Here is a 47,240-nt window from a genome sequence, read left to right as displayed (position 1 = left end):
TACTTAGGCAATGTAATGATGACTCCCCGAGCCAACGGCAGAAGCTAAAAAGAGCTACTTGGAGCGATGATTATCGTGCTCAATTATTGTTTGGTTAAAAAGAGAACAAAGTATGCTCGAGCCCTGGATTAGAACTGGGTCGGCATCTTGATCTGGTAAATGATCAGCTAGTTCATTATAAGCAGCCCAATCTTCTGGAGTTGCCTGTTCCAGGTCATGCCTAAGACTGAGAAGAAACTCAAGCGTCTTAAGATCTTCTTTGCCAGCTTCAACATATTCCCTACATTCAGAAATATGCTTATCTAATAATTCTAACGTTAGCAAATTACTCTCCGAAAAATTTCATAACTTAATAGTCCGCATGCGCGTTTACGCGATGCTTATTGGCTCTATTACATCTTACTAACCTTATGGTTTAAAGCTATTTTCAAGCTTATCCAAGACGCTTTCTCAGATAAAAACGAGGATGCTAGATCGCTTCCCCGAGCGGAGCCGGGTTGTACAAGAGAAAGCTATTCCTACTGCATTTCCAACAACTTCGGACATTACAGAGATTCCATGCGTTTAATTCGCGCGCTCTTTATGATGAATTACATGGAAACTCACTAGACTGCAAAGCTGGGGTTAAGACTTACTACCGATGAGGATGCAAAAAGGTTCCCGCGCACAGCGCGGTCCTACTAAGGCCGGAGTTAATACTGATTGTTTCTGAGGTTGCGAGATCGCCTTCCCCGGACGGAGCCGGGTCGTACATGGGGATTGCCAGCGGAGGATGCGAGGTCGCTTCCCCGAGCGGAGTCGGGTCGTACATGGGAACCGGACTTGAAAAAGCTTCCATGCGTTTGATTCGCGCTGACGGTCGAAGGGAGGTACGACCGAAGATGTGCGCAAGCGAATTGAATTGCATGGAAGATTCCTAGCCTACAAAAGCTGGGGTTAAGACTTACTACCGATGAGGATGCAAGAAGGTTCCCGCGCACAGCGCGGTCCTACAGAGGTTGTGGTTAAATCTGATTATCGTTGGGGATGCAGGATCGCGTCCCCGGACGGAGCCGGGTCGTACAGGGGATTGCCAGCGGAGGATGCGAGATCGCCTTCCCCGAACGGAGTCGGGTCGTACATGGACAATAGCAGCGGAAGATCGCCGATGGTATCGGGTCGTGCAAGTTGTTAAGATCGTGGAAAATTCATTTCGAGGCGTTTAGTTGGCCTCAGCAGGAACGCTTATGGCTAAGAAGAAACGTAAACCTTGTCCCTATTGTATGAAAGTACGTTGGATGATTTTATACCTTGTGTGCATGGGTATGATCGGCTTACTTTTCCTGCAAGAATTCATCAATAAGTGATTTTATAAACTTGTTGAAAAGCCCCCTAGTTATACACAGTTAAATGCAATCTAAGCGTTTTTCGCGCGCTGTTGAAAACTTTTCGTTCAATATCCAATTTTCTGAAAACATAAAAAAAGCGCCATGGTTCGCACCATGACGCTTTAAGCACGTTCGGCTCAGTTTATAGCAAACCAACCGCCAATGCTGGGAACAGGATAATCAGTCCTAGACGTACCACATCGGAAATCACGAATGGTAAAACGCCTTTGTACATGGCACCGATGGAGATATGCGGGGCCACGGATTTGATCACGAAGACGTTCATCCCCACCGGTGGGGTAATCAAGCCAAGTTCTACTGTGATCACGGCGATGATACCGAACCAAATTGGATCGAAACCGGCCGCTTCGACCAATGGGTACACCACAGGTACAGTCAGTAGCAGCATGGCGATACTGTCCATGACACAGCCTAGTAGGACAAACAGGATCAGGATGCAGAACAGTACCATGTAAGGTGACAACTGCAGTGCGTCGACCCACTCCACTAGGGTGAAGGAAATACGCGATACCGATAGGAAGTAACCAAAGATCTCAGCACCAATGATCATAAAGAAGATCATCGCTGACATCACCAACGTCTCTTGGATGGCTTCTAGGAATTGCTCAAAGTTCATGCCACGCACTTGGGCAATGATCCAAGTGGCTGCTGCACCCACTGCCGCCGCTTCCGTTGGCGTAAACCAACCTGAGTAGATACCACCAATAATAAAGACAAAGACACCGGTAAAAGGAATCAAGCCTTTTAAGCCGACCAGCTTTTGCTTCAGCGTGGTGGCTTCGCCCGGTTGAGCGATGTTGGGGTACAAGATAACTAAAACTGCGACCGTTAACCCGTAGAGTACCAACCCAAGAATGCCTGGGATAACGCCCGCAATAAACATATCACCGACCGACTGTTCAGTGATCAGTGCATAAAGTAGTAAGGCAATTGACGGTGGGATCATGATGCCCAAAGTACCGCCAGCCGCCAAAGTGCCTGTCGCCAAGGTAGGCGCGTAACCGTTCTTTTCCATCTCTGGTAGCGCGACACGAGACATACTTGCCGCCGTCGCCATGGACGAACCAGAAATCGCTGAGAAGATGCCACAAGAGGTCACGGCCGCCAGGCCCATACCACCGCGCCAACTACCAAATAAGGTCCGCGCGCCGGTAAAGAGTTCTTGCGACATGCCCGCCTTGGAGGCAAACACCCCCATTAGAATAAACATAGGAATCGGGCTGAAACTGTAGTTAGACAAGGTTTCAAATGGCCCAGAGCCCAGAATCGAAATCGCTGGCTCAAACGCTACAATGGAGCCGAAGCCGATAAAGCCCATGGCTGCCATACTGAGTGCAATTGGGGCACGAAAGGCGATCATCACCAGCATGACCGCAATACAAGTTAAACCGATAGCTGTGGTACTCATGCGTCATCACCTTTCTTTTTCGTAAACACTAATGAAAACGCATTCAACAGGGCAGATAGGAACAGCATCGCCGTTGCAAAGGTCGCAACGCCGTAGAAATACGTCATAGGAATCAGTAAGTCTTGAGTGGTCTCGTAGCTCATCGCCGCTTCATCAATCAGGTGATAGAAGCTGTAGCTCATGGCGCCACCAAGGAACGCGAAACACAACATGTAGAAGGCTTCAAACAGTTGCTTTTTGCGCTCACTGAAGTGATCGGTAAATAAGTCCACAATCACCTGAGAACGGCTCACAGAATGTGGCAAGATAAACAGCACGGTGAACAGCAGGAAGTATTTCACCAGCTCCACACCGCCAATAAAGGTCCAGTCGACGGCTCCATCCGTAAGGGAGAACAACCCTCGTGTGATAACGTCTAACAAGGTTGAGAACATCATCCCAATCAAGAATACGCCACCAATCCAGTGCATTAGTAGCGTCAGCTTGCCAAATACACGAGAAAGTGAATTCATAACTAACTCCGAAGAAATACAACGGCCAGCCCTTCGCCAAGGGGATAGAGCTGGCTATTGATAAGGACAGTGCCTAGAACCGGCACTGTCGGGACACGCAGGAAAGATTATTTACAAGTCGTTTGGCTCAATTCCATCGCACGCGCGTAGACTTTATGCGCAGGCAGACGTTTCTTCTCAAGCTCAGCTAGGTAATCTTCCGTTGCTTGGTACAACACAGGTTTCCAGCGAGGGTTTTCCGCGCCGCCTTCGATCACGTTGATTTTGTGACCCATTTCTAAGGCTTGCTTACGACCCTCAGCATCTAGGCGATCAAATGATGCCGCGGCAATCTTCGCCCAATCCATACCTGAGTTATCGTCGATGACTTTTTTCAGATCCGCTGGTAGCTTGTTGTAAAAGGATTTGTTCATCGTTGCCACAAACGACAGCGTGTACAGACCACCTACTTCAGTGTGGTGTGGTGTTAGCTCGTTTAGACGGAATGTGTACTGACCTTCCCAAGGCAGCGACACACCATCGATCACGCCACGCTGTGCAGATTGGTAAGAATCTGGTGCCGGCATACCCACAGGCTGAGCGCCTAGGCCTTCTAGAATCTTCGCGACCACTGCCGTAGGACGACGAATGCGCAAACCTTCTAAGTCTTCAGGTGAGTTGATTTCTTTGTCTACTGTGTGGATACCACCTGGTCCGTGTGTGAAGAGGAACAGAGGCTTGGTATCACGGTATTCCTTATCTAGGAAACCTTCATCATAGATGCTTTGTAGGACACAAGAGCCCTGTGCGGCACTTTGCACCACCCCTGGCAGCTCAACGATTTGTGTCAGCGGAAAGCGGTTCGCGGTGTAACCCTGTACCGTTACCACAACGTCGGCAATACGGTGTTTCGCCGCATCGTATAACGCAGGTGGCTTCGCCAGGGTCGATGAAGGGTACATTTCCACTTCAATACGGCCGTTGGATTGTGTTTCAATCGCTTCCGCCCATTTGTCGAAAATGTCTTTTTGCTGACCTGCTACCGCAGGAAAGAAGTGTGCGAAACGCAACGTGTAATCCGCTGCTTGAACATTCGCTTGCATTAACGCAGTCGTAGCAACGGCCACAACGGCTGTTTGCTTTATTATTTTTTTCATAATGACGCCCCTAATCTATTTCTTATTACTGTTCTAATCAATTCATCATTGGCGGTCTAAAACTAGCAACCTAGGACAAGCATTGAAAATTAGTTATTGGGGTTAAGTATTTGAAAATTTGATAGTAGGAATACTAAACAATTATATTTAAAACAAATAATGCATATCTCATAGAATGCAGCATTCTAGAATGTTACAGGAATAAAAAAGGCCACCTATAAAAGGTGGCCTTTATCAAAAGCGAATAAAATAAATGTCTTATTTAACGTCTTCGTAAGGCAAGCCTACATACTGCATTGCGATCACACGACGACCTTGCTCGTTGTCGGTGTAGAAGTTCAGCTCCGACTCCATAAAGCGCGAGAACGTCTGAGAATCCGTGCCGTTTACTTCCACATCACCGAAGTCGTGCATCATGTTAGTCATCCACCAAGAGAAACGCTCACCGTGCCATACACGACGTAGACAGATCTCTGAATATTGCGTCACGCAGTCTTTATCGCCGTCTTTGTACACACGGGTCATAATTTTGTACAGAGTCGCCACATCCGATGCCGCTAGGTTCAATCCTTTAGCGCCGGTTGGCGGTACAATGTGTGCCGCATCGCCCACTAGGAACATGTTGCCGTACTGCATTGGCTCACACACGAAAGAGCGCAATGGAGCAATGCTTTTCTCAATGCTTGGACCCGTTTCCATGGTAGCTGCCACATCCGCTGGCAAACGGCGTTTTAGCTCGGTCCAGAAAGCATCATCGCTCCACTCTTCCACTTTATCCGTTAGCGGCACCTGGATGTAGTAACGTGAACGGGTGGGAGAACGCATACTCGCCAAGGCAAAGCCGCGGTCGGTTTTACAGTAGATCAGCTCGTCATGGCAGGGTTTGGTGTCTGACAGCAGACCTAACCAGCCGAACGGGTAAACACGCTCGTGTTCTGTTTTGATCTCATCTGGAATGGTTTTACGTGATACACCGTGGAAACCGTCACAGCCAGCAATGTAGTCGCAATCTAGACGCACTTGCTCACCCTCTTTTTCAAAGGTGACGTATGGCGCATCGGTTTTCACATCATGCAGTTGTACATTGGACGCCTCATACACGGTCGTCAGACCGGCTTCTTGACGAGCATCCATCAAATCACGAGTCACTTCGGTTTGGCCATAAACCATGACCGTATCGCCGCCAGTTAGCTCATCCAGTGCAATGCGTACGCGCTTGTCATTGAACGCTAGCTCCACACCAGTGTGCACTTCACCTTCACGATCCATACGCTCTGCCACGCCAGCTTCGCGCAATAGGTCAACCATGCCCTGCTCTAGAACGCCGGCACGAATACGACCCAATACGTAGTCACCTGATACACGCTCAATAATGACGTTATCAATGCCTTGTTTTGCTAGAAGTTGACCAAGCAATAAACCTGATGGGCCTGCGCCGATAATCGCTACTTGTGTTCTCATTGTTATGTACCTGTCTTATTTTTGTTCGATATCACGTTTTGATCACCTAATAGTGGCTAAGCTGGCGACAAAAAAGCAGGAACTTTTAGGACATAAAATTGTACTTTTCGGACAGGGTAAGATTTAATAAAAATATACTTATAAAAGCATTTTATAGACAAAAAGTTGGATTTTTATCAATTTAACTTATTTTTATGCGCATTATTTATTTTTCGCATAAGCATTCATTTTTTAGAAAAGTTAAAAAAAACATTATGAAACACACTATTCCGCAGTTTGCTCTGTACGGTGAAGGACGCTGGATCGATAATCCAGACTTCGTTCATATCGAAGACATTGAGGCACGCAGTAGTGACTTAGGTTGGCATATCAAGGCACACCAACACACTCAGTTATTGCAAATACTGTTGCTTAAGAGTGGTTCGGTACAGCTGCAAATGGACACCGACAAACGCTTTTTAGAAGGCTGTTGGGGCATCATTATTCCACCTGGGACGGTCCATAGTTTTCGCTTTGCCCCACAGACAGATGGTCGCGTGCTGTCGATTTCAGATGCCATGCTGAGCACCGACTTCGCCAATGCCGCCTTTTTAAGGGCTGCCGATTGTATTGACCTGAATCATGAGCAAGAAGACTTTCAGCATCTATGGCAATTATTGAACCTGATGGAATATGAGTTCCAGCGTGTAAAGAGCCATAAAACGCAGCTGATAGAGCACCTATTAAAAGCCATCTTAGTGTTTATTGAGCGTCACCACTCAACACGACACGCACAACATCAAAGTCACGACGACCTCACTTTGCAGCGTTTGAAAAGCTTGGTGAATCAGCATTTGGCCGAGCACTGGAAGCTCAGCGCCTACGCTAGCGCGTTAAATGTCTCGGAGAAAAAGCTCAATCGCCTGACGCTACAGGCCTACGGCAAAACGGTGATTCAGCTGGTGCATGAGCATTTGTTACTGGAAGCGAAGCGCAATTTGATCTATACGCAAAAGTCTGTGGAAGAGATTGCCTACGATCTCGGCTTTAAAGACCCTGGCTATTTCTCAAGATTTTTTAAACGATGTGAAAAAATCACCCCTGGGCAGTACCGACAAGCCCTAGAAAGACAAAATTAAAAAACACAAAAAATTGATTTATATGAACTTTATCGAGTTAGTTTAGTTTTTCTCAAGTATCTACTGAAATTTGATCGTTTGTCTATTTTGTGGTCGATACGTACCATACAAATCATCGAAACACAGTTAATTTTTTGGAGAACATTATGAACAACATCGATAACTTAGACACTGAATTCTACGTTGAACGCGCTTACGAACTACGTCGTAACTACATTGCCGCTGCGGTTAAATCTCTAACAGCACGTATCAAAGCTGCGCTAACTTCTGGTAACCGTACGACTTCTGCTCCACTACAAGGCAACCCAGCGCACTAATCTTCGGGTCTCCCTTGCTTGGCAAGTCATTGCCAGCCTTCGTTACTGATCACAGAGTAAAAACAACAAACGATCAGCATAACGAGCGCCCTCCTCAGACGCCATACTCAGTGCGAACATCACACGCTAAACCAGCAAATGAAAACCACCTGATTCTCATTTCTCTCACTCTATTTGTCATATAACTGTCATCATTTGTTCATACCATACCGCTCATATCCCTTGGCGAATGGTAGCGATACGGAAATGCAACGAGACAATGCTGAGTTACTAAATCAGATTTTAGAGGACGGTTTAATCACCCCTCTATTCCAGCCGATTTATGATTTAACCAGTGGCCACACTTATGGCTACGAGGCATTATCACGTGGTCCAGAAGGTACCGAGCTGCACCGACCGGACGTTTTATTTCCCTTTGCTCAAGCACAAGGTCGCCTGCACGAATTAGAACTTTTGTGCCGTGCCCGCGCCATTTCCCGTTTTGTGGAACTTCAGCTTCCGGGGCAATTGTTCCTCAATGTCAGTGCCTCCCTACTGAGTTCACCCGATCATCAAAAAGGCATGACCCTGTCGATTCTCAATGAACTGGGGATTAGTCAAAGCAATATTGTCATCGAACTGTCCGAGCAACATCCGTACGATCAAAATGGCCTGACGCATCAAAGCGTTGAGCACTATCGCGAAATGGGCTTCCAAGTCGCTATTGATGATCTAGGCGCTGGCTACTCTGGCCTGCGTCTATGGTCTGAAGTACGCCCTAATATCGTCAAACTCGACAAACACTTTATTGAAGGCATTGATCGCGATGAGGTGAAGCGTGAGTTTGTGCGCTCGATCATTAATATCGCGCAACGCTTACGCTGTTCGTTAGTCGCTGAAGGCATTGAGCGTCAGCAAGAGCTGGATCAATTATTAGAATTGGGCGTGCGCTACGGCCAAGGCTTCTACTTACATTACCCTAGCGCTCAGCCAGATACGGCCCCGAATGATTACCTGATCAATCAGGCCAGCCAACGTCGCCGTTTTCATGCTGAACATGGGGAAACGGTACAGACCCTGTGCCAGCAATCGATTTATGTGGACAGCACACGACCGCTGAGTGATGTGGCGCAACTGTTCAAACACAACAAAGACATCTTTGCGCTGCCCGTGTTAAAACACGGCAAACCGATCGGTTTGATTCGTCGTCATGCCCTGCATGAGCTGTTCTCCACGCCCTATGGTCGTGCGCTGTACGAAAACAAACCCGCGCTGGCCGTGACCTCCACGGATGTGCTGATCGTGGAAAGCACCATATCTTTAGCCAGTGTGTCGACCATGTTTACTGAGCAGGAAACCGACCTGCTGAACAATGAAATCTTGATCGTACGAGATGGCCTGTATTTGGGTATTGGTCATTTAAAGGATCTTCTCAAGCGTATCACTGAGTTGAAGATTCAGAATGCCACCTACTCCAATCCATTAACCCTGTTACCCGGTAACGTGCCCATTAACCACGAGATCAATCGCCGCTTGTTGGCCGAACACGATTTCTATGTGGCCTACTTTGACCTCAATAACTTTAAGCCGTTTAACGATTATTACGGTTACGCCAAGGGGGATGCCATCATTCAACTGCTGGGCAGCATTTTGCGCAGCGTGGTCACGCCTGACTTTAATTTCATTGGTCATGTGGGCGGCGATGACTTCGTGGTGATCTTTAACGATGACAATTGGTGCCAACAGTGTCAGGCGATCTTGGATCGCTTTGCTCACGAAGTGGTGCAATTCTACGCGCCCGCTGAGCTGGAGGCCGGCGGTATTTGGACCAAAGGGCGCGACGGTGAGTATCAGCTTTTTGATATTCTCAGCCTCGCCGTCGGCGTGGTGAACCCTAATCCTAAAGTGTGTGACAGTCATCACTTTGTTGCCGAGTTAGCGGCCCAAGCGAAGAAGTCTGCCAAAGAGCGTGGCGGCAACCGCATCTATCAGCAACCTTATCAATACCACTATGAAGAAGACGAGAGCGACCAACGTAACCGTTGCTGCGGCTAGTCTCATCATTTCGACACCAAGACTTCACGAAAGCGTCATGTTTGCCCTCTAGCCTAAAACTATCCGCTAGAGAGGCCTGAAAATATGAACACTCAATTTCGCGCAGTTTTTATTTCCGATGTCCATCTTGGTACCAAGTCATGCCAAGCAGAGCATTTACTCGACTTTCTTCACAACATTGATACCGAAACCCTGTATTTAGTGGGTGATATTGTCGACCTGATCGAAATGCGCAAACGTGCGTATTTTAGTGATGTGCAACAGCAGGTCGTGCAGCGTATTTTGAGCTTGGCGAAACAAGGCACGAAAGTGGTCTACATTCCCGGTAACCACGATGCTTTCTTCCGTCAATTTTGTGGCCAAACGCTCTCTGGCGTCGCCTTGCAACAACAGGCGATTCACACCACCGCAGACGGTCGCCGCTTTTTGGTCAGCCATGGCGACGAGTTCGATCAGATGGTAAAAATCAGCCCAATTATGCTCGCCATTGGCGATAAGGCTCATGGTTTAATGCTGGCATTAAATCGCCATATCAACCGTATCAGACGACTCTTTGGGCGCCCCTACTGGTCGCTAGCGGGCTATTTAAAACAGCATGTCGGCAAGGCTCAGGAATTTATCACACGCTTTGAAAGTGCCGCGATTAAGACTGCGCGCAATAAGAAACTGGACGGCTACATTGGCGGCCATATTCATTTTGCTCGCTTCCAACGTCAAGAGGATGTGCTGTATTGCAATGATGGGGATTGGGTGGAACATTGTACCGCGCTCGTAGAGCACGAGAGTGGTGAATTACAGCTGCTGCATTGGTCCGAGCAACCTTGCTTTTTAGCGTCCGAGCCGGCTCATGAGACCCTAGAGTCATCGCCGTCCTTGGCGTAATCCTTTATTGTGATTTGTTATTTGATGATAAGCGCATGCGGCCACCGCCCATGCGCACCAATTCCTGCAAACTGGGTTCATGACCATTAAAGTGTGCCACCTGCGCTAAGAGCAGCTCAGCTGTGGCCATGGCATCGGTGAGCGCATCATGGCCAGGATAGTCCGGTAAGCCGTAGCGCTCACGACAAGGGCCTAAGCGATAGCCCCCTTCAGCGATCACTTCTTGGGCACGGCTTCGGCGTTGCATCTCTAGCTGCATGGTATCGATCCAGTCAAATGCCAACGCCGGCATTGGCTGGGTCTGCCACAGGGACTTTAAGAATCCCAGCTCCAGCGGTGAGTAATGCACCACCAACACCTTATCTTTCATAATCTGGCGCAGATAGCGCAACACACTGGCATGGCGACGCCCTTGCTCCATAACGTCGGATTCGGTGATCATATGAATGCCGACACTGATATCGTCAATTTGCGCCGAGTCGAGCAATAAGTGCTGTGCTGTATCCAACTGAATGGCGCCGTTTTCCACTAACACCCAGCCCAAACTGATCACCTGATTTTGCTTAGGATCCAGCCCTGTGGTTTCCATATCCAGCACAAAGTAGGAATGCTCGTGCCAAGGCTTGGTTTTAATATCACGATGCTCGCGCCAACGATCAAAGGCTTGAAAAAAGCGTTTTGGCATTACGCATACCCTCGTGCATAACGCTGTAGTGCGGCGGTTTGGCCATCGGCAATGATGGCAAAGGTGGACTTCAAATGTTTGCGCTCTAGCGAACTCAGCTCACTGGGGTCAAGGTAGGCACTGGGCTCCCCCGTGTTTTGCCAGTGCTGGCGTTGCGCTTGCAAACGCAGCTCATTCAGCTCATCCCAAGCATCCATGAGGTTGCGTGCCACATCGAGTCCCATCAGTTTCTCTCGAGCGGCCTGCTCCAGACGCTCTTTGGTGCCCACATGATAGCGCTTGCAGCCTAAGCCATAGATGCGCGCCAGATCGTTGATCAACGCCAAACCTTGATGCTTTAAATCCAACTGATGTTTGTGCTCGCCAGAGGACTCCAACAAGAAATTACGGAAAAAGCCAATCGGCGGCTTGGTCACGGTCGCGGCGCGGGTCAAGGTGGCAAGGAACAAAGAGGACTTAGCGACCCGTGCTTGCATGTTTTGCAGCAACTGTTGTACGCCATCATCCTCGCCATAGACACAGCGAATATCAAAGAAGATACTAGCGTTAAGCAACGACGATGGCGAGCTGGCTTCGATCCAGTTGGCGAAGGCCTGTTGCCAGCCCTCTTGAGTCATACGCCATTTGGGATTCGAGGCCATAATGTCCCCAGGGCAAGAGCGAATGCCACATTGCGCCAGGCCGTCACAGACAAATTGTGCCAACTTCGCAAAATACTCGGCTTCGTCTGCGTTCGGTTGACGCGACAACATCATGCCATTGTCCTGATCGCTGCCAAGGGATTGATCTTTACGCGCTTGAGAACCGAATACTAAGAACTGAAACGGCAGCGGCGCGGGACCATAGCGATCCATGCCCAGCTCAATAATACGTCGCGTTAAGCTGTCACTGATGGCGGCGATCACATTGCCCAGATCGGTGGTTTTCATATCCGTTAGGATTAAGTTCACAATCAAGGTATTCAGCTGCTGACAGACTTCTCGTAGGCTGGTGATATCGGTTTGGCGGTTAATCTGGTTGATCAAGAGTAATGGGCTCAACTCCTGATGGCGTAACAAATCCGCGGCGGTGACCATGCCCACGGGCACCCCATCGCCTTCAGTCACGGGTAAGTGGTGAATGTTTTTCTCACTCATCAAGGTCTGGGCGTGCATCACCAAACTTTTGGCATCGATCGATGTGGGTGAGCAGGTCATGATCTCAGATAAGGGTAAGTCTGCCGAGGCGCCAATGGCCAGTACCCGCGAGCGCAAGTCACGGTCGGTGACAATGCCGACCAAGCGTTGCTCCTGCAACACTAAGATAGAACTGACGCGCGCCTCGGTCATGATCGCAGCGGCTTGTTGAACCGTGTCCTGCACCCCAGCACTGATCAAATTACGCGACATAATCTGACTGATGGCCGTCGACAGCTGTAATGCTGGTGCCGCCAAGTCGGTGGCATGGGCACGGGACAGCTTGCGCAAGCGACTGCTGCGGGCGTGAGCAAAGAATAAGGCAAATTCTTCGCTTTCTTGGAGCAACTGTTGAAAGCCTTCTTTTTGAAAGCGGTAGATAAGGCTGTCTTCTAATACCAGCACTTGTAGCCCATCAGGGTTCTGCTCTAGCACCGTGGAAATACCAAAACAGTCGCCATCGGCCAGCTTATCCACTAAACCGCCTTTTGCGGAACGGATCTCGCAGGCGCCACGGCGAATCAAGTGCAAGGTGGCCTGGTTGCCTTCCAAGTTCATCTTTTCACCTTGGCGGGCGTAGGTCATCTCAACCCCAGATAGGAGCTGCTTTTGCTGGGTATGGGTTAATCCCGAAAAAGGAGGGGTACTGTCAATAAATTTTAGGACTTCTGGGATATCAATCGCCGCCATAAAATACTACCTAGTGTTATTTTTATGGCTTAAAGATACGACGGGAAGGCGCTGCTTGCCAGCTTGGTGACGTAATTAATACTAAGGTATAGGCATTCGAAGCAAGAACTGACGTGATTGGTCGCGCACTGGCTCGCTAACCAATCACGAATCGATCACGACCTGAATTTTTGGCTTTATACAGGGCATTGTCGGCCCGGGTAATCAGGCTATCAATGCTGTCGTCGGCTTGATAATGGGACATACCGATACTGATTGTGGTGCGAATATCATAGGCCTCGCCATTGTCAAAATGTGCCTCGCGAATCACCTTGGTCAGGTGACGCAAACACTGCTCGACCTGAGCTTGCTCGACCTGCGAAAAAATCACTAAGAACTCTTCACCGCCCCAGCGGGAAATATGCCCCAATTCGCCCACGGTTCGCTCGATTAAGTTCCCCACCGACACCAATACATCGTCGCCAACTAAGTGGCCATAGGCATCGTTAATGGTCTTAAAGTGATCGATGTCGATCATCGCCAAACAAATCCCTTGGCGGCACATTTCAAATTCGCTTTTCAAGCGACGCAGCATCTTGCGGCGGTTCGGCAAGCCAGTCAGGGCATCGGCATAAGAGGCCTGCTCCAGCTCAAGATTGGCCTCACGCAGTGCGGTTTGATAGCGATCCGAGATGCGGGTGATTTTTTCCAGTTGACGCAAATGTTTATCAAAGCGCTCGCCGAGCGTTTTTTCCCGTTGGATGATCATATCCTGATAGGAATCCGACAAACGGATCATATGCTCCATACGTGCCCATTGGCTTTGGTTATAGTCCCAAAGCTCATTCAACACATCATGTAATGGGTGACCTTGGTAGGCTTCGTTAGCCAGCACATCAATCACCTTTTGCTCGAGCGCTTTAATATCGGGTTTCATTCTTGGCCTATTATATTGAAGGCAAAGCTACAGTCTTCTTTGAATTCTTCCGCCAGCTCAGCCACGCGTTCATTGTCCACATCGTAACGCCAGTTCACTGTCACGTCGCGCCCCTTTTGATGCGCTTCTTCTAACTCGTCGAAGATGTCCATCATGACCTTGATACTACTGGTATTGAGATACAGTAACGCCAGCTCCATCACTAACGGGCGATTATGGTCACTCAAGTAACTGCTCACCCAAGCCACCAACTCAGAGTAAAACTCAAATGAGTTCTCTGGGTAGGAATCCCCTTCCATATAAATCACGCCACGAGTGTTATCGGTTTCAATCAATGGCGTAGACTGGGTGGATACGATTTTCAGGTCATTCATACTAGCTTACTCAAATTTGTACACTCAGGCTAAAATAGCCGGTGCCATTTTCCAAAGTTTTAAGAGATGGCATGACAGGCGCACTGGCTTTGCGTGCGATGTCAATTAAGCCAAGTCCGGCACCGCTTGTGGCATGCTCATCTCTGGGTTTACGTAATTGTTCTTTGTAGACTTTTTTCAACTCTACTTTGTCTAATCCGGCCAAGTCTGTGACTTGTTTTAGCACCGCTTCACCGTCTTCTAGACGCACCAAGTTACCGGCAGAGACGTTGTAATGCCCATCTCGGTAACTGACCACCACGGTGGCGGTGTCGGCCCCTGCGAGGCCCGAACGCTGCGCGTAATGACGAATGTTTTGCGTCAGCTCGATGTATACAGCAAACACATCCAACGCCGCTGCAGGAGAGGCTTGCTCACTTTTCAAGTAATTGCGTAACGCATTGCCGATTTCTTCGATCAGACTTCGTGAGATGGGACCGTTGAAGCACAACAGTATTTTTTCATCGTCGAAGCGCTGACGTAATTCGTATAAATCTGGCACCAACATATTACTTATCCTCTTCACTTGATAACGGCTCAAAGCGGAAAGACAGCAGCGTGATGTCATCACGTTGTGGCAAATCGCCCATATATTCGTCCAACGCTTCAGCAAAGCGTGCCGTTTGTTGTTTCAGCGGTCGTTGTGCGTTTTCCACCAATAACCGCTCAAAACGCTTATTACCAAAGCCAAACATCTTCTCACCGCCGGCTTGGTCTAAATAACCATCCGTTGTCATATAGTAAGTGCGTCCCGCCAGAGGCAAGTCGGTATTCTCATACTCCCCCTGCTTACGGTCCCCTAGGGCCCGACGACTGGCGGCGTATTTCTCTACCGTTTCACCATCGCTGGCGTACAAAGCAATCTTGGCGCCACTGAAACGCAGCTGATCACCGGCGTGACGAATATACACCAAGCCGACATCCGCATTGGTGGCCACCTGATTCACGCTGGTGTCTTCATGCAGCATTGCGCGAACCGTTTGATCTATAGCATATAGCAGTTTGGCTGGATCAGCGATTCCTAATTCATTGATTGCTTTATCAATCGCTGCGCGCAGCAACATGGTCATCAGAGCCCCTGGGACGCCGTGTCCAGCACAATCAACAATGCCCAACAAACAACCTTCGTCATTATTGTGGAACACATAAAAATCGCCACCGACAATATCACGAGGTCGCCACACCACACTATGATGCTCGCCAAGGAATTGCTGCAATTGTCGATCCGGTAGGATGGCGCGCTGAATCAAACTGGCGTAATCAATGGAATCACCAATTTTGCGATTGGCCGCTTGAATCTGAGCATTGCTTTGCTCCAATTCTTGGGTGCGCTCTTTGACTCGGGACTCCAACTCCGCAGTATGGCTCTTAACCTGTTGTGCCATGAGGTTGAAGGTGCGGCTCAAGTCACCAATTTCATCATCGTATTTCACCGGCAAGCGGACTTCATAGGAACCTTGAGAAATGGCTTTGGCAGACATCTGCAGCTGGCGTAATGGCTGCAAGACTAAACGGTCCACGGCAAAGCCAAACAACACCAAAACAATCGCTAGGAGCAGGGCAAATACGATACCCACGCCCATGATCAAGTCGGTATTCAACAGACGCACTTCATCCAAATTCACACTGGTGGTGATTAGCCAGTTCAAGTCTGGCATATAACGGAACGAGAGAATGTAGTCCTGCTTGGCAATGCGCACTCGGATGGTTTCGACATTGGCGGATTGCTTCGCTTGTTGGACGGTTTGCTTGAGTAGCGCCAGCGACTCAGGGTCATCAATTAAGTCGTATAGGGTTAGATCATTATCATTGCCGGCAATGCCATCAATGGCCACCAGATCAATATTGGAATGGGCTTCGATTTTGAAGTTTTCCGCATTCACCACGAACGGCTGAACCCCAGGTTGCGGCGAGGAGGCAAAATCTTCGATAAAGCGCCCCAGTTCAAACCCAGTCCCGGCAATGCCAAGAAACTCATCACCATCACGCACCAGCACGTTGACCCAAATTTTGGCTTTGTGGAGATACTCATTCAAATCCACATTGATGTCATAGGGCTCAGACTGCTGACGGGTCAGGACGTACCATTTGTTCTCTTCAAGGGATTCATCAATGTAATAGCGTTGGTCGCCATCGACCGGTAACTGCTCGTCATAGTAGTAATAGGCCAAACTTTTATCGGAAACGAAGAAAATAGAAGCGTTTTCGAAGCTTGATTTAAAACCTTCCACGTCGCGCATGGCCAACGCTTTAAGGGATTCATTTTGCGGTGCTTTAAACCAATCCTGCAGCGAGCTTAACTCGGCAAAACGGCGTGCCAGCGCCAACTCACGGGTCATGGGCGTGAGGATCTTCTGATAATTTAGTTCGGTGTAACTTTCTGAATAGGCTTTGGCCGAATATTGGCGCCCTTCCGCCACCACATACCAACCCAGTGTCAACGCGATAATGCTGGCAATCAGCCCTGCTAGCACCAACACTAACAGCGATTTCCATCTCAATCCCCAACGAGCCACGTGTCTGTCCTTCTGTAAATTATGACGTTTGAACGTCTTGGTATTGTCTCAATAAGTCTGTCATAGGCATAGGCTTGGCTAAGCCAAAACCTTGGAACAAGTCACACTCCTGCGCCGCCAACCAATCAAACTGTGCCTTGGTTTCCACGCCTTCGGCAATAACCTCCATCCCTAGGTTGTGCCCCAAACTGATGATGGATTCGGCCAAGGAAGCATTTTTCTCACCGTGCTCAATGTTCGCCACAAACGACTGATCGATCTTTAATTGATCGATCGGCAGACGATGCAAATAACTGAGTGAAGAATAGCCAGTGCCAAAATCGTCCAACGAAATCAGCACACCCAGCGCCTTCAAGGCACTCATTTTGCTGATGATATCCTGTTGATCATGGGCCAGCATGCTCTCCGTCAATTCCAGCTGTAACGCCCCTGCAGGGACCTTAAATTGTTGCAAAATAGACTGCACTTGGCCGACAAAGTTTTCTTGCGAGAACTGCACCGCACTGACGTTCACGGACATCACAAAGCCCTGCATTTGCCCATGTTTGCACCAGTGCGATAACCACTGACAAGCACTGCGCAACACCCACTCACCGATGGGCAAAATCAAACGTGTTTCTTCCGCTAAAGGAATAAAGGCCGCCGGTGACACCATGCCACGCTCTGGATGCTGCCAGCGCAGCAAGGCTTCCGCCCCGACCATTTTTTGTTGTGCGTCCCACTGCGGTTGGAAATGCAGCAGCAACTCATCATTATCCAAGGCTTGGCGCAGATCGGTTTCTAATTGCACTCGCTCTAGGACACGCTCTTGCATGCCGGTTTCATAGAAACAATGGCGTGAGCGTCCAGCAGATTTAGCCTCGTACATGGCCAGCTCCGCTTGCTTAATGATATCTAACGGCTCATGGCAATCCTCATCAAACACCGTGATGCCTATGCTGGCCGCCAGTTGGTAATCGACGCCATTAAGACTGAAGGCCCGCCCCAACACTTTTAATAATTTATCGGCCACATGGCTGGCGCGATAGATAGCGCGGTCAGCATTAATACTGGTATCCGTTGGCTCCATTAACACTAGGAACTCATCACCACCAAAACGCGCCACCAAATCTTTCGAGCGAGTGGTGTCGACCAAGCGCGTCGCCACTTGCTGCAATAGCTGGTCGCCAATGTTATGTCCCCAGACATCGTTCACGTCTTTGAAATGGTCCAAATCAATAAACAGTACCGCACTTTGTTTGTTACGCAGTGCTTTGTCCTCAAGTAAGAAGGCCATTTCCTCGAGCAACAGGGTACGATTGGCGAGACGCGTGAGGCTGTCATAGTAATGCAATTGACGAATCTGTCGTTCAGAGGCTTTGCGCTCAGAGATGTCCTTAAAGTTCGCCACATAATGGCTGATCGCCCCCTGATGATCGCGCACCGTCGAAATGCTTAACCACTCAGGATACACCTCGCCATCTTTGCGCCGATTCCAGACTTCACCCGCCCATGTGCCTTTGCTCAGTAATTGCTCAAACATATGCTGGTAGAAGGCACTATCGTGCTTACCAGATTGCAGAATCGCGGGAGTCTGCCCGATCACTTCCGCTTCACTGTAGCCCGATAGTTTTTGGAACGCCTTGTTGACGCGAATAATGTGATTATTGTGATCGCTGATTAAAATGCCATCCTGAGTTTCAAACGCCGTGGCGGCAATACGCTGCTGCTGTTCCGCTTCTTGTCGCGCCGTCACATCACGTAACAGAACGATAAAACGACCATTGGCCAGATCATCTTCTTGAGTGCGGCGAAACACCACGGACAACTCAAACCACAGTACCTTAGCGGCGCTGATGTTGAGACTAAATAACGCCCCACGGTGGCTAAAATTAGGAGAGCTCAGGGTTTCTTGGAAGACATGCTCCAGCACCTGCCCCACTGCATAAGGCAATGCCTTATTATAGTGCTGACCGGGAATGAAGAATTGCTCTAATTCCAGCTCATCATTGGGCATATGCAGGTCCAACACGGTGCCATCTTGGTCCAGCTCGAGCAGTGGATCAGGAATCGCCTGCAGCGTACTTAAAAAGCGTTTATCGGTTTGGTTAGCGTGTTCGGTTTGCAAGGATAACAGCTCTGTCAGCTGCTCTTTTTGCGTACTTATTTTTAAGGTCATGTAGACAAAGCGCGCCACCACGGCCGCTAACAAAAAGCACAACACAGCATACAAGGCGATCATGTAAGGCGGTAACCATCCCTTCGCAGGCGCCACTTGCAGACGCCACTTCACACCAGGAAGGCTCATTTCCACCTGAACCGGATCCGACAGGGGGCCCTCGCTCACGGTGGCGATTAACTGTGCTTGTTCAGTGTCGATGCGCTCTAACCGATAGGCATAGCCCTGATCGACCAGAGCTTGTAAGTTGATGTTCTCCAGCAGAGCGTCTAAGCGGATCACCACATTGCTAAAGCCCCAAAACTGCTCCGCACCACCGCTGCGGCGCTCAAGCGTCACCGGCAAACGCCCGACAAAGCCTTGTCCACCCTGCACTAAATCTACCGGCCCCGCTAGCGTCATACGCTGCTGTTTCAATGCGTCCCACGCATCACTGCCCTGTTCCACATCCATTAATTGATTGAAGCCAATGACCCGTTCATTACCCCGTAATGGATACACCTGTTTGACGATGCCGTTCGGGGACAAAGCAAAATTATTTACTTCTGAATACACCTGCAGCAGGGAATCGGCCACTTGCGGAAACCAGCGCGTAAAACCGCCAAATTCATGTACCAATGCCGCCAGTGTGTAATTGCCTGACAGGTTATGGTCAAGCAGGCTCTTGAGTTGAAATGAGTAGGATTGGGCCTGCGAGAGTGCCTGTGCCCGCTTTATCTTTAACTGCTGCGACTCCCATGTAAAAGAAGCGTACAGGCCAACCACGAAGATAATGAGAAAGGCTAAGGCACTGTAGCTATAGGAGCCCCGACCAGACTTATGTGGAACAGAATCACTCATACGATAAATGTGTTCACTATGGGTTCATTAGTATCCTGACACCTTAGATGTAAAGTGACAGTATTGAGTCTACTCGCGCGGATAGCGCATCAGAGCACCTAACTTTCCATGATAGCCAGCGATTCCAGTCTGTTCGCGATCAGTGCGCCACCTTTATAATGCCAATGAATCGCAGATGTTAACAATGCTGATTTACGCTTACTTACGAAAAACATTCACAGACAGTAATGATTTGTATTAAATATCAACGCCTTACGCATAAAGTAAGGCGTTAATCAATATTAATGGCGCGGGGGGTGAGAAGCGATTTGTGGGGCAACGAGCCATTCATGCCCTTTAAGCATGCCTTCCCAATAGACCCACGGTAGGCTCTTCTCTTTTAATAACCAAGCAAGGTAAGACGGCTGGGTACCATCGATAAACCATTTCGGGAACGACGGCTTGACCTTACCGCCATAGACGAACTCCGCCAACACGATTTTGCCGCGCTCAACCGTTAAAGGACAAGAACCGTAACCATCGTACACCGCCCGTGGCGCTTGCTTAACCAGTACAGACAAAATGTTTTCTGCCACCACTGGCGCTTGGGCACGTACCGCCGCGGCCGTTTTCGCATTCGGGGTATTGGTACCATCTCCCAAACCAAATATATCGTCGTAGTGTTTGTGCTGTAAGGTATCTGGGTAGACATCAAACCAACCCGCGTCATCGGATAAAGGACTGTCTTTAATAAAGTCTAACGGACACTGTGGCGGGCACACATGCAGCATATCGAAGTCTTTTTCAATGCGTTCTTTTTCGCCTGCACTATTGCTGACCTCAAAGGTGGCCACTTGGCGTTCACCATCCACCGCAACGAGAGTCTGACCAAGATTCAAATTGATATCGTATTTTTCAATGTAGCCCATCAAGGCAGGCACATAATCGGCCACGCCAAACAACACACCACCGGCGTTACAGAATTCCACATCGATGTCTTTTAATACTCCTTTAGACAACCATTCGCTGCAGGCAAGGTACATGGCTTTCTGTGGTGCGCCAGCACATTTAATTGGCATCGGCGGCTGGGTAAAGATCGCTTTGCCTTTTTTAAGCTGCTGTACGTTTTGCCAAGTGTACGGCGCGGTTTCCCACTGGTAGTTCGAGGTCACGCCATTTTTGCCAAGGGTTTCTTTTAAGCCTGGGATCGCGTCCCAATTTAACTTAAGCCCTGGTGAGACCACCAAAACACTGTAATGCAGACGTTCACCATTAGACATTTCAATACTTTGCGACTCTGGTTGAAAGCTCACCACCGCTTCTTGGTAACGCTGCACTTTCTTCGGAATCACCGCTGACATCTGACGGCGCGTTTGCTCGCGTTTAAAGACGCCGCCGCCCACTAGCGTCCAACCTGGCTGGTAAGAGTGCTCGGAAGCTGGGTCCACAACCGCGATGTCTAAATCTGGACGTCGTTTTAACAGGCTCGCCGCTACCGCTAGGCCACCGGCGCCAGCTCCCACAATCAGAACTTCGTGATGGTTTTTATACTGAGTATTCATTGGGCATTCCTCCTTATTGTTATTGTGCGACACGATCGATCAAATCAGACATGTTGTAGCCAGCGTGCTCAGCAAGACTCAGCAGTACATCACGGGATTTATGCTCTGGATTGGCCAACGTCCACAGAGATAAGCTACGGGTACCGGTGCGGCAAAAAGCCAAGGTTTTACCCTCCCGTCCAGCCATCAATGCAGCGAACTGCTTTACCAACTCCGCATCAAACTGTCCTGGCGCTGTGGGGAGAAAATCAAACGTCATGCCCTGCTGTTCCGCGCTCGCTTTTAACACCGCACTGTCGGTCTGCGCCTCGCCCTCATGATCCGGTCGATTGCAAATGAGGTGACGTATACCCGCCTCGGCTAGACTTGTCATATGACTCGGTGTGAGCTGTTCAGCCACATAGAAGTTTGGGGTAATCTGTTTCATGTTCACTCCAGCATGTTCTCTCTGAGAGCTTTCCCTATGGCAAAGCAAACACTAATAACCATATGGAATAAGCTTATAATATTAGTATTTCATAATAATACATCCGCTTCAGAAAGGACAGACAGCGCTACAAAAATCCTCAAACGCCCTAGCGCAGACACCGAACGCAGTGCGTAAACCACGCCATCGCCGCCGCACCTTGTTGACTAATTGGTTATTTATCAAGCGGCCATAGCAAGCACCTTGTCATGGCCGCTCACCGCAAGATTTGAGCTGCTAGAACAAGAGCTTGGATCAACAAAGAATGCGCCTATAAGTCGCTAAAGCGCCGCTAACATGCACATAAAACGCTCTTTTCGAGCTGGTCACGGGTTGTCCTTTCTACTAGAATACCGCCTTTTATAATTTTGGGGCTGGCGGCCATGCTACAGACACCTTACTACCTCATTGATAAAGCCAAACTTCTGAAAAACTTAGAGAAGATTGCTTATGTTCGCGAACACTCTGGCGCGAAGTCTTTGTTGGCACTGAAATGTTTTGCGACTTGGTCGGTATTCGACCTGATGCAAGAATACATGGACGGCACCACTTCCTCTTCGTTGTACGAAGTACGCCTGGGCAAAGAGAAATTTGCTGGCGAAACCCACGCTTACAGCGTGGCTTATGCGGACAATGAAATCGAAGAAGTACTGGCCCACAGCGACAAAATTATCTTCAACACCATTGGCCAATTTGAACGCTTTAAAGAAGCGAGCAAAGACAAAACTCGTGGCCTACGTGTGAACCCACAGGTCAGTACCTCTGAATTCATCATCGCCGATCCAGCACGTCCATTTAGCCGTCTTGGTGAATGGGACCCAGAACGCATTGCAAGCGTGATCGATGAGATCTCTGGTTTTATGTTCCACAACAACTGTGAGAACAACAACTTCGATCGTTTTGATGAAATGCTGACGCTCATCGAGGAGCGTTTTGGTCACTTAATCGAGAAAATGCAGTGGATCAGCTTAGGTGGCGGTATTCACTTCACGGGCGACGATTACCCAATCGACAAGTTCTGTGCGCGACTAAAAGCCTTCTCGGACAAATACGGTGTTCAGGTGTACTTGGAGCCAGGCGAAGCGTCTATTACCAAGAGTACCACGCTGGAAGTGACGGTATTGGACACCCTGTACAACGGCAAAAATCTAGCCATCGTTGACAGCTCGATTGAAGCCCATATGCTGGACCTGCTGATCTACCGTGAAAATGCCCGCATGACCCCATGCGATGGTGAACACGAATACATGATCTGCGGTAAATCTTGTCTAGCAGGCGATATCTTTGGTGAATTTAACTTCAACCATGAATTAAAGGTCGGTGATCGCATTTCCATTGAAGATGCTGCAGGCTACACCATGGTGAAGAAAAACTGGTTCAACGGCGTCAAAATGCCATCCATTGCAGTGAAACAATTAGACGGCACAATTGAACTGGTTCGCGAATTTGATTACGACGACTTTATGCATAACCTTTCTTAAGGTTGTGGCATCACTTGTAAACTGGAGATAGTAATACCATGAAAAAGAACGTACTGATTATTGGTGGCGGAGGGGTAGCCCGCGTAGTGGCTCACAAATGCGCCCAACACAATGACACACTGGGCGATATCGCCATTGCCTCACGCAGCGTTGCGAAATGCGAAGATATCGTTGCCAGTGTCCTCGACAAAGGCGCTATGAAAGTTGAGGGCCGCATTCAGGCATATGCTCTTGACGCTCTGGATGTTGCCGCTACGGTTAAACTGATCAAAGACACCAACTCTGAGATCGTCATCAACGTGGGTTCTGCGTTCATTAACATGTCTGTGCTTGAAGCCTGTATGGAAGCAGGTGTGGCTTACCTAGACACTGCCATCCACGAAGATCCAGCGAAAATCTGTGAAACACCACCATGGTACGCAAACTACGAGTGGAAACGCCGTGAAGCATGTAAAGAGAAAGGCATCACCGCTATTCTTGGCGTAGGTTTTGATCCAGGCGTGGTAAATGCATACGCATCCCTTGCCTACAACCACTACTTCGACAGCGTAAGTGACATCGACATCATCGATATCAATGCTGGTAGCCATGGCAAGTACTTCGCGACTAACTTCGACCCAGAAATCAACTTCCGTGAATTTACCGGTGTTGTGTACTCTTGGCAGAATCGCGAATGGAACGTCAACAAGATGTTTGAAGTAAGCCGTACTGACGACCTACCTGTTGTCGGTAAGCAAACGTCTTACATGAGTGGCCACGACGAAGTGCACTCGATTTCACAAAACCTAGACGTGCCAAACGTACGTTTCTGGATGGGCTTTGGTGAACACTACATCAACGTTTTCACTGTCCTACAGAGCCTAGGCCTACTGTCTGAGCAGCCAGTTAAGACGGCTGAAGGCCTAGAAGTCGTTCCGCTTAAAGTGGTGAAAGCCGTGCTTCCTGACCCATCGTCACTAGCACCTGACTACACTGGTAAGACTTGTATCGGTGATAAAGTGAAGGGCATCAAAGACGGCGTAGAAAAAGAAGTCTTCATCTACAACGTTGCTGACCACAAAGACGCGTACAACGAAGTAGGTAGCCAAGGTATTTCTTACACGGCGGGTGTACCACCTGTTGCAGCAGCGATCCTAGTTGCTAACGGCACTTGGGACTGCGCAGAAATGCGTAACGTTGAACAACTAGACTCTCGTCCATTCCTAGGTCTATTGAACGAGATGGGTCTACCAACTCGCATCAAAGACGAAGACGGCGACCGTCCATTCGAGTACAACGCGTAATCGTCTCTAACTAATTAGAGCAGCGTTATCGAATACTTTGCAAAGCCCAGCATCCGCTGGGCTTTTTTATGGTTTGATCGAGTGCAGCACGTTGCAACTTAATCCGTATCAGCGCCCCCCCCCCGTAACTTAAGCACACTCTAAACTTACACTTCTCTAACATTATTTCAGCATTGCATAAGATACATTAAAGGCCTATTTTCGAGACTGCTCTATCTTTTTAGATCGTTACTAAAGGAATTTCAACTCATGCTTTGGATAGTGGGTGCGCTGGCCATTGGCTATATCTCCATCTATGCAGCCTTCCGAGAGCTCACCAGTGATGCGGCACAGTCAAGTGTAAGCCGTGCTTTGCGCAGTTCAATCGCTATGACGATTGGCCTTTGTAGTACTTCGCTCATTAGCCACAACACGCTGTTTAGCCACCAATCCCATACGTTTCAGCCTATTCCCATCATCATCTGGTTAGCAATATCCCTGCTGACCTTATATTGGTTGTTCCAACGCTCCCGTTTCGATTGCAAGGAAACCGCCTCGTTACTCAATCTGAACAGTGCCGTCATCGCCACTCTCCTAACGGTTCTAACCAGCGCGATTTTGATGGGCAATGGCAAAAGTCTATTAGATGCCTTAACGCATCTAAATTTCTGGCTACTGATTGCGGCAACCTTTGTTATTACCACCTTTGCTTTCTATGCCTGCAACCTTGTGAGTAGCTTACTGCGTCGTCCTTCGATGCTCGATTACCGCTACTTTACTCGCCCTCTGATGCTGACTTTCTGCGTTGGTATGATCCAAGTACTGGGGGGGTATTTATACCCACAGCTACGTGAGTTTAGTGAATTTGATCGTCATGCCATCACTGTTTCTCGAGAGCAATTCCTACTGACCGTTGCGGTCTTAAGTAGTTTGCTCAGTACGGTGCTATTAGGGTCGAACTTCTACACTCGATACCTAGGAAATGAGCTAAAAGATGTTCAGAATCAGCTCTTTAGCCGTTCCTCTTCACATACATTTTGGCAAGCCTTTATCGCACTATTTTCCTTAGCATTATTGCTCTTAACGCTTATGTTTTGGCTGCAATGGAACTCCTCCATGCGACAACACAATAGTGTCACCGCGGTCAGCATCCGTAATGCGACGAGCGCCATCCACAATGAGTTGGATCGACTGACTCGTGATCTACACAGTGTCCAAAAATCGCTAAAGATGACACCTGAGTTAATCTTAAACAGCGTCAGTTATCGTAAGCGCCTGCAGAACTTTTTTGAGGGTTATAATTTATCCTCCGAGCGTTTTAGTCATATATCGGTACTTAACGAAGAAGGCCTAGAAGTGGCTCGTGTTGATAACGGTCGCAAGACGCAAGTATTCGTCACAGGGGATCATTTAGGCAATATAAACTACACCTTGGAGCACCGCTTAGGACAATCTTTAGACCCGAATGAGTTCTTCATCTCTCAGGTGTCTTTGGCGCGTAAAGACTCTAGCGTTGTCTATCCGATTAAACCCATTCTTAACATTGGTGAACCGATTTTCGATGACAACCAGCATCGCGTCGGCCTCCTGGTATTCACTTATCGCTTTGATTACTTAATCGATGTGATAAAACAGTTCTTTCCGCACAACGACAAAGTCTTCCTGCTCAATGAAGCCAACCGTATATTGATCGACTTAAGCTCACCAGACTCATGGGAGCACTTACTGTCCGTTACCCGTTTCCGTTTCTTGGACTTGGAGCGAGATTACTTTGAAGAAGGCGCGGTCTATTCCCAAGAGCGTCAAACGCATATTTTAAACAGCGCAGCACTGCCGGACACCATTAAGCGTTCGACGCAATCTTATGTGCCTGCTTGGCACTTTGCAGTTAAGTCAGACTATCCACAGGTGCATATCGGCGGCTGGGAAATTGGCATTATCAGTTTCTTGCTCATCTCGAGCTTGTTACTGGCCAAATTAATCAGTAAAGCGGTGCTGAGTAACCTGATTAATAAAACTAAGATTGCTGAGCTACTTAACGAAGTGGGCTATCAGAAACAAGCGCTAGACGAACACGCGATTGTCAGCATGACGGACCAGCATGGCAATATCACATACGTTAACGATAAATTCTGTGAGATTTCTGGCTACAGTCGTGAAGAGCTGATCGGACAGAACCATCGCCTGCTCAAATCGGATGAGCATTCGCAAGACTTCTTCCGTCAACTTTGGCGCACCATCGCCAACGGCAAGGTATGGTCTGGTGAAATTAAAAACTTCCGCAAAAACGGCAGTATTTATTGGGTAAACGCAACGATTCTGCCGATTAAAGGCACTTCTGGTAAGGTTGAACGCTATATCGCCATTCGTACCGACATCACCGAAAGTCGTGTGATTGCCAGCATTTTGGAAGAAGCGTTAAAAGAAGCACACCAAGCCGCCGAAGCCAAGAATCGCTTTATTGCCAACATCAGCCACGAAATTCGCACCCCCATGAATGCCATCATTGGTCTGACCGATGCCTGCTTAACCTCGCCAGATAAGGCAAATCAGCAAGACTTGATGCGTAAGGTAAACAGCTCAGCCAATAATTTGCTGCGTATTATCAACGACATCCTCGACTTCTCGAAAATGGAAGCGGGCCGCCTTGATGTAGAGGAAATCCCCTTCACCCTAGAGCGCGTCGTCGAAGAATACGCTTACGTTCACCAAAGCGTCGCCAAAGCTAAGCGCATTCACTTGCTGACTGGAATCGAAAGCAATGTGCCAGAGCATTTTATTGGCGACCCATTGCGTATTGGCCAGATCCTCAGCAACTTGGTTAGTAATGCCTTAAAATTCACCAGTGCCGGTGAAGTCATTGTCTACGTCAAGCTGTTACGAACCAAAGGCGAGTTCGTTGAGCTGGAGTTTTCAGTGCATGACACGGGTGTTGGCATGACAGAAGAGCAAGTAAGCAAGCTGTTCTCGCCCTTCACTCAAGCAGACGTGTCCACCACACGTAAATACGGCGGTACTGGCTTAGGGTTATCCATCTGTAAAAGCTTGGTGGGCCTCATGGGCGGCGAGATCAGCGTTGAGAGCAAGCCTGGCGAAGGTTCTAGTTTCCGCTTCACGCTGTCATTAAAAGTCGACCGTGAAGAAGTGGAGCAATTGCCTAGCGCCGTCAAAGAGTCTCTCAACCAACGCCGCGTGTTGTTGATTGACTACGTCGGTGTCAGTCGCCAAAACTATATTCGTTACGCCAATGCCTTCCAGATGCAGTTGAACGTGGCCACCACCCGCGACGAAGCCTACAGTTTGCTAACCAGCCAACACAGCTTCGATTACCTGATCGTTGATTGCTACAAAATCTCTCAGGATTTAAGCGATTTAATGGATCGACTGAGCCAATTCCCGAGCAGTCAGCAACTGAAAAGCGTGATTGTCATCGATCATGGTGAAGACCTGAGCCGCACACAACCATGGCACTCTACGATCGAGCTACTCGCGCCACCTATTACCCAGTCCTCTCTGCTCGAGAGCATGGTCCCTTTCCAGGCAGCCAGCGCCGCTCAGACAGAGGAGCAGGATGTCAGCTTGGACGAATGGTCCGAACTGAATATCTTGATTGCAGAAGACAACGAGATTAACCAACTGGTGATCAGTGAGATTTTTAACCACTGGGGCATCCCGTTCCAGTTAGTCGATAATGGCCGTGATGCGATCAAAGCGGTGCAGCATCAGCAGTTTGATCTGGTACTGATGGATATTCAAATGCCGATTATGGATGGCTATGAGGCTTGTAAAGGCATTCGCGCTTTAGGCGGTGTCTATGCGCATCTGCCTATCATTGCCGTCACCGCCAACACCGCGCACCAGGACATACAACGTGCGCTGCAAGCGGGTATGAACGATCACGTGTCCAAGCCGATCAAGCGACAACAGCTGAAAGACGTGATTCAAAAGCAGCTGCAGCTTGGCCAGCAAACAGAGCAAAGCGACGCACAGGCTGAGCATTCCAGCGCATCAGATGACCTTGCTCAAAAACTGATTGAAGCCCTGCCAAATATCGCCGTTGAGCAAGCACTGGAGCGCTTAGGTGTGGAAGCCAGCTTCTATTTGCAGCTGCTCAAATCGTTCAAAGACAGCGCCGAGCAACATATTAGCGAAGCCCAGGACAGTCTACAGCGAGGAGACTTTAATACTCTATTGCGCATCATGCATACCATTAAAGGCGTTGCTGGTAACCTTGGCGCTCAGTCACTATTTGAGCAGGCGACACAGCTGGAACTGGATGCGAAACAGCAAACCATGACGTCAGACGCTCTGCATCAAATGGCCGAAGATATTCGTCTAATTTGCCAAGCCACTGCGGCTTTGGTGCCAGAAAGCCCTGAGCGTAAGACGGCCAATCACGACTCTAACCTAGTGCCGCACACGCTCTCACGAACGGAGTGTGAAGACTTGATGGCGCTCATTGATGCCTTTGATACCAAAGCGAACGCAAAAATTCGTCAGTTAATCATTGAGCAAAAAGACACCAACGTATATAACGACTTAGTTCACATCGAAGCGCAGCTAAACGACTATAATTTTGAAGAGGCTGGGTTGATATTAAGTAAACTATTGGACTCCATGACATGAGCGCGCAAGCTAAAAGAGCCACCATTCTCGTCGTCGACGACATTGCCGATAATATAGACGTGGTCAGTAATATATTGAATGGTCACTATGATATTAAAGCCGCCAACCAGGGCCCATTAGCGCTTAAGATCCTCGAACGCTTCGATGTCGATCTAATTTTGCTCGACATCATGATGCCGAATATGGATGGCTATGAAGTCTGCCAACGCATCAAGGACAACCCGAAACTGCGTAATATTCCGATCATTTTTTTAACCGCGATGGACTCCCACGAAGATGAGCAGCGTGGTTTTGATCTGGGCGCGGTCGACTTTATTTCGAAGCCCTTTAGCGCTTCGATTCTAAAGGCGCGTGTATCGGCGCAGCTTAAGCTTGCCAATTATGCCAAAGAATTGGAGCGACAAGTCCAAGAACGCACCCAAGAATTGGCGCTTAGCCGCTTAGAGATTATTGAACGTTTAGCGTTAGCCGCGGAGTTTCGTGATAACGAGACCGGCAATCACGTCATTCGTGTGGGCGAGTATTGCCGCCGCATAGCTCGTCATATGGGACTCGCAGAACCGGAATGCGAGCTCATCGCCCTGACCGCTCCCCTGCATGATCTAGGTAAAATCGCCATCTCGGATACCATTCTCCTGAAACCAGGGCGGCTGACGGATGAAGAATTTGTCATCATGAAGAGTCATGCTGAGGCGGGGGCGCAAATCCTCGCTGGTAGCCAATCAGAATTGTTGAAAGCTGCCGGTATTATTGCCCTCAGTCACCACGAAAAATGGGATGGCAGTGTTTACCCGCATGGTTTAAAAGGTGAAGACATCCCGTTGTACGGTCGTATTGTGACCCTGTGTGATGTGTATGATGCCTTGTCTTCGGTACGCCCCTACAAGGACGCCTGGAGCAAAGAACAAGTAGAAGCCTATATTAACGAACTCAGTGGCAGCCAGTTTGACCCTACCTTGGTGCAACACTTTAACCAAGTGAAAGATGACTTCTACCAAATCTTGCAAGAATACCAAGACGAACAACCAAGTGCCTAAGGCACTTGGTCAAACATGTCTTTGATCGTATTGATGTGCTGCTGTTTGCTGTCGTGATCTAGCCAACTCCCCTCAAAAGCATTACATGCCAAGATCAATAACTCATCGCGAGTAAGCCCCATCTGGGTGACCAGCGCATGAAAATTATCATTCATATAGCCGCCAAAGTAAGCGGGATCATCCGAATTCACCGTCGCATTTAAGCCTAAGCGAAGCATGCTACGGATCGGGTGATCTTCCAGTGAATCCACCACGCACAATTTCAAGTTCGACAACGGACAGACCGTCAGCGTCAGTCCTTTGTGTTTAATCGTGGTGACTAGGTCAATGTCTTCCAGTGCACGGTTACCATGATCGATACGGTCGACACCGATCACATCAATAGCTTGCCAAACATACTCTGGTGGCCCCTCTTCGCCGGCGTGCGCGGTGACGGGTAAGCCAAGTGCCTTACACTCACGAAACACATTTTCAAATTTGATCGGGGGATGCCCTACTTCCGAACTGTCTAAGCCCACACCATCGATCCATGCTAAATACGGCTTGGCCAATTCCAACGTTTCAAACGCGCTGGCTTCATCCAAGTGACGTAGGAATGACATGATCAACTTAAAGGTGATCCCTAGGTCACGCTGGGCATCTCTTAAAGCACCATAGATGCCTTTAATTTGCGTCTCAAAACTAACCCCACGACTCAGGTGCCCCTGCGGATCAAAAAAGATCTCCACGTGTACGACATTGTCTTCATGGACACGCTTCAAGTAGGCCATGGTCAGGTCGTAAAAGTCCTGCTCTTTAAGCAGCACCGACATGCCTTGGTAATACAGGTCCAAAAAGTCCTGCAGATTTTCAAATTGGTAGGCGGCTTTGAGCGCTTCGACGGAATCGTACTTAAGCGCCACTTGGTTACGTTGGGCAATGGCGAACATCTGCTCTGGCTCGAAGGTGCCTTCGATGTGCAAATGCAGCTCCGCCTTTGGCATTCTCATCGCCAAATCTAGTAATGCTTCAGAGCTGGTCATGTCTCTCCCCTTACTCAATGCTTCTCTCAATGGAACGAATTTTTTTACTTATGAGTCTCTAAAACTTAGCAAGGCTTTGCCATTTTAGAAAACTTAACTCTTTGGTCAGCTTGTATTTTAAAGCAAAAACCATGCTAACGAGAGAAAAAACCAACCCTGAAGACATCATGTGCTAACATTTGTCAGACAAACTTCTGATGAGGCCAAGTTATGGAAACACGTATTCAATTTCGCGTGGACGAGGAAACTAAGCGCTTAGCCCAAATGATGGCAGAAAGCCAAGGCACCACACTGAGCGGAGCTTGCCGCGCACTTGCAGAGCAGCTAGCAGAGCAACAACGGAAGCGTTTATCGCACGATCAATGGCTAGCGGAACAAGTTGAACGCGCATTTGAAAAGCTTGAATCACAGCAAGCCGAATTTGTGGAAGCTGACCAAGCAGACGCTGAAATGAAGGCTTTCAAAGCCGCCCTTAAGGCTAGGGGGTAAGTATGATTTTATGGGAAAAGGACGCCCTAGAGGATCGTAAACGGCTCTACGAATTCTTATACGAATTTAATCCCATCGCAGCAGATAAAACCGATGATCTACTGGTTGAGAAGATCAAACTGCTTATCGAGCAACCTAATATGGGTGCGATGAAGCCAAATCAAAAAGGTAGGATGCTGATTATTCCCGATGTGTCGCTGTTGGTGCTTTATCACCTTGATCAAGCCAACATCAAGATTCTGCGAATCCTACATATGAAGCAGAAGTTTCCAGAATAAAAGGAAGAATTATATGAATGGAATTTCATTGTATCGATTTGAGCCAGCAGACATCCGCCGTATTACCTTTTTAAAAGATAACAAACTTTGGTTTTCCGACCCTGAACGTTTTAACGACCCACTGGATTTTGATCTTCCAATTAAAGACCTAACAGATCGATCAGGCATCGATGAAAAAGCACTTAGAAAGGCTGCATTTGAATTAGTTGATAGCATCGACTTTGAAAAAGAAAGCCACAGGGCTTACAGTGCGAAAGCTTTAAAATTTATAAAAGAGTGGGCTAAACATCCTAAATCTCGAACACAAGAACAAGTCATTGCCGAATTCAAGTTATATTTCAAGACTTTCGGCGTTCAGTGTTTTATGAAGAATTTGGACAATACTCTTGCGTGGTCGCACTATGCATCACAGCATCAAGGTTTTTGTATTGAATACAACTTCTACCCAATGTGCTTCGCCAGAGAAAATGTAAAAAACTTAGCCCAGTTTCCGATCACATATTCCACAGCTATTCCTGAAATCTGTCTATCAGAGCTTATCTTCTCTCCACATCAAGCGTTAAAAAAGTTTATTGCGACAAAATCCATTGAATGGAGCTATGAGCAGGAGGTCCGATTGGTCAATTATGAGCAAAAAGGCTGTGCCATTGAAATGCCTCGCGGGATTAAGATGAAAAGGCTAATTGCTGGAGCAAAAATGTGCCCTGCATATAAAGCTAATCTAAGGGAAGTTGGAGAGCACTTAGGTATCGAGGTGTGTGAAATGGAAATATCACACAGTAGCCCTTATAAAAATAAGTGGCTTGCTCTTAAGAACAGTGATTAATAGCCTTGATTTAATAACATCAAGGCTTCTTAGTTAGAAGCCTTGATAGACAGTATTACATCTGAAAAAGGAAGTTCTTAATCAGATCGCGACCACCTTCGGTGGCGAAGGATTCTGGGTGGAACTGAATGCCTTGGATCGGGTAGTCCTTATGGCGTACGCCCATGATTTCGTAATCACCGCCTTGGTGAATCACAGCATGGTTATCGAAGTCTTCCACTTTCAGATCGCCCACCACAGCACTGACTTCTAAGCATTCCGGCAAGCTCTCTGGCTCCGCCATCAAAGAGTGGTAACGCATGATCTCTAATTGATCAGGGATATCGTGGAAGATACCTTCACAGTTGTGGGCAATTGGGCTCACCTTGCCGTGCATTGGTACGTGAGCTTTCACCACCTTACCGCCAAAGACGTGACAAATGCCCTGCATACCTAGACAAACGCCCATCAATGGGATGGTTTTGCCTAGCTCACGAATCACCTCAGCACAGACACCAAAGTAAGCTTCATCGTCTGGAGAGCCCGGTCCTGGGGAAATAATAATGCGATCCGGCTGCATCGCTTGGATATCCGCTAAGCTCACTTCGTTGTTACGCTTTACCACGACATCGAATTTTTCTAGTTTACCTTGGCTTTGTGCCGCCATCAGAATTTCACCGATGTATTGGTACAGGTTGTAAGTAAACGAGTCGTAGTTATCGATAATTAACACTTTCATCTGCTAAGCCCTTACTGCGCTGGTGCGAATTGATCTAGCACGCGCTTGGTGCCAGCGAATTTACGTTGAATCTCTTCGTACTCACCAGCAGCATTGGAGTCATAGACGTTGCCGCCACAGGTTTGTACGTAAGCTTTATTGCCTTTCGCGAACACGGTACGGATCGGAATGGCAAAGTTACAGTCACCATTAAAGGAGAACTGCCCCACTGCGCCACCGTAAGGACCGCGACCATCGCCTTCCATATCATCGATGATTTTCATGGCTTCGATCTTCGGTGCACCGGTCAAGGTACCCGCAGGGAAGTTGCTGGCTAAGGCGGAGAACATATCCTGATCGTCGGCGATAATGCCAACAATTTCACTGGAAATATGTTGTACGTGACTAAAACGCTTAATGTCCATCAAAGAGCGTACTTTGACCGTACCAAAGCGCGCCACACGACCGATGTCATTACGGTGCAGATCGACAATCATATTGTGCTCGGCGATCTCTTTTGGATCGTTCAACAAAGCACGTGCCAGTGCCACGTCTTCTTTCTCATCCGCGCCACGCTTCGCCGTGCCCGCCAGTGGGAAGGTTTCCATTTCCCCTTGGCGTAAGCGGAATAGTAGCTCAGGGCTCGCGCCAATGACTTTTTGCTCACCAAACTTGATGTAGTACATCTGTGGCGATGGGTTAACGATGCGCATCTGTTCGTAGATAGCGATGGTGTCGCCTTCTAGGTCGAACCACTTTTTAAAGCCGACTTCGGTTTGGAAGATCTTACCGTCGATGATGTCCTGCTTCACTTTCGCGACCGCTTGCGCGTGCTCGTCGCGGGTCATGGACTCACCCGTAGGTGTCACCACTAATGAGCCATTTTCTGGGATCGGTGCATCCAGCAAAGATTGCACTAGCTCTGAGCGATCTTGGTCGTAGTAGAAGTAGAACACCTGCCCAGTCATCTTGTCCAAAATCAGACCGTCTTTGTACAGACCAAAGCGGAAGCCATCAAACATATCACTGGTTTGTAGGTCTAGCGTCGGCTCGAAGTAGTTCATGGCATCGTAGCCAATGTAGCCCGTCAGACCGCCTGCATAACCGCGTGAGATAATGTTTTGCGGCACAATGCTACGCAGCAGATAATATGGGTTATCCGATTCGTAGGACGCCGTATCACCGTCACGCTCTTGGATAAACAGGGTATTGCCTTCCGCCCACAGCAATTTCTCTGGATCAAAGCCAATGATGGAGTGGCGTGAGATGTAGCTCTCTTCACCTAAGGATTCCAACATAAAACAGTTGGCAAATTGCTTTTCGACTTTCTTAAACATGCCGAAAAAGTCACAGTCCGAGCTGATGGTCACGTATTTAGGCTTACGTGGCAGCTCGATGCGTGGCGGAAGGTTACTCATGATCTTTTAATTCCTTTAGTGCGCGGGAACCACGGGTTACAGTCGCGATCCCCACACCTAGCTGTTTGGCAATTTCTCGTTGTGACACACCGTCTTCCAGCAGCGCAAAAATCTGTAAACGGCGCTGCATCTCGCTGATCTCATTCGGCGTGAGCAAAGCATTAAGCTTCTGCTCCATCGCCGCCGCATCAGGGGTGTCTAAAAAGTAATGAATCAAATTCTGCACTAAGGCGTACCTTGATGTATCAGTGTACTAGTACAATATAGATTTTATACCTTGTTTGCAATGAGAAATTGCCGACCTTAAGGCTTAACACAAGCTGTCAAAATGCTCCGATATAGATTACTTTTAATGCAAAGACGCCCAAAGGAAATAGGCCACCTATACGATTAATCGCGCTTGGTTAATTCCGCTGACTGTGGGCAAACATGGAGTTCACTATGACTGTAAACCGCTTTAAACCCTCAAAAATAGCTCTGCTTAGCCTAGCGGCGGCCACTTTGGTAAGCCTTTCTGCCTGCTCGGCAACGCAAACCCATCGCGCCGTAGAGTCGGAAACCGTCGCCACCTACCGCACTGATTACACGGGGATGAAAACCACACTGGTGGTGGGCAATTTCCAAAACCGTTCCTCTTATATGCAGGGACTATTCTCCAGCGATATCGATAAACTGGGCAACCAAGCCAAAACCATTCTGAAAACCCATTTGCAGCAAACCAATCGCTTTAAAGTGGTCGACCGTGAAAATCTCGACACACTGCAGCGCGAAGCGGAGTTAAACGGTATGGCGCAACAGCTGACTGGCGCGCGCTATACCATCAGTGGTGACGTCACCGAGTTTGGCCGTAAGGTGACGGGGGATAAGCAACTGTTTGGTATCCTGGGATCCGGTAAAACGCAAACCGCTTACGCTAAAGTCAGCATCAATATTGTTGATGTGCTGAACGGTGAAATCGTCTACGCCACCCAAGCGGCGGGCGAGTATGAGCTCAGCAACCGTGAAGTCGTCGGCTTTGGTTCAAGTGCCGGCTACGACGCCACGCTGAACGGTAAAGTATTGAACTTCGCTATTACCGAGGCGGTTAATAATATGGTACGCGATCTTGAAAGCGGCCTATGGCAAGTCCAGTAACGAGGCGATCACACCTTATGATGCGTATGGCGATGACGGCAAAAGTGCTCGGTGGGGTAGCCCTTACTCTGCTTGTTAGTGGCTGCAGTAGCACTCAGCCGACCTTTTATTGGGGCAATTATGAGCCCCTCATTTATAGCATGTATATGGAGCCCGGCCGAGCCGACAGCGGCACTCAAATAGCGTTATTGACGGAGGATATTGAGCGCGCCGCTGCCAAGGGTATTCGCATCGCCCCGGGGATTCATGCTCACTTAGGCTATATGTACGCTTTGCAAGGCAATATGGCGCAAGCCAAGTCTGAGTTTTTGATTGAGAAGAGTCTGTTCCCAGAGTCGAGCGTGCTGGTTGATGGCATGCTGCAACGTTTACAAGGAGCCAAGCGATGATGAAGTGGTTACGCAAACCTTGGTCCCTATTGGCACTCTGTTTAAGCTTCTGGCTAACAGGCTGTGCCACGCCGCCTGCCTATAACTATGATGCGCTGATGGCGGCCAGTCCCCGCTCCATTGTGGTGATCCCGCCAAAGAACAACTCCCTCGAAGTGCATGCCCCCTATATTTACTTATCGACTATTTCGCGGCCCTTAGGCAATAAAGGCTATTACGTCTTTCCAGTCGCCGTCATTGACACCTTTATGAAAGAAAATGGCTTGCCGACCCCAGAAGAAATGAACTTGGTGCCACTGGATAAAATTCATCAGCATATTGGGGCGGATGCTGTGCTGTATACGGAAATTCTCGATTGGGGCCAGAAATACAACATCATTTCTTCCAGTACCGTCGTCAGAGTGAGCATGCGCTTGGTCGATGCTCGAACCGGCACTCAACTATGGGACGCCAGCATCAGTGCGGTGCGCAGTTCGGATGCCAACAGCAATAACGTTATTGGCAGCTTGTTGTCCGCAGTGGCCAGCCAAATCGCCAATTCGATTTCTGATCAAACCGAAGAAGTGTCGCGCATGGCGACCAATCAAGCCATTTACCATCCACAAAAAGGCTTATTAGAAGGCCCCTACGCCCTACCAAAACAATAGGCGCTCGCCCTTGTGAGGCCGACGGGCCTCCTAGGCGGGTAGAGTCTCGCCTAGCCAGCCATAATTTTTGCTTATAATAGAGATTCACTATTCTCGCACATTCATTGCAGATATCTGGAGCAAAGCCGCTCGACAGATGCTCCTATCTCCTCTATAAAATAAGTTCTCATGGATTTAGAGAGAGGATGATGACATGGAGATTACCGTTGCGGCGCAAATCAAAGCGCCACTCGAAAAAGTATGGGAAGCTTGGACCACTCCCGCGATCGTTCAACAATGGAATTCAGGAGCGTTTGATTGGGTATGTCCTAAAGCTGAAGTGGATCTTCACGAAGGGGGCAGCTTTTTCTACCGCATCGAGCGCCTAGACGGCAGTGAAGTCTTAGATTTCAGTGGTATTTTTAGACGTTTGAAGCTACTGCGTCTTATTGAACTGAATTTCAATGATGGCCGCCGCGTCAGCATGCACTTCCACGAGAATTCAGATGGTACTCAAGTGAATGGCACAATCGAGTTATGCCATAAGGAATGCTTCGAGCACCAAGCACAAAACTTTGAGGAGCTCATGATCTATTTCAAAAAGATCATTGAGACCAACCAGTTACTAAACTGAAGGTTATGCCCAGAGCACAATGCCAAAGGTAATCATGGTCAATACAATTACCTTTACAGCGATTAAAACGATCAATTTTTGTGGCGACAAATTCATAGCACTCTCCTGTGAAAGTACCACTATAAGCGAACGTTGAGCAAAACGATGTGACAAAACCTCTTCTGTCGATTCATATCAATGTTTTACGGCTACTATATCGCGCATCCAGTCCCCACCCTGTTCTCACCCGTGACACGACCATTTGCTAATACATTTGGATTTTGTTTGCCTATACTCTGTACTCTAAGAGCGTGGATGCTCTTACCAAGTTCTCTGATATAACAACAATATTGATAGGAAACACACAATGAAGATGAGCAGACATACATTAGTAAAAGCAATGAGTGCCGCACTAGTTATGGGTTCAGCTGTAAGTTCTGTGGGTCTAGCGCACGCCGCTGACGACCGCTCTTACGTGCTAGCGACTGCATCAACTGGTGGTACGTTTTACCCTGTCGGCGTGGCTTTGGCGACTCTTACCAAGGTGAAGTTAGAACCCACCACAGGTATGTCGATCTCAGCAATCAACTCGGCAGGTTCAGGTGAGAACATCAAATTGATGCGTGAGAACGAAGCTCAGCTTTCCATCCTACAAGGTTTGTATGGTGCTTGGGCTTGGGATGGTACCGGCCGTATGGAAAAAGAAGGGCCACAGAAAAACCTACGTTCAATCTCCATGCTATGGCAAAACGTCGAACAATTTGTCGTGCGCTCTGAGTACGTCACCTCCGGCACCATCAGCGATATCAACAACCTGACCAGTGAAAAATTCTCCATCGGCACTAAGAACTCAGGTACAGAGGGCTCAGGTCTGACCATTCTGAATAATTTGCAGCTACCTGTTGGCGAACTCGACATGGCTTACATGGGGTACGCGGCGTCTGCAGATGCCATGCAAAACGGCACCATTGATGGTATGAACATCCCTTCTGGTGTACCAACCAGCGCCATCACTCGCGCTTACGCAGCCCTAGGGGATGACATTAAGGTGTTGGATTTTAGCGATGAGCAGATTAAACAAGCCAACGGTAACTTCCAACTATGGACCCGTTTTGAGATCCCAGCCAATACCTACCCAGGTCAAACAGAAGCTATCCAGACCATGGCGCAGCCTAACTTCCTAGCCGTGAATGCGGATTTATCTGAAGAAGACGTGTATCAGCTGACCAAAACCATCTACGAAAACCTACCTTTCCTAAACGGGATTCACAAAGCGACTAAAGCCATGTCCCTTGAAAAAGCCATTGATGGGTTACCGGTACCACTTCACCCTGGTGCCGCTCGCTACTACCAAGAAGCAGGCCTCACCGTGCCAGCCCACTTGATCGCCGAGTAATCACATGACTTAGCACTATGAGAGAGCAGCCTGCGCTGCTCTCTACCGCATTTGTTTTCCAACATCGATGCGCAAGTACGCGCCTCAAGATGACGTTATAGGCTGTACATTATGTCTGAGAGTCAGGTTCACCAAGACCAGGAAATGCAGGATAAGCTGAAAAGTCTCGAGCTTGAGCAGCGAGACGAACACTCGCACACTGGACGCTTAATTTATTGGGTCGGAGTGTTGTTTGCTTTGGCTCATATTTACTTTAACACCCTAGGTACCCTGTCAGAGCTGTGGGTGTCCGCCATTCACTTCAGTGGCTTTGCCCTGATTTGTGCCTTGATGGTGCCCGCCTTTAAATCGTCCTCTGCCAGAGGCCGCCGCTGGGCGCTGACATTGGATCTGGCCATCGGTGTAGTCGCTATTGCCTGCACCATTTATCTGATTCTATTTGAGGATGCCCTGTACGATCGCGGGGTAAACTTTATCACCAGTGATTGGATCGTCTCTTTTGTTGCCATTGCTATTGCCCTAGAGCTGACTCGACGTACCACGGGCTGGTTTATTCCAAGCTTGATCTTGGTCGCGCTCACCTATGTCTTCTGGTGGGGCCCTTATATCGACGGCATCTTTGGCTTTGCCGGACTCAGCCTTGAGACGGTGATGTTCCGCTCCTATTTCTCTTCTGAAGGCATGTTTGGCTCCATTGCCCGCATTTCATGGACTTATGTGTTCATGTTTATTCTGTTTGGTGCCTTCCTAGTGAAATCCGGCGCGGGGGATTTCATTATCGAATTATCGCGTTGTGCTGCCGGTCGTTTCGTTGGTGGACCTGGTTTTGTTGCCGTATTGGGCTCTGGCTTGATGGGCTCGGTCTCGGGTTCTTCGGTTGCCAACACCGTATCCACTGGCGTGATTACCATTCCCATGATGCGTAAGGCGGGCTTTCCGGCACGCTTCTCCGCTGGTGTCGAAGCCGCCGCGTCGACCGGTGGCCAGTTGATGCCGCCAGTCATGGGGGCAGGTGCCTTTATCATGGCATCTTACACACAGATTCCCTATGTGGAAATCATCGCTGTCTCGACTCTGCCGGCCTTGCTGTACTTTATGTCGGTGGGCTTCTATGTCCGTGTTGAAGCCATGCGCTCCCATGCCCATGCGATTGAACTGGATACTCGAAGCTTTGGCGAAGTATTTAAAGAAGGCTGGCACTTCCTATTACCGCTAGCGGTCTTGGTAGCCCTATTGATTTATGGCTTTACCCCCACTTATGCTGCAGGGATTTCCATCCTCGCCGTGATCGTCTCTTCTTGGTTGTCAAAACATCCCATGAAGTTCAGAGACATCCTCGACGCTTTGGCGCAGGGCTCACGTAATATGGCGACGACAGCCATTCTGCTGGTCGCTGTTGGCTTGGTGGTCAACGTGGTCGCCATGACAGGTATTGGCAATACCTTTTCCCTGATGATCTCGGAGTGGTCTGGCGGTAGCTTGTTTATCATGCTGGCGTTGGTGGCATTGGCATCGTTAATTCTGGGGATGGGGCTTCCCGTCACTGCGGCGTACATTGTCTTGGCCACACTCTCGGCACCAGCACTGTACAACTTGATCGCTGAATCACACTTGATCGATTTGATCATGGCAGGCAATTTGCCAGAGCAGGCCAAGGTGATCTTTATGCTGATTGATCCAGAGAAGTACGCTTTGCTGTCAGCCCCCATGAGCCAAGCGGATGCCACTGCATTGATAGCCCAAGTACCAGGAGATTTTAAAGGTCAGTTACTGGAACAAGCCTTGAATCCAACGGTATTAAGCGCTGCCCTGCTATCTGCACATATGATTATCTTCTGGTTATCACAGGACTCCAACGTCACCCCACCCGTCTGTCTGACCGCCTTTGCTGCGGCGGCCATTGCCAAGACACCACCGATGTCGACGGGGTTTATGGCATGGAAACTGGCGAAGGGCTTATACATAGTGCCGCTACTGTTGGCCTACACCAATTTTATCGGTGGTGAGACAACAGATGTGTTACGTATCTTTGTCTTTGCCCTATTCGGCTTGTACGCCTTTGTCGGCTTTATGGAAGGTTATCTGGAAGGGCCACTGAACATTGCCTTACGTATCTTATCCGGCGTGGCGGCTCTGCTGATGCTCTGGCCACATCATAATATACTGATCGACAGCGCAGGCTTGGTGCTGTTTATCGGTCTGTTTATTTACTCACGTAAGGCGCGCGCGAGCTCTCTGTCAGTCGCCTAAGGCAAAACGGCTTAGGCGCACTTGCGCCTAAGCTTGTTGTTACATGCTGTCTTCAATGATATTGCGCACATCCTTCAAAATGGCAAACGCGTCTTCTGGAATCAGTGTTAGCGGTAAAAACTCAGTTGATCCAGTATTTCGCATTAACAGGTCGCGCATGACTTGGTTGTTTTGCAAATACCCCATGTTCCAGTTCTCGAACTCACGTTGATCTGTATATCGATAACAAATGATTTCTGCATGATCATGGCGTGGGTCGCGCAAAATACGCTCAAAGGTGCGGTTGACATCAGAGCGCTTACCTTCGAGGCACTGCAGAAAGCCGAGCTGATTAAAACACAGCACGCCAGTGACACCATTTTGGCTATTGTTTCTTCGGGCGGCTTGAAGGATCGACTGAATGGACGACGGTTGGAACGCTGCAGTCGCTCTACTCGCATAAATTAAACGAACAAAACTCATCACTCCCTCCGTACATTAGATGATGCTGGAGTAATGAGTGTATGGTCATCAGCAAAGGCAAAACATTACAAAACCGTTCCAAACCGTTTCTATTGGTTAGAGAGTGTAAGCTTATGAAATCACAATTTCATGATCGCTTTTAAATGACTGAATACCGCACGCCCTAAGGCATCTGTGTTGTAGCCACCTTCTAACACCGAGACCACACGCCCTTGACAATGACGCTCCGCCACATCCATCAGTTTCTCTGTGACCCAGACAATATCGTCCTCACGCAAACGTAGTTGTCCCATAGGATCTTCGGCTAATGCATCAAAGCCGGCTGAGATCATCAATAACTGTGGTTTGAATTCATCTAAAGCAGGGAACAATTCCGACTCATAGGCCGCGCGAAAGTCTTCGCCTTTTGAGCCTTTCTCCAACGGCATATGTACGATGTTGTCGTGGGAAGCCCCTGGATCGGGATAAGGAAACAACGGATGCTGATAGCTAGAAGCGTACAACACCTGCGGATCATTTTTAAAGATATCCTCTGTGCCATTACCATGGTGCACATCAAAGTCAACGATGGCAATGCGCTCAATGCCATGCTGGTTTAGGGCATGGCGGGCACCAACGGCAATGTTATTGAATAAGCAGAAGCCCATGGCTTTATCGTATTCGGCGTGGTGACCCGGTGGCCGCACGGCACAGAAAGCATTTTGCACTTCACCACTCATAATCATATCGACCGCCTGCACCACGGCGCCAGAAGCACGCAATGCGGCGTCCAATGTGTGCGGCATCATCAGCGTTTCTTGATCCAGTTCCACATGACCTTGCTCTGGGGCTTTGGCAAAAATCGACGCCACATAGTTCGGATCATGAGTGGCATTGAGCTGCTCTACGGTGACCTCATTCGCCTCGCGCCAACGCATAAAGTCCATCAATTGTCCGGCTATTAAGCGATTTTGAATGGCTTCTAGCCGTTGTGGAGACTCAGGGTGATCTTCCCCAAGCTTATGTTCTTCACACAAAGGGTGCGTCAGGTAAGCTGTGCTCATATTGGTATCCGTAAAATTCTGTACCCACATCAAGGGGCGCTATTATTGTTATTCATCGAGTCGCCATCTAAGGCTACTATAAGGTGATCATACGTGAACTGCCTTATATCAAGCCATAGTTTGCACTAGGCAGCCTATCCGACATTGGTCTAGACTGCTATTCATCGATGCATTCTCTGTTGTTGAGCGAGGGCATTTGCCAGGACGTTCGCTACAGGTCAGTCAGGGAGATTTTTGCATGCACGCACTTCAGCCACTGTTAGCCCCCAGCTCAATATTGGTCTTCACCGGACAAGACCGGCTTAACCCTATTCTGCATGCGGTTCTGCACGCCCTGTCATACGGAGGCCGACGCAGCAAGACGTCTTTATTTGGAGTAGAACCGGACGAAAGTGTCGGCGTGTTGCCTTTTACCCAATTGGCATCATTAGACGAATTAAGCAAAGCACCTGACCTCGCTATTCTCGCTGGTGAAGACCCACGCCTGTTAACTCACATCATTGAACAATGTGGCCAACTGTCGATCCCTGCTCTACTGGTTTTTATGGGCTCAGAGGAAAGCCCTGAGGACATTTTAAAAGCGGCACGACAGCATAACGTGCGCTTAATCGGGCCCAACAGCTTTGGCATGTGTCGCCCCAAGCAAGGCTTCTCAGCATGGCTCGGTCTCACCCAACCCATCCCAGGCCGCTTGGCGCTACTGTCGCAATCAGGCACCGTGGCCAGCGCTCTAGTAGATTGGGCAACATGGCAGGGCATTGGCTTTTCTCAAGTGGTCAGTATGGGCAGCCCGATTGATGTCATGCCATCGCAAGTACTCGACTATTTATCCAATGATTTTGAAAGCCAATCGATCTTGATGTACCTACAAAAGATTGGCTCGACGACTCGCTTTCTCAGTAGCCTTCGTGCCGCCAGCCGCTCCAAACCCGTGGCCGTGGTAACGGAACACGATGTCGGCGCTGATCCGCGCGTACTGGATGCCGCCTTAAGTCGTACTGGCGCTGTACGAGGCCACCGCTTGAATGACTTAGTTGCCGCCGCCTCGGTCATGACCAATGCCCGTCGCGTGAAAGATGGCTCTTTGATGATTATCGGTAATGGTTCAGGCCCAGGGGAATTAGCCGCGCAGCGAGCAGCCGAAGTAAACATTAACTTACTGACACCTAATGATGAATTAAGGGACAAGCTCGAAGCTATTATGGCGGGCCGAGGTAGCGTTGGCAGTGTCACTACCGCTTGGGCCAGCTGTGAGGCAAACCTGTTTGTCGACCTTGCGGAAACGGCCCTTGCAGACAAAGAGTGTGGCGCAGTGCTACTCATGCTCAGCCCCACCGCTTTGATCAATATGGTGTCTTTGTACGATCAGGTGCTACAACTGCATAAGAAGCAGAAGAAGCTGGTGATGGTATGTATGCTCGGCGGCGGCAACATGGTGGCACTGCGGACACGCATTAACGAAGCAGGCATTCCAACTTTTCGAACGCCTGAAGCCGCCATCGAAGGCTTCCAGTTCCTCGTCCAGTTCCATCGCAACCAGATGCTGGCCAAACAAATGCCGGACAGCCATGCATTTCGTTTTAATATCGATGTCGCCGCCGCGCGCACTAAGTTAAAAGAATTGATCAAAGGCGGTAATAAAAAACCCACTGCCGAGGATTTAAAAGAGGTTTTTGACCTGTTTAACTTCCGTTTGATCAGTCGCCGACAAACCAATTTCTTACTGCAGGCACCGATCCATCTGCGCGCATTTCGCGACCCAGTGTTTGGGCCTGCTATTGGTCTTTCGCTTGAAGGGGCTAACCAATGGCACCATCAAACCGAAGCCGTGGCACTACCACCACTCAATACTATTTTGTCCAAAGATTTAATCCATCGCGCTTTCCCGAATGTGGAATCGTTTGAGTTAGAAGACCTGCTGCGTAGCTTTTCAACCATGGTCTGTGAGCTCCCAGAGTTTGAATACTTAGAGCTGGCCGATGTACGGATTCATGAAAGTGGCAGTATCTTTGCGGACGTCACCGCGCGGCTCAAAGGTTGTGGCAAGCTAAGGCGCTATGAGCACTTATCGATTCAACCCTACCCAAGACAATGGGTGAAGCAAGCAACCCTACGTGATGGCCAAGAGGTGACCATACGTCCGATTTTACCTCGTGATGCCGATATGATGGCTGACTTCGTGAAAAACTTGTCCCATGAAAGTCGTTACTTCCGTTTCATTGCTAACATTTCAGAACTCACCCCGCGCATGGTCGCGAGCCTGTCACACATCGACTATGACCGTGAAATGGCGTTGATTGTGGTGGGGGAAAAGGACGGCCAGCAAGTGATGATGGGCGCTGCGCGCTTTAGTGACAACTTTGATGATCAGAGCTGTGAATTCGCGGTCGTGATTGGGGACGACTACCAAGGCCATGGCTTAGCGGCCTTACTCATGCGCCGACTGATCCTGGTGGCGAATTTCAAAGGCATTAAAGAGATGAAAGGCACCGTATTGGCGGAGAACAAGCGCATGATCGACTTCTGTCGTCGCATCGGCTTCACCATTAAACGCGACCCTGATGACATCAGCCTAGTAACCGCCTACGTGCGTCTCACGCCTAAGTTTATTGACAGCGTAAAAGAAAAGCTGGGGATGGCTCCAAAAGAAGTATTAGAAAATAAAAAAGCCGACTGATTTCTCAGTCGGCTTACTATCGAGTTGCATGGTTAGGCTTATTTGCGCAACTCTTCTAATACCATCTCAAAGAATGTTCGCACTTTGCCCCACTGTACAGGGGTCCACTCCGGACTCAATCGGATGCCCTCAACTTCTTCATGCTGAATCTCCGAATCACGCTTTTCTAACTCGGCTCGAATCTCATGAATATGCTGTTCTGTTTCATTCAGGATCGTTCTAAGCTCTTCCTTCGACATACGTTCTAAATCAGACATAGTTCAGATTCCTTCTGTTGTGGACGCCTACAAGGCCATACTTGCAGCAATCATTAAAAGAGGCACAGCAATAAAGACACCCAATACCCATGCAGCAGCAAAGACTTTTCGCTCAGCGGCAATGCCTGCTAACCACTCCGCGCCGATAATGGGAAGATTGCGCAGTAACGGCAAACCAAAAATCACGCACACAGCAAACACATTAAATAAGAAATGCACCAAGGCAATTTCCAACGCCGCTACTGCCAGCGCACCAGAAATCGCTGTCGCAGCCAATAACGCCGTTACCGTTGTACCAATATTAGCCCCTAACATGAATGGGTAGATTTGCTTCAAGCTGAATGTACCTGATCCTGCAAGTGGCACCATAAGACTGGTCGTCGTTGAAGAGGATTGCACAAAAGTCGTGACTAAAGCCCCTGAAGCAATACCGGTGACAGGGCCACGGCCAATAGCGGAATGCAGCACTTCTTTGGCTTTACCAACCATCAATACTTTTAACAGTTTGCCAATGTAAGTAATCGCAGCGAAAATAAACAAAAGACCGACAATAATCAGAGCCACACTGCCCAACACGCCAGGTAAAACACTGGTCACATCCCCCATCGCATTCACGAAAGGCTTAGTCAGCATCTTAATGACATTGATATCAGACATAGAATAGCTGTCAGAGCCGATTAAGAACGTTGATAGCCACAGTGCCACCTGCTCCAGAAAACCAAACATGATTTCCAATGGTAAGAAGATTGCCACTGCGATTAGGTTAAAGAAATCATGCACCGTCGCTGCAGAGAAAGCGCGACGGAACTCATTCTTATCGCGTACATGACCTAAGCTGACTAGGGTATTCGTTACCGTGGTCCCCACGTTGGATCCCATAATCATTGGGATAGCAATCGTTACTGGTAAACCACCTGCGACCATACCAACGATAAGAGAAGTTACGGTTGAAGAAGATTGAATCAGGGCCGTAGCCACAATACCAATGACTAGGCCTACATATGGGTTCGAGGCAAATTCAAACAGTTCCTGCGCCTGACCACCCGTTGCCGCTTTAAAACCGGAACCAATCATACTGACCGCACTGATCAACACATATACCAGCACAACCACTGCTAACCATTGCGGCCAACGACTCCCCGTTGAAACCTTAGGGGCTTGTAACACCTCAGAACTATTCATAGCAACCACCTCCATTTGAAAAAGCTCATGCTATAAACGATAAATGACCATAATATTACTGCAGGGTAGGATGCATAATTGATTAAATATTGGTGAGCGCGACGGGATTTTCTTGAGATATTTCTCTTTCTTTTTCTGAAGAGGAAGAGTTAGTTTTTATTTCTGCAGTATTTCATGTCCCTTCCCCTTTGTAAGGGGAAAGTTAGGATGGGGCTACGATATAGCTAGGATTCTATCGAGGATGCAAATCTGAATCGGGGTAAGATACCCCTCCCACACCATGCACAAATCTTGTGGGAAATAAGATGGACTCGCCCTCCTAACCATGTGCCATGCTTAATGTGTAAACAAAAGCCTGTCCGGCATCCAAGTTAAAAGGAGCGAGCCCTATGAAGAACATTAGCATCTTAAGCATCGAT

Annotated in this window: 39 protein-coding genes; 18 read left to right on the top strand and 21 right to left on the bottom strand. The window is 48.7% G+C overall.

Annotated elements, in window-relative coordinates; all coding sequences use genetic code 11:
- Positions 1 to 1,509: 1,509 nt before the first annotated feature.
- From MAQ5080_RS16070 to pobA, 4 genes are all read right to left on the bottom strand, one after another.
- On the bottom strand, positions 1,510 to 2,796 hold the full coding sequence (locus MAQ5080_RS16070; protein WP_067212973.1) for a TRAP transporter large permease: 1,287 nt from the start codon (positions 2,794 to 2,796) through the stop codon (positions 1,510 to 1,512).
- Entirely contained in the window at positions 2,793 to 3,308 is a 516-nt protein-coding gene (locus MAQ5080_RS16065; RefSeq protein WP_067212970.1) for a TRAP transporter small permease, read from the bottom strand. The genes MAQ5080_RS16070 and MAQ5080_RS16065 overlap by 4 nt, the downstream gene beginning before the upstream one ends.
- Positions 3,309 to 3,415: 107 nt before the next feature.
- Positions 3,416 to 4,444, bottom strand: coding sequence for a TRAP transporter substrate-binding protein (locus MAQ5080_RS16060; RefSeq protein WP_067212967.1), 1,029 nt, complete (start codon positions 4,442 to 4,444; stop codon positions 3,416 to 3,418).
- Positions 4,445 to 4,702: 258 nt separating this feature from the next.
- The gene (gene pobA / locus MAQ5080_RS16055; RefSeq protein ID WP_067212963.1) at positions 4,703 to 5,905 is read right to left on the bottom strand and encodes a 4-hydroxybenzoate 3-monooxygenase; all 1,203 of its coding nucleotides are present in this window, start codon (positions 5,903 to 5,905) and stop codon (positions 4,703 to 4,705) included.
- Positions 5,906 to 6,159: 254 nt separating this feature from the next.
- On the opposite strand from pobA, the gene MAQ5080_RS16050 reads away from it, so the two are divergent.
- From MAQ5080_RS16050 to MAQ5080_RS16040, 4 genes are all read left to right on the top strand, one after another.
- Positions 6,160 to 7,023, top strand: coding sequence for a helix-turn-helix domain-containing protein (locus MAQ5080_RS16050; protein WP_067212993.1), 864 nt, complete (start codon positions 6,160 to 6,162; stop codon positions 7,021 to 7,023).
- A 146-nt stretch (positions 7,024 to 7,169) separates the two neighbouring features.
- Positions 7,170 to 7,340: an RSP_7527 family protein gene (locus MAQ5080_RS17535; RefSeq protein WP_197464647.1), complete on the top strand. Its 171-nt coding sequence runs from the start codon at positions 7,170 to 7,172 to the stop codon at positions 7,338 to 7,340.
- 246 nt (positions 7,341 to 7,586) lie between these two features.
- Positions 7,587 to 9,374 carry a bifunctional diguanylate cyclase/phosphodiesterase gene (locus tag MAQ5080_RS16045; RefSeq protein ID WP_067212960.1) on the top strand — a complete coding sequence of 596 codons (1,788 nt, stop codon included), beginning with the start codon at positions 7,587 to 7,589 and terminating at the stop codon, positions 9,372 to 9,374.
- Positions 9,375 to 9,458: 84 nt separating this feature from the next.
- The gene (locus MAQ5080_RS16040) at positions 9,459 to 10,256 is read left to right on the top strand and encodes a UDP-2,3-diacylglucosamine diphosphatase (RefSeq protein WP_067212957.1); all 798 of its coding nucleotides are present in this window, start codon (positions 9,459 to 9,461) and stop codon (positions 10,254 to 10,256) included.
- 4 nt (positions 10,257 to 10,260) lie between these two features.
- Here the strand turns inward: MAQ5080_RS16040 and MAQ5080_RS16035 are convergent, their stop codons facing one another.
- The 9 genes from MAQ5080_RS16035 to MAQ5080_RS17530 all read right to left on the bottom strand — a co-directional run bounded on the left by MAQ5080_RS16035 (position 10,261) and on the right by MAQ5080_RS17530 (position 21,617).
- A complete protein-coding gene (locus MAQ5080_RS16035; protein WP_067212954.1) occupies positions 10,261 to 10,941 on the bottom strand; it encodes an exonuclease domain-containing protein in 681 nt (226 codons plus the stop codon).
- A complete protein-coding gene (locus MAQ5080_RS16030; RefSeq protein ID WP_067212950.1) occupies positions 10,941 to 12,806 on the bottom strand; it encodes a DUF294 nucleotidyltransferase-like domain-containing protein in 1,866 nt (621 codons plus the stop codon). The genes MAQ5080_RS16035 and MAQ5080_RS16030 overlap by 1 nt, the downstream gene beginning before the upstream one ends.
- A 136-nt stretch (positions 12,807 to 12,942) precedes the next feature.
- Positions 12,943 to 13,722 carry a diguanylate cyclase gene (locus tag MAQ5080_RS16025; RefSeq protein ID WP_067212947.1) on the bottom strand — a complete coding sequence of 260 codons (780 nt, stop codon included), beginning with the start codon at positions 13,720 to 13,722 and terminating at the stop codon, positions 12,943 to 12,945.
- Complete coding sequence (gene siaC, locus MAQ5080_RS16020; RefSeq protein ID WP_067212944.1) at positions 13,719 to 14,096, bottom strand: biofilm regulation phosphoprotein SiaC; 378 nt, start codon at positions 14,094 to 14,096, stop codon at positions 13,719 to 13,721. The genes MAQ5080_RS16025 and siaC overlap by 4 nt, the downstream gene beginning before the upstream one ends.
- Before the next feature lie 10 nt (positions 14,097 to 14,106).
- The gene (gene siaB, locus MAQ5080_RS16015) at positions 14,107 to 14,643 is read right to left on the bottom strand and encodes a biofilm regulation protein kinase SiaB (protein ID WP_067212941.1); all 537 of its coding nucleotides are present in this window, start codon (positions 14,641 to 14,643) and stop codon (positions 14,107 to 14,109) included.
- A gap of 1 nt (position 14,644) precedes the next feature.
- Positions 14,645 to 16,651 carry a biofilm regulation protein phosphatase SiaA gene (gene siaA, locus MAQ5080_RS16010; RefSeq protein ID WP_067212939.1) on the bottom strand — a complete coding sequence of 669 codons (2,007 nt, stop codon included), beginning with the start codon at positions 16,649 to 16,651 and terminating at the stop codon, positions 14,645 to 14,647.
- A gap of 19 nt (positions 16,652 to 16,670) precedes the next feature.
- Positions 16,671 to 19,649, bottom strand: a complete 2,979-nt coding sequence (locus tag MAQ5080_RS16005) for an EAL domain-containing protein (protein ID WP_067212936.1) — start codon at positions 19,647 to 19,649, stop codon at positions 16,671 to 16,673.
- A 281-nt stretch (positions 19,650 to 19,930) separates the two neighbouring features.
- Positions 19,931 to 21,190, bottom strand: a complete 1,260-nt coding sequence (locus tag MAQ5080_RS16000; protein ID WP_067212934.1) for an NAD(P)/FAD-dependent oxidoreductase — start codon at positions 21,188 to 21,190, stop codon at positions 19,931 to 19,933.
- A gap of 19 nt (positions 21,191 to 21,209) precedes the next feature.
- Positions 21,210 to 21,617: a protein tyrosine phosphatase family protein gene (locus tag MAQ5080_RS17530; RefSeq protein WP_197464646.1), complete on the bottom strand. Its 408-nt coding sequence runs from the start codon at positions 21,615 to 21,617 to the stop codon at positions 21,210 to 21,212.
- 422 nt (positions 21,618 to 22,039) lie between these two features.
- On the opposite strand from MAQ5080_RS17530, the gene nspC reads away from it, so the two are divergent.
- The 4 genes from nspC to MAQ5080_RS15975 all read left to right on the top strand — a co-directional run bounded on the left by nspC (position 22,040) and on the right by MAQ5080_RS15975 (position 30,062).
- Positions 22,040 to 23,137, top strand: coding sequence for a carboxynorspermidine decarboxylase (nspC, locus tag MAQ5080_RS15990; RefSeq protein ID WP_067212928.1), 1,098 nt, complete (start codon positions 22,040 to 22,042; stop codon positions 23,135 to 23,137).
- A 38-nt stretch (positions 23,138 to 23,175) separates the two neighbouring features.
- A complete protein-coding gene (locus MAQ5080_RS15985) occupies positions 23,176 to 24,420 on the top strand; it encodes a saccharopine dehydrogenase family protein (RefSeq protein ID WP_067212925.1) in 1,245 nt (414 codons plus the stop codon).
- 249 nt (positions 24,421 to 24,669) lie between these two features.
- Positions 24,670 to 29,025 (top strand): ATP-binding protein, encoded by a 4,356-nt coding sequence (locus MAQ5080_RS15980; protein WP_067212922.1) that lies wholly within the window; start codon positions 24,670 to 24,672, stop codon positions 29,023 to 29,025.
- On the top strand, positions 29,022 to 30,062 hold the full coding sequence (locus tag MAQ5080_RS15975) for an HD-GYP domain-containing protein (protein ID WP_067212919.1): 1,041 nt from the start codon (positions 29,022 to 29,024) through the stop codon (positions 30,060 to 30,062). Before MAQ5080_RS15980 ends, MAQ5080_RS15975 begins: the two co-directional genes overlap by 4 nt.
- Here the strand turns inward: MAQ5080_RS15975 and MAQ5080_RS15970 are convergent.
- Positions 30,059 to 31,084, bottom strand: a complete 1,026-nt coding sequence (locus MAQ5080_RS15970; protein ID WP_067212916.1) for an adenosine deaminase — start codon at positions 31,082 to 31,084, stop codon at positions 30,059 to 30,061. The genes MAQ5080_RS15975 and MAQ5080_RS15970 overlap by 4 nt on opposite strands.
- A gap of 210 nt (positions 31,085 to 31,294) precedes the next feature.
- On the opposite strand from MAQ5080_RS15970, the gene MAQ5080_RS15965 reads away from it, so the two are divergent.
- From MAQ5080_RS15965 to MAQ5080_RS15955, 3 genes are read left to right on the top strand one after another with little or no spacing between them, the layout of a single operon-like run.
- Positions 31,295 to 31,573, top strand: a complete 279-nt coding sequence (locus MAQ5080_RS15965) for a type II toxin-antitoxin system RelB/DinJ family antitoxin (RefSeq protein WP_067212910.1) — start codon at positions 31,295 to 31,297, stop codon at positions 31,571 to 31,573.
- Between the two features lie 2 nt (positions 31,574 to 31,575).
- Positions 31,576 to 31,851 carry a type II toxin-antitoxin system RelE/ParE family toxin gene (locus tag MAQ5080_RS15960; RefSeq protein WP_067212907.1) on the top strand — a complete coding sequence of 92 codons (276 nt, stop codon included), beginning with the start codon at positions 31,576 to 31,578 and terminating at the stop codon, positions 31,849 to 31,851.
- Between the two features lie 13 nt (positions 31,852 to 31,864).
- Positions 31,865 to 32,677, top strand: coding sequence for a DUF2971 domain-containing protein (locus MAQ5080_RS15955; protein WP_067212904.1), 813 nt, complete (start codon positions 31,865 to 31,867; stop codon positions 32,675 to 32,677).
- Between the two features lie 55 nt (positions 32,678 to 32,732).
- Here MAQ5080_RS15955 and MAQ5080_RS15950 read toward each other — a convergent pair whose 3' ends face one another.
- From MAQ5080_RS15950 to MAQ5080_RS15940, 3 genes are read right to left on the bottom strand one after another with little or no spacing between them, the layout of a single operon-like run.
- Positions 32,733 to 33,395 (bottom strand): anthranilate synthase component II, encoded by a 663-nt coding sequence (locus MAQ5080_RS15950; RefSeq protein WP_067212901.1) that lies wholly within the window; start codon positions 33,393 to 33,395, stop codon positions 32,733 to 32,735.
- 11 nt (positions 33,396 to 33,406) lie between these two features.
- The gene (locus MAQ5080_RS15945) at positions 33,407 to 34,792 is read right to left on the bottom strand and encodes an anthranilate synthase component I family protein (RefSeq protein ID WP_067212898.1); all 1,386 of its coding nucleotides are present in this window, start codon (positions 34,790 to 34,792) and stop codon (positions 33,407 to 33,409) included.
- Positions 34,785 to 34,970 (bottom strand): Trp family transcriptional regulator, encoded by a 186-nt coding sequence (locus MAQ5080_RS15940; protein ID WP_231870867.1) that lies wholly within the window; start codon positions 34,968 to 34,970, stop codon positions 34,785 to 34,787. The genes MAQ5080_RS15945 and MAQ5080_RS15940 overlap by 8 nt, the downstream gene beginning before the upstream one ends.
- 263 nt (positions 34,971 to 35,233) lie before the next feature.
- Between MAQ5080_RS15940 and MAQ5080_RS15935 the strand changes: the two genes are divergently transcribed.
- From MAQ5080_RS15935 to MAQ5080_RS15910, 6 genes are all read left to right on the top strand, one after another.
- Entirely contained in the window at positions 35,234 to 35,926 is a 693-nt protein-coding gene (locus MAQ5080_RS15935; protein WP_067212894.1) for a CsgG/HfaB family protein, read from the top strand.
- Between the two features lie 17 nt (positions 35,927 to 35,943).
- Positions 35,944 to 36,315: a DUF4810 domain-containing protein gene (locus MAQ5080_RS15930; RefSeq protein WP_231870866.1), complete on the top strand. Its 372-nt coding sequence runs from the start codon at positions 35,944 to 35,946 to the stop codon at positions 36,313 to 36,315.
- Positions 36,312 to 36,962 carry a DUF799 domain-containing protein gene (locus MAQ5080_RS15925; RefSeq protein WP_231870865.1) on the top strand — a complete coding sequence of 217 codons (651 nt, stop codon included), beginning with the start codon at positions 36,312 to 36,314 and terminating at the stop codon, positions 36,960 to 36,962. The genes MAQ5080_RS15930 and MAQ5080_RS15925 overlap by 4 nt, the downstream gene beginning before the upstream one ends.
- Positions 36,963 to 37,155: 193 nt before the next feature.
- Positions 37,156 to 37,575: an SRPBCC domain-containing protein gene (locus MAQ5080_RS15920; RefSeq protein WP_067212892.1), complete on the top strand. Its 420-nt coding sequence runs from the start codon at positions 37,156 to 37,158 to the stop codon at positions 37,573 to 37,575.
- Between the two features lie 346 nt (positions 37,576 to 37,921).
- Positions 37,922 to 38,950 carry a TAXI family TRAP transporter solute-binding subunit gene (locus tag MAQ5080_RS15915; protein ID WP_197464644.1) on the top strand — a complete coding sequence of 343 codons (1,029 nt, stop codon included), beginning with the start codon at positions 37,922 to 37,924 and terminating at the stop codon, positions 38,948 to 38,950.
- A gap of 111 nt (positions 38,951 to 39,061) precedes the next feature.
- Positions 39,062 to 41,200: a TRAP transporter permease gene (locus MAQ5080_RS15910; RefSeq protein WP_067212888.1), complete on the top strand. Its 2,139-nt coding sequence runs from the start codon at positions 39,062 to 39,064 to the stop codon at positions 41,198 to 41,200.
- Positions 41,201 to 41,239: 39 nt separating this feature from the next.
- Here the strand turns inward: MAQ5080_RS15910 and MAQ5080_RS15905 are convergent, their stop codons facing one another.
- Complete coding sequence (locus MAQ5080_RS15905) at positions 41,240 to 41,662, bottom strand: BLUF domain-containing protein (protein WP_067212886.1); 423 nt, start codon at positions 41,660 to 41,662, stop codon at positions 41,240 to 41,242.
- A gap of 119 nt (positions 41,663 to 41,781) precedes the next feature.
- Positions 41,782 to 42,705, bottom strand: a complete 924-nt coding sequence (locus MAQ5080_RS15900; RefSeq protein WP_067212979.1) for a histone deacetylase family protein — start codon at positions 42,703 to 42,705, stop codon at positions 41,782 to 41,784.
- A gap of 238 nt (positions 42,706 to 42,943) precedes the next feature.
- Here MAQ5080_RS15900 and MAQ5080_RS15895 point away from each other — a divergent pair, with 238 nt between their 5' ends.
- Complete coding sequence (locus tag MAQ5080_RS15895; protein ID WP_067212884.1) at positions 42,944 to 45,382, top strand: bifunctional acetate--CoA ligase family protein/GNAT family N-acetyltransferase; 2,439 nt, start codon at positions 42,944 to 42,946, stop codon at positions 45,380 to 45,382.
- 38 nt (positions 45,383 to 45,420) lie between these two features.
- Here MAQ5080_RS15895 and MAQ5080_RS15890 read toward each other — a convergent pair whose 3' ends face one another.
- Together MAQ5080_RS15890 and MAQ5080_RS15885 are read right to left on the bottom strand one after the other, a co-directional pair.
- The gene (locus MAQ5080_RS15890) at positions 45,421 to 45,639 is read right to left on the bottom strand and encodes a hypothetical protein (RefSeq protein WP_067212882.1); all 219 of its coding nucleotides are present in this window, start codon (positions 45,637 to 45,639) and stop codon (positions 45,421 to 45,423) included.
- Positions 45,640 to 45,666: 27 nt separating this feature from the next.
- Positions 45,667 to 46,821, bottom strand: a complete 1,155-nt coding sequence (locus MAQ5080_RS15885; protein WP_067212880.1) for a Na/Pi symporter — start codon at positions 46,819 to 46,821, stop codon at positions 45,667 to 45,669.
- Positions 46,822 to 47,240: the final 419 nt, after the last annotated feature.

The sequence above is a fragment of the Marinomonas aquimarina genome (assembly GCF_900089755.1).
Lineage (GTDB): Bacteria > Pseudomonadota > Gammaproteobacteria > Pseudomonadales > Marinomonadaceae > Marinomonas > Marinomonas aquimarina.
The sequence above is the reverse complement of the archived record's forward strand: the minus strand, read 5'-3'. Positions and strand labels throughout refer to the sequence as shown.

Bases quoted from the DNA above. Each gene is read 5' to 3' on its own strand.
- MAQ5080_RS16070 (WP_067212973.1), bottom strand. From the start codon at position 2,796: ATGAGTACCACAGCTATCGGTTTAACTTGTATTGCGGTCATGCTGGTG.
- MAQ5080_RS16065 (WP_067212970.1), bottom strand. From the start codon at position 3,308: ATGAATTCACTTTCTCGTGTATTTGGCAAGCTGACGCTACTAATGCAC.
- MAQ5080_RS16060 (WP_067212967.1), bottom strand. From the start codon at position 4,444: ATGAAAAAAATAATAAAGCAAACAGCCGTTGTGGCCGTTGCTACGACT.
- pobA (WP_067212963.1), bottom strand. From the start codon at position 5,905: ATGAGAACACAAGTAGCGATTATCGGCGCAGGCCCATCAGGTTTATTG.
- MAQ5080_RS16050 (WP_067212993.1), top strand. From the start codon at position 6,160: ATGAAACACACTATTCCGCAGTTTGCTCTGTACGGTGAAGGACGCTGG.
- MAQ5080_RS17535 (WP_197464647.1), top strand. From the start codon at position 7,170: ATGAACAACATCGATAACTTAGACACTGAATTCTACGTTGAACGCGCT.
- MAQ5080_RS16045 (WP_067212960.1), top strand. From the start codon at position 7,587: ATGCAACGAGACAATGCTGAGTTACTAAATCAGATTTTAGAGGACGGT.
- MAQ5080_RS16040 (WP_067212957.1), top strand. From the start codon at position 9,459: ATGAACACTCAATTTCGCGCAGTTTTTATTTCCGATGTCCATCTTGGT.
- MAQ5080_RS16035 (WP_067212954.1), bottom strand. From the start codon at position 10,941: ATGCCAAAACGCTTTTTTCAAGCCTTTGATCGTTGGCGCGAGCATCGT.
- MAQ5080_RS16030 (WP_067212950.1), bottom strand. From the start codon at position 12,806: ATGGCGGCGATTGATATCCCAGAAGTCCTAAAATTTATTGACAGTACC.
- MAQ5080_RS16025 (WP_067212947.1), bottom strand. From the start codon at position 13,722: ATGAAACCCGATATTAAAGCGCTCGAGCAAAAGGTGATTGATGTGCTG.
- siaC (WP_067212944.1), bottom strand. From the start codon at position 14,096: ATGAATGACCTGAAAATCGTATCCACCCAGTCTACGCCATTGATTGAA.
- siaB (WP_067212941.1), bottom strand. From the start codon at position 14,643: ATGTTGGTGCCAGATTTATACGAATTACGTCAGCGCTTCGACGATGAA.
- MAQ5080_RS16005 (WP_067212936.1), bottom strand. From the start codon at position 19,649: ATGAGTGATTCTGTTCCACATAAGTCTGGTCGGGGCTCCTATAGCTAC.
- MAQ5080_RS16000 (WP_067212934.1), bottom strand. From the start codon at position 21,190: ATGAATACTCAGTATAAAAACCATCACGAAGTTCTGATTGTGGGAGCT.
- MAQ5080_RS17530 (WP_197464646.1), bottom strand. From the start codon at position 21,617: ATGAAACAGATTACCCCAAACTTCTATGTGGCTGAACAGCTCACACCG.
- nspC (WP_067212928.1), top strand. From the start codon at position 22,040: ATGCTACAGACACCTTACTACCTCATTGATAAAGCCAAACTTCTGAAA.
- MAQ5080_RS15985 (WP_067212925.1), top strand. From the start codon at position 23,176: ATGAAAAAGAACGTACTGATTATTGGTGGCGGAGGGGTAGCCCGCGTA.
- MAQ5080_RS15980 (WP_067212922.1), top strand. From the start codon at position 24,670: ATGCTTTGGATAGTGGGTGCGCTGGCCATTGGCTATATCTCCATCTAT.
- MAQ5080_RS15975 (WP_067212919.1), top strand. From the start codon at position 29,022: ATGAGCGCGCAAGCTAAAAGAGCCACCATTCTCGTCGTCGACGACATT.
- MAQ5080_RS15970 (WP_067212916.1), bottom strand. From the start codon at position 31,084: ATGACCAGCTCTGAAGCATTACTAGATTTGGCGATGAGAATGCCAAAG.
- MAQ5080_RS15965 (WP_067212910.1), top strand. From the start codon at position 31,295: ATGGAAACACGTATTCAATTTCGCGTGGACGAGGAAACTAAGCGCTTA.
- MAQ5080_RS15960 (WP_067212907.1), top strand. From the start codon at position 31,576: ATGATTTTATGGGAAAAGGACGCCCTAGAGGATCGTAAACGGCTCTAC.
- MAQ5080_RS15955 (WP_067212904.1), top strand. From the start codon at position 31,865: ATGAATGGAATTTCATTGTATCGATTTGAGCCAGCAGACATCCGCCGT.
- MAQ5080_RS15950 (WP_067212901.1), bottom strand. From the start codon at position 33,395: ATGAAAGTGTTAATTATCGATAACTACGACTCGTTTACTTACAACCTG.
- MAQ5080_RS15945 (WP_067212898.1), bottom strand. From the start codon at position 34,792: ATGAGTAACCTTCCGCCACGCATCGAGCTGCCACGTAAGCCTAAATAC.
- MAQ5080_RS15940 (WP_231870867.1), bottom strand. From the start codon at position 34,970: ATGGAGCAGAAGCTTAATGCTTTGCTCACGCCGAATGAGATCAGCGAG.
- MAQ5080_RS15935 (WP_067212894.1), top strand. From the start codon at position 35,234: ATGACTGTAAACCGCTTTAAACCCTCAAAAATAGCTCTGCTTAGCCTA.
- MAQ5080_RS15930 (WP_231870866.1), top strand. From the start codon at position 35,944: ATGATGCGTATGGCGATGACGGCAAAAGTGCTCGGTGGGGTAGCCCTT.
- MAQ5080_RS15925 (WP_231870865.1), top strand. From the start codon at position 36,312: ATGATGAAGTGGTTACGCAAACCTTGGTCCCTATTGGCACTCTGTTTA.
- MAQ5080_RS15920 (WP_067212892.1), top strand. From the start codon at position 37,156: ATGGAGATTACCGTTGCGGCGCAAATCAAAGCGCCACTCGAAAAAGTA.
- MAQ5080_RS15915 (WP_197464644.1), top strand. From the start codon at position 37,922: ATGAAGATGAGCAGACATACATTAGTAAAAGCAATGAGTGCCGCACTA.
- MAQ5080_RS15910 (WP_067212888.1), top strand. From the start codon at position 39,062: ATGTCTGAGAGTCAGGTTCACCAAGACCAGGAAATGCAGGATAAGCTG.
- MAQ5080_RS15905 (WP_067212886.1), bottom strand. From the start codon at position 41,662: ATGAGTTTTGTTCGTTTAATTTATGCGAGTAGAGCGACTGCAGCGTTC.
- MAQ5080_RS15900 (WP_067212979.1), bottom strand. From the start codon at position 42,705: ATGAGCACAGCTTACCTGACGCACCCTTTGTGTGAAGAACATAAGCTT.
- MAQ5080_RS15895 (WP_067212884.1), top strand. From the start codon at position 42,944: ATGCACGCACTTCAGCCACTGTTAGCCCCCAGCTCAATATTGGTCTTC.
- MAQ5080_RS15890 (WP_067212882.1), bottom strand. From the start codon at position 45,639: ATGTCTGATTTAGAACGTATGTCGAAGGAAGAGCTTAGAACGATCCTG.
- MAQ5080_RS15885 (WP_067212880.1), bottom strand. From the start codon at position 46,821: ATGAATAGTTCTGAGGTGTTACAAGCCCCTAAGGTTTCAACGGGGAGT.